This is a genomic window from Aliivibrio kagoshimensis, from assembly GCF_050337105.1.
Lineage (GTDB): Bacteria > Pseudomonadota > Gammaproteobacteria > Enterobacterales > Vibrionaceae > Aliivibrio_A > Aliivibrio_A kagoshimensis.
Window position 1 is genome coordinate 1 of the sequence record NZ_JAKJSQ010000020.1, and the last position, 57,671, is coordinate 57,671.

The 57,671-nt window shown below is 43.4% G+C and carries 52 protein-coding genes, 1 tRNA gene, 2 rRNA genes, 2 pseudogenes and 3 riboswitches (1 of these 60 running past the window's edge); of the genes and pseudogenes, 43 read left to right on the top strand and 14 right to left on the bottom strand.

The genetic code is table 11. The annotated features are described in order from the left end of the window. From L4C32_RS08750 to thiH, 10 genes are all read left to right on the top strand, one after another. Window positions 1-91: ribosomal RNA gene (locus L4C32_RS08750) — 23S ribosomal RNA — on the top strand; the annotation flags it as partial. Between the two features lie 113 nt (window positions 92-204). Beyond that, window positions 205-320 (top strand): 5S ribosomal RNA (rrf, locus tag L4C32_RS08755). A 284-nt stretch (window positions 321-604) separates the two neighbouring features. Next, window positions 605-681: transfer RNA gene (locus L4C32_RS08760), tRNA-Trp, on the top strand. A 202-nt stretch (window positions 682-883) separates the two neighbouring features. Beyond that, window positions 884-954: riboswitch (Fluoride riboswitch) on the top strand. 93 nt (window positions 955-1,047) lie between these two features. Next, entirely contained in the window at window positions 1,048-2,418 is a 1,371-nt protein-coding gene (locus L4C32_RS08765) for a voltage-gated chloride channel family protein (RefSeq protein ID WP_428196492.1), read from the top strand. Between the two features lie 88 nt (window positions 2,419-2,506). Further along, window positions 2,507-2,608: riboswitch (TPP riboswitch) on the top strand. Window positions 2,609-2,706: 98 nt separating this feature from the next. Next, on the top strand, window positions 2,707-4,650 hold the full coding sequence (gene thiC, locus L4C32_RS08770) for a phosphomethylpyrimidine synthase ThiC (RefSeq protein WP_428196493.1): 1,944 nt from the start codon (window positions 2,707-2,709) through the stop codon (window positions 4,648-4,650). Next, a complete protein-coding gene (gene thiE, locus L4C32_RS08775) occupies window positions 4,650-5,873 on the top strand; it encodes a thiamine phosphate synthase (protein WP_428196494.1) in 1,224 nt (407 codons plus the stop codon). The genes thiC and thiE overlap by 1 nt, the downstream gene beginning before the upstream one ends. After that, window positions 5,874-6,650: a HesA/MoeB/ThiF family protein gene (locus L4C32_RS08780; protein WP_428196495.1), complete on the top strand. Its 777-nt coding sequence runs from the start codon at window positions 5,874-5,876 to the stop codon at window positions 6,648-6,650. A 3-nt stretch (window positions 6,651-6,653) separates the two neighbouring features. Then, on the top strand, window positions 6,654-6,854 hold the full coding sequence (gene thiS / locus L4C32_RS08785) for a sulfur carrier protein ThiS (RefSeq protein ID WP_428196496.1): 201 nt from the start codon (window positions 6,654-6,656) through the stop codon (window positions 6,852-6,854). 2 nt (window positions 6,855-6,856) lie between these two features. Further along, a complete protein-coding gene (locus L4C32_RS08790) occupies window positions 6,857-7,618 on the top strand; it encodes a thiazole synthase (RefSeq protein ID WP_428196497.1) in 762 nt (253 codons plus the stop codon). Between the two features lie 11 nt (window positions 7,619-7,629). Beyond that, window positions 7,630-8,742, top strand: coding sequence for a 2-iminoacetate synthase ThiH (gene thiH / locus L4C32_RS08795; RefSeq protein WP_428196498.1), 1,113 nt, complete (start codon window positions 7,630-7,632; stop codon window positions 8,740-8,742). A 75-nt stretch (window positions 8,743-8,817) separates the two neighbouring features. Here the strand turns inward: thiH and L4C32_RS08800 are convergent, their stop codons facing one another. Together L4C32_RS08800 and L4C32_RS08805 are read right to left on the bottom strand one after the other, a co-directional pair. Continuing rightward, on the bottom strand, window positions 8,818-10,608 hold the full coding sequence (locus L4C32_RS08800) for an aminopeptidase P family protein (RefSeq protein WP_428196499.1): 1,791 nt from the start codon (window positions 10,606-10,608) through the stop codon (window positions 8,818-8,820). An 84-nt stretch (window positions 10,609-10,692) separates the two neighbouring features. Then, complete coding sequence (locus L4C32_RS08805; protein ID WP_428196500.1) at window positions 10,693-11,640, bottom strand: LysR family transcriptional regulator; 948 nt, start codon at window positions 11,638-11,640, stop codon at window positions 10,693-10,695. A 111-nt stretch (window positions 11,641-11,751) separates the two neighbouring features. Between L4C32_RS08805 and L4C32_RS08810 the strand changes: the two genes are divergently transcribed. Together L4C32_RS08810 and tsrA are read left to right on the top strand one after the other, a co-directional pair. Next, window positions 11,752-12,951 (top strand): multidrug effflux MFS transporter, encoded by a 1,200-nt coding sequence (locus L4C32_RS08810; protein ID WP_428196501.1) that lies wholly within the window; start codon window positions 11,752-11,754, stop codon window positions 12,949-12,951. 127 nt (window positions 12,952-13,078) lie between these two features. Further along, window positions 13,079-13,363, top strand: coding sequence for an H-NS-like global regulator TsrA (gene tsrA / locus L4C32_RS08815; RefSeq protein WP_428196502.1), 285 nt, complete (start codon window positions 13,079-13,081; stop codon window positions 13,361-13,363). A 21-nt stretch (window positions 13,364-13,384) separates the two neighbouring features. Here tsrA and L4C32_RS08820 read toward each other — a convergent pair whose 3' ends face one another. Continuing rightward, entirely contained in the window at window positions 13,385-14,287 is a 903-nt protein-coding gene (locus tag L4C32_RS08820; RefSeq protein ID WP_428196503.1) for a DMT family transporter, read from the bottom strand. 122 nt (window positions 14,288-14,409) lie between these two features. On the opposite strand from L4C32_RS08820, the gene rmuC reads away from it, so the two are divergent. The 7 genes from rmuC to tatC all read left to right on the top strand — a co-directional run bounded on the left by rmuC (window position 14,410) and on the right by tatC (window position 20,514). Then, window positions 14,410-15,933 carry a DNA recombination protein RmuC gene (gene rmuC, locus L4C32_RS08825; protein ID WP_428196504.1) on the top strand — a complete coding sequence of 508 codons (1,524 nt, stop codon included), beginning with the start codon at window positions 14,410-14,412 and terminating at the stop codon, window positions 15,931-15,933. 71 nt (window positions 15,934-16,004) lie between these two features. Further along, window positions 16,005-16,784, top strand: a complete 780-nt coding sequence (ubiE, locus tag L4C32_RS08830; protein WP_428196505.1) for a bifunctional demethylmenaquinone methyltransferase/2-methoxy-6-polyprenyl-1,4-benzoquinol methylase UbiE — start codon at window positions 16,005-16,007, stop codon at window positions 16,782-16,784. 6 nt (window positions 16,785-16,790) lie between these two features. Then, the gene (locus L4C32_RS08835) at window positions 16,791-17,423 is read left to right on the top strand and encodes a ubiquinone biosynthesis accessory factor UbiJ (RefSeq protein ID WP_428196506.1); all 633 of its coding nucleotides are present in this window, start codon (window positions 16,791-16,793) and stop codon (window positions 17,421-17,423) included. Then, window positions 17,423-19,060: a ubiquinone biosynthesis regulatory protein kinase UbiB gene (gene ubiB / locus L4C32_RS08840; RefSeq protein WP_428196540.1), complete on the top strand. Its 1,638-nt coding sequence runs from the start codon at window positions 17,423-17,425 to the stop codon at window positions 19,058-19,060. Before L4C32_RS08835 ends, ubiB begins: the two co-directional genes overlap by 1 nt. A 60-nt stretch (window positions 19,061-19,120) precedes the next feature. Then, window positions 19,121-19,372: a Sec-independent protein translocase subunit TatA gene (tatA, locus tag L4C32_RS08845; RefSeq protein ID WP_428196507.1), complete on the top strand. Its 252-nt coding sequence runs from the start codon at window positions 19,121-19,123 to the stop codon at window positions 19,370-19,372. 3 nt (window positions 19,373-19,375) lie between these two features. Then, window positions 19,376-19,765: a Sec-independent protein translocase protein TatB gene (gene tatB / locus L4C32_RS08850; RefSeq protein WP_428196508.1), complete on the top strand. Its 390-nt coding sequence runs from the start codon at window positions 19,376-19,378 to the stop codon at window positions 19,763-19,765. A 2-nt stretch (window positions 19,766-19,767) separates the two neighbouring features. Continuing rightward, window positions 19,768-20,514 (top strand): twin-arginine translocase subunit TatC, encoded by a 747-nt coding sequence (tatC, locus tag L4C32_RS08855; protein WP_428196509.1) that lies wholly within the window; start codon window positions 19,768-19,770, stop codon window positions 20,512-20,514. 60 nt (window positions 20,515-20,574) lie between these two features. Here tatC and L4C32_RS08860 read toward each other — a convergent pair whose 3' ends face one another. Next, window positions 20,575-21,336, bottom strand: a complete 762-nt coding sequence (locus L4C32_RS08860) for a TatD family hydrolase (protein WP_428196510.1) — start codon at window positions 21,334-21,336, stop codon at window positions 20,575-20,577. 153 nt (window positions 21,337-21,489) lie between these two features. On the opposite strand from L4C32_RS08860, the gene hemB reads away from it, so the two are divergent. After that, window positions 21,490-22,503, top strand: a complete 1,014-nt coding sequence (hemB, locus tag L4C32_RS08865) for a porphobilinogen synthase (RefSeq protein WP_428196511.1) — start codon at window positions 21,490-21,492, stop codon at window positions 22,501-22,503. A gap of 67 nt (window positions 22,504-22,570) precedes the next feature. Here hemB and gppA read toward each other — a convergent pair whose 3' ends face one another. Together gppA and rhlB are read right to left on the bottom strand one after the other, a co-directional pair. Then, entirely contained in the window at window positions 22,571-24,058 is a 1,488-nt protein-coding gene (gppA, locus tag L4C32_RS08870; protein WP_428196512.1) for a guanosine-5'-triphosphate,3'-diphosphate diphosphatase, read from the bottom strand. A 15-nt stretch (window positions 24,059-24,073) separates the two neighbouring features. Beyond that, window positions 24,074-25,369 (bottom strand): ATP-dependent RNA helicase RhlB, encoded by a 1,296-nt coding sequence (gene rhlB, locus L4C32_RS08875; protein WP_428196513.1) that lies wholly within the window; start codon window positions 25,367-25,369, stop codon window positions 24,074-24,076. A 132-nt stretch (window positions 25,370-25,501) separates the two neighbouring features. On the opposite strand from rhlB, the gene trxA reads away from it, so the two are divergent. From trxA to fre, 5 genes and pseudogenes are all read left to right on the top strand, one after another. After that, window positions 25,502-25,828 (top strand): thioredoxin TrxA, encoded by a 327-nt coding sequence (gene trxA, locus L4C32_RS08880; RefSeq protein WP_428196514.1) that lies wholly within the window; start codon window positions 25,502-25,504, stop codon window positions 25,826-25,828. 203 nt (window positions 25,829-26,031) lie between these two features. Then, the gene (gene rho / locus L4C32_RS08885) at window positions 26,032-27,291 is read left to right on the top strand and encodes a transcription termination factor Rho (protein WP_428196541.1); all 1,260 of its coding nucleotides are present in this window, start codon (window positions 26,032-26,034) and stop codon (window positions 27,289-27,291) included. Between the two features lie 147 nt (window positions 27,292-27,438). Then, window positions 27,439-28,899, top strand: a pseudogene (ubiD, locus tag L4C32_RS08890) (4-hydroxy-3-polyprenylbenzoate decarboxylase); the annotation flags it as partial. Between the two features lie 25 nt (window positions 28,900-28,924). After that, window positions 28,925-29,188, top strand: a complete 264-nt coding sequence (locus tag L4C32_RS08895; protein ID WP_428196515.1) for a 2Fe-2S iron-sulfur cluster-binding protein — start codon at window positions 28,925-28,927, stop codon at window positions 29,186-29,188. A gap of 48 nt (window positions 29,189-29,236) precedes the next feature. Then, a complete protein-coding gene (fre, locus tag L4C32_RS08900) occupies window positions 29,237-29,950 on the top strand; it encodes an NAD(P)H-flavin reductase (protein WP_428196516.1) in 714 nt (237 codons plus the stop codon). A gap of 70 nt (window positions 29,951-30,020) precedes the next feature. Here fre and L4C32_RS08905 read toward each other — a convergent pair whose 3' ends face one another. Genes L4C32_RS08905 through hemC form a run of 4 tightly spaced genes read right to left on the bottom strand, consistent with a single transcriptional unit; the run spans window position 30,021 to window position 34,075 of the window. Next, complete coding sequence (locus tag L4C32_RS08905) at window positions 30,021-31,202, bottom strand: heme biosynthesis HemY N-terminal domain-containing protein (RefSeq protein ID WP_428196517.1); 1,182 nt, start codon at window positions 31,200-31,202, stop codon at window positions 30,021-30,023. Next, entirely contained in the window at window positions 31,199-32,365 is a 1,167-nt protein-coding gene (locus L4C32_RS08910; protein ID WP_428196518.1) for a uroporphyrinogen-III C-methyltransferase, read from the bottom strand. Before L4C32_RS08910 ends, L4C32_RS08905 begins: the two co-directional genes overlap by 4 nt. 15 nt (window positions 32,366-32,380) lie before the next feature. After that, window positions 32,381-33,139 carry a uroporphyrinogen-III synthase gene (locus tag L4C32_RS08915; RefSeq protein ID WP_428196519.1) on the bottom strand — a complete coding sequence of 253 codons (759 nt, stop codon included), beginning with the start codon at window positions 33,137-33,139 and terminating at the stop codon, window positions 32,381-32,383. Window positions 33,140-33,142: 3 nt separating this feature from the next. Beyond that, on the bottom strand, window positions 33,143-34,075 hold the full coding sequence (hemC, locus tag L4C32_RS08920; protein ID WP_428196520.1) for a hydroxymethylbilane synthase: 933 nt from the start codon (window positions 34,073-34,075) through the stop codon (window positions 33,143-33,145). Window positions 34,076-34,463: 388 nt separating this feature from the next. On the opposite strand from hemC, the gene L4C32_RS08925 reads away from it, so the two are divergent. Next, a complete protein-coding gene (locus L4C32_RS08925; protein WP_428196521.1) occupies window positions 34,464-37,001 on the top strand; it encodes a class I adenylate cyclase in 2,538 nt (845 codons plus the stop codon). A gap of 8 nt (window positions 37,002-37,009) precedes the next feature. On the opposite strand, the gene cyaY is transcribed toward L4C32_RS08925, so the two are convergent. After that, window positions 37,010-37,327 (bottom strand): iron donor protein CyaY, encoded by a 318-nt coding sequence (cyaY, locus tag L4C32_RS08930; RefSeq protein ID WP_428196522.1) that lies wholly within the window; start codon window positions 37,325-37,327, stop codon window positions 37,010-37,012. A 77-nt stretch (window positions 37,328-37,404) separates the two neighbouring features. Here cyaY and lptM point away from each other — a divergent pair, with 77 nt between their 5' ends. The 7 genes from lptM to uvrD all read left to right on the top strand — a co-directional run bounded on the left by lptM (window position 37,405) and on the right by uvrD (window position 44,333). Beyond that, a complete protein-coding gene (lptM, locus tag L4C32_RS08935) occupies window positions 37,405-37,560 on the top strand; it encodes an LPS translocon maturation chaperone LptM (RefSeq protein WP_428196523.1) in 156 nt (51 codons plus the stop codon). 24 nt (window positions 37,561-37,584) lie between these two features. Continuing rightward, window positions 37,585-38,838 (top strand): diaminopimelate decarboxylase, encoded by a 1,254-nt coding sequence (gene lysA / locus L4C32_RS08940; protein ID WP_428196524.1) that lies wholly within the window; start codon window positions 37,585-37,587, stop codon window positions 38,836-38,838. Between the two features lie 41 nt (window positions 38,839-38,879). Next, window positions 38,880-39,710, top strand: coding sequence for a diaminopimelate epimerase (gene dapF / locus L4C32_RS08945; RefSeq protein ID WP_428196525.1), 831 nt, complete (start codon window positions 38,880-38,882; stop codon window positions 39,708-39,710). Then, window positions 39,707-40,447, top strand: coding sequence for a DUF484 family protein (locus L4C32_RS08950; protein ID WP_428196526.1), 741 nt, complete (start codon window positions 39,707-39,709; stop codon window positions 40,445-40,447). The genes dapF and L4C32_RS08950 overlap by 4 nt, the downstream gene beginning before the upstream one ends. Then, a complete protein-coding gene (gene xerC / locus L4C32_RS08955) occupies window positions 40,428-41,342 on the top strand; it encodes a tyrosine recombinase XerC (protein WP_428196542.1) in 915 nt (304 codons plus the stop codon). The genes L4C32_RS08950 and xerC overlap by 20 nt, the downstream gene beginning before the upstream one ends. A 5-nt stretch (window positions 41,343-41,347) precedes the next feature. Further along, window positions 41,348-42,073: a 5-amino-6-(5-phospho-D-ribitylamino)uracil phosphatase YigB gene (gene yigB, locus L4C32_RS08960; RefSeq protein ID WP_428196527.1), complete on the top strand. Its 726-nt coding sequence runs from the start codon at window positions 41,348-41,350 to the stop codon at window positions 42,071-42,073. 85 nt (window positions 42,074-42,158) lie between these two features. Then, window positions 42,159-44,333 (top strand): DNA helicase II, encoded by a 2,175-nt coding sequence (gene uvrD, locus L4C32_RS08965; protein ID WP_428196528.1) that lies wholly within the window; start codon window positions 42,159-42,161, stop codon window positions 44,331-44,333. Between the two features lie 72 nt (window positions 44,334-44,405). Here the strand turns inward: uvrD and rarD are convergent, their stop codons facing one another. Beyond that, window positions 44,406-45,308, bottom strand: a complete 903-nt coding sequence (gene rarD, locus L4C32_RS08970) for an EamA family transporter RarD (protein WP_428196543.1) — start codon at window positions 45,306-45,308, stop codon at window positions 44,406-44,408. A gap of 145 nt (window positions 45,309-45,453) precedes the next feature. On the opposite strand from rarD, the gene recQ reads away from it, so the two are divergent. From recQ to L4C32_RS08985, 3 genes are all read left to right on the top strand, one after another. Continuing rightward, on the top strand, window positions 45,454-47,289 hold the full coding sequence (gene recQ, locus L4C32_RS08975) for an ATP-dependent DNA helicase RecQ (RefSeq protein WP_428196529.1): 1,836 nt from the start codon (window positions 45,454-45,456) through the stop codon (window positions 47,287-47,289). 4 nt (window positions 47,290-47,293) lie between these two features. Then, entirely contained in the window at window positions 47,294-47,599 is a 306-nt protein-coding gene (locus L4C32_RS08980) for a DUF3630 family protein (RefSeq protein WP_428196530.1), read from the top strand. A gap of 155 nt (window positions 47,600-47,754) precedes the next feature. Continuing rightward, window positions 47,755-48,426, top strand: a complete 672-nt coding sequence (locus tag L4C32_RS08985; RefSeq protein WP_428196531.1) for a 7-cyano-7-deazaguanine/7-aminomethyl-7-deazaguanine transporter — start codon at window positions 47,755-47,757, stop codon at window positions 48,424-48,426. A 318-nt stretch (window positions 48,427-48,744) separates the two neighbouring features. On the opposite strand, the gene ribB is transcribed toward L4C32_RS08985, so the two are convergent. Next, a complete protein-coding gene (gene ribB, locus L4C32_RS08990) occupies window positions 48,745-49,383 on the bottom strand; it encodes a 3,4-dihydroxy-2-butanone-4-phosphate synthase (protein ID WP_428196532.1) in 639 nt (212 codons plus the stop codon). A 92-nt stretch (window positions 49,384-49,475) separates the two neighbouring features. Continuing rightward, a riboswitch (FMN riboswitch) is annotated at window positions 49,476-49,651 on the bottom strand. A gap of 343 nt (window positions 49,652-49,994) precedes the next feature. Between ribB and polA the strand changes: the two genes are divergently transcribed. Both polA and spfP read left to right on the top strand, forming a co-directional pair. Continuing rightward, window positions 49,995-52,769: a DNA polymerase I gene (polA, locus tag L4C32_RS08995; protein WP_428196533.1), complete on the top strand. Its 2,775-nt coding sequence runs from the start codon at window positions 49,995-49,997 to the stop codon at window positions 52,767-52,769. A gap of 189 nt (window positions 52,770-52,958) precedes the next feature. After that, a pseudogene (gene spfP, locus L4C32_RS20795) lies at window positions 52,959-53,003 on the top strand (small protein SpfP); the annotation flags it as partial. Between the two features lie 480 nt (window positions 53,004-53,483). On the opposite strand, the gene yihA reads toward spfP, so the two are convergent. Continuing rightward, window positions 53,484-54,125 (bottom strand): ribosome biogenesis GTP-binding protein YihA/YsxC, encoded by a 642-nt coding sequence (yihA, locus tag L4C32_RS09000; protein ID WP_428196534.1) that lies wholly within the window; start codon window positions 54,123-54,125, stop codon window positions 53,484-53,486. A 206-nt stretch (window positions 54,126-54,331) separates the two neighbouring features. Between yihA and L4C32_RS09005 the strand changes: the two genes are divergently transcribed. From L4C32_RS09005 to hemN, 5 genes are all read left to right on the top strand, one after another. After that, on the top strand, window positions 54,332-54,949 hold the full coding sequence (locus L4C32_RS09005) for a c-type cytochrome (RefSeq protein ID WP_428196535.1): 618 nt from the start codon (window positions 54,332-54,334) through the stop codon (window positions 54,947-54,949). 116 nt (window positions 54,950-55,065) lie between these two features. After that, window positions 55,066-55,707, top strand: a complete 642-nt coding sequence (locus L4C32_RS09010) for a class I SAM-dependent methyltransferase (RefSeq protein ID WP_428196536.1) — start codon at window positions 55,066-55,068, stop codon at window positions 55,705-55,707. After that, window positions 55,707-56,264 (top strand): Der GTPase-activating protein YihI, encoded by a 558-nt coding sequence (gene yihI, locus L4C32_RS09015; protein WP_428196537.1) that lies wholly within the window; start codon window positions 55,707-55,709, stop codon window positions 56,262-56,264. Before L4C32_RS09010 ends, yihI begins: the two co-directional genes overlap by 1 nt. A gap of 3 nt (window positions 56,265-56,267) precedes the next feature. Beyond that, the gene (locus L4C32_RS09020; RefSeq protein WP_428196538.1) at window positions 56,268-56,774 is read left to right on the top strand and encodes a DUF2489 domain-containing protein; all 507 of its coding nucleotides are present in this window, start codon (window positions 56,268-56,270) and stop codon (window positions 56,772-56,774) included. A gap of 103 nt (window positions 56,775-56,877) precedes the next feature. Next, window positions 56,878-57,671, top strand: the 5' portion of a protein-coding gene (gene hemN / locus L4C32_RS09025; protein ID WP_428196539.1) for an oxygen-independent coproporphyrinogen III oxidase. Its footprint extends 580 nt past the window's final position; the window shows 794 of its 1,374 coding nt (coding positions 1-794); it begins with the start codon at window positions 56,878-56,880; its stop codon lies off the right edge, out of view.

Here is a 57,671-nt window from a genome sequence, read left to right on the forward strand (position 1 = left end):
TTGTTGGAGACTACAACGTTGATAGGCCAGGTGTGTAAGTGCTGCGAGGCATTGAGCTAACTGGTACTAATTGCCCGTGAGGCTTAACCATACAACACCCAAGTGGTTTTGTTCGGATTCAAATAAGATGAGCGCTTAAGTGTGTTTTGAGAAACTTTAAGATTTAGTCGATTACTAAGAAACTTTCCGAATTGTAAGAATTTGCTTGGCGACCTTAGCGCTGTGGACCCACCTGATTCCTTGCCGAACTCAGAAGTGAAACGCAGTAGCGCCGATGGTAGTGTGGGGTTTCCCCATGTGAGAGTAGGACATCGCCAGGCTCTAAATTTGTAATAAAGCCCGAACTTAGGTTCGGGCTTTTTTATTGCCTAAATTCTATTAATAGTAAGTAATTACTAACCTATAGGCTGCTGAATAGGTTAATAAAGGGCGTGCAGATCCCATAATAGAGTCCTACACTAGATCTTTACCTGTATTTCTATAATATGATGAATATCTATAGGGTGTAGCTCCAATTGGCAGAGCAGCGGATTCTCTGGATATTTGCGAGATGGCGCGTGTTGGGAGTTCGAATTTCAATCCATCAAAAATATTACAAATCAGCAGGGGTGTAGCTCCAATTGGCAGAGCAGCGGATTCCAAATCCGCGTGTTGGGAGTTCGAATCTCTCCACCCCTGCCATCTTAAGCAGGCTTGTATCTTTCGATACAAGCCTTTTTGCCATCTTGAATTTGAAAGGCAGAGCAGCGGATTCCCCTAATACCAAAACCAGCGCGTGTCGGAGTTCGAATCTCTCTGCCCCCTCGACTCAGGTCTAGATGGTATTTGCAGTTGCTCAGCGTTTTGTTTAGGTATACGATTGGTCTGTTAATGAATCATCGTGTTCATTACGGGTGATGGAGTTCCACCTTTAACCGCTCGTTGTTCTAACGAGATAATGACCCCTATCGTTGTAGGATAGATCCATCTACGGTAGTGGGGATTTCAATAGATTTCCTTCCCATATTTGTCTATTCTTTTTGTAACCATTTAATATGATAGATAATTATGTCGCATCCTCTTAAGTACAACTTCAAAAATGTTCGTCAAATCCTACGTTGGATTGTGTTAGTCATTCCCGTTGCGTTGCTTGTTGGTTCTTTTAATGCCTTCTTTTTGTGGGCAATGAGCACAGCGTTTGAGACTAGAGTAAACCACCCTTGGCTGATCTATCTTCTTCCCGTTGCTGGTTTAGTCATTGTTTATTGCTATCAAAACCTCGGTAAAAATTCGGGAGGTGGTAATAATCTTATCATGGATGAAATTAACGAAGCGGGGCAGGGAATACCGGTTCGAATGGGGCCGCTTGTCATGGTTACCACGGTTATGACTCATCTGTTTGGCGGTTCTGCGGGACGTGAGGGGACGGCAGTACAGATTGGTGGTGCTACGACAGAATGGTTATCGACTCTATTTAAGTTATCGGACTCTGACAGAAAAATCATGCTCACTGCGGGTATTGCGTCTGGTTTTGGTGCAGTATTTGGTACTCCACTCACCGGAGCGATCTTTGCTTTAGAGGTTCTATTTATTGGTCGGATTAAATTTAATGCAGTACTCCCTGCCCTTTTTGCCGCTGTCCTTGCTGATGTCGTTTGTAGTGCCTGGGGTGCACACCATACGCATTATGGCATCAACTTTGCCCAATCCGTTGAGATGTTCGATTCCATGGTTAAAGTCGATTTGGTGCTGTTGGGGAAGATATTATTAGCATCCATTGCCTTTGGTTTAGCCGGTTATCTTTTTGGTGAACTCACCCATGGCTTCAAGGATATTTTTACTGCTACGCTTAAAAACCCCTACCTGATAGTGGTCGTTGGCGGTGTTATTATCATTGCGGCTGTACAGCTTATTGGCAACCAAGATTATATTGGCTTAGGGGTTTACGCAGGTCGAGAGGGTGGGGTCAGTATTCTTAGTGCTTTCAATGTTGGTGGTGCTGAATGGTACAGTTGGTTACTTAAGTTAGTACTTACTGCTATTACATTAGCTGCTGGCTATAAAGGTGGAGAAGTTACACCACTGTTTTTTGTCGGGGCTACATTAGGAAACTCATTAGCTTGGCTTCTAGGGGCTCCGGTTGATCTATTTGCCGCGTTGGGTTTCCTTGCTGTGTTCGCTGCAGCAACCAATACTCCTTTCGCTTGTACTATTATGGGTGTTGAGCTATTTGGTGCTGATCACATTCTCTACTTCGCAATCGCCTGCTTTACCGCTTACTATTTCAGTGGTCATACAGGGATTTACTCATCGCAACGTGTTTCTGTAGCAAAAACGTTTACTCCTAATGGGCCAGAATACGTTCCTGATAAGATAGGTTTACTGCGAGAAGTGGATTCCTCTTATTTAAAGCGGTGGGCCAAGAAGCTTAATAAGTAACTGAGCAATAAGGGAGGATGATCTCCCTTTTTACTTCCTGACTATTATTTAACCTTGCTGTTACATCTTCTGTTCTTTATACTGCTTTCGAAACTTGTCGGAGTGCCTTAAGGCTGAGACCGTATTTTTACGGGATCCGTTGAACCTGATTCAGGATAATACCTGCGAAGGAAACAAGAGAAAACCACAGAGTTATTCTAATATCTGTATGTAAATTAATCATTTACACCTCTTGTAGCATCTATCCGTCAAGCATTTTCCAACTATTCTTATTAAAGGAAAAATGCTATGTCGAATCGCAAACAAGCGAGACTGGAAGCTAAGCAATTTATAGATTCACTATCAGTACAACCTTACCCAAACTCAAATAAAGCGTATATCGAAGGCAGTCGTCCTGATATTCGTGTGCCTATGCGTGAAATTTCTTTGGCTGACAGCTTAATTGGCGGCAGCAAAGAAAATCCTATCATGCAGCCTAATGAACCCATTCAAGTCTATGATACTTCAGGTGTTTATACAGATCCTGAGCATACTGTTGATCTTCATATGGGCTTGCCTAAAATGCGTGCCAATTGGGTTGTAGAGCGCGGTGATACTGAGGTATTGGCCAATGTAAGCTCTGTCTATACCAAAGAACGTTTGGAAGATGAGACTCTTGACGATCTCCGTTATGGAAACCTTCCAGAAATTCGTCGTGCAAAAGAGGGCCAATGTGTTACCCAACTCCATTATGCAAGAAAGGGTATCGTTACTCCGGAGATGGAGTACATTGCTATTCGAGAAAATATGGGACGTCATCAATACGCCGATGAGCAGCTAAATTTCCAACATCCAGGTCATAATTTTGGGGCTAATTTACCCAAAGAGATCACCCCTGAATTTGTTCGCCGTGAAGTCGCCGAAGGCCGAGCAATTATCCCATCAAATATTAATCATCCAGAATCTGAACCAATGATTATTGGTCGTAATTTCTTGGTTAAAGTTAATTCCAACATTGGTAACTCATCAGTCAGCTCTTCTATTGAAGAAGAAGTTGAGAAGCTGGTCTGGTCTACTCGTTGGGGTGGCGATACCGTTATGGATCTCTCTACAGGCCGTAATATTCATGAAACCCGCGAGTGGATCATGCGTAACAGCCCGGTACCTATTGGAACGGTACCTATGTATCAAGCACTAGAAAAAGTGAATGGTATTGCTGAGAACCTTAATTGGGAAGTGATGCGCGATACGTTAATCGAGCAAGCTGAGCAGGGGGTGGACTATTTCACTATCCATGCTGGTTTGTTGCTTCGCTACGTACCTATGACTGCGAAACGTGTTACAGGCATTGTATCTCGTGGCGGTTCAATCATCGCAAAATGGTGTTTAGCGCACCATCAAGAGAGTTTCCTATATTCCAATTTCCGTGAAATCTGTGAGATTTGTGCTAAATACGATGTCGCTTTATCGCTTGGAGATGGTCTGCGTCCCGGTTCAATTGCTGATGCGAATGATGAAGCGCAGTTTGCCGAGTTGAGAACCTTAGGAGAGTTGACAAAAATTGCTTGGGAATATGATGTACAGGTGATCATCGAAGGTCCAGGTCACGTACCAATGCACATGATCAAAGAGAACATGGATGAGCAGTTAGAGCACTGTCATGAAGCACCTTTTTACACTCTTGGTCCATTAACTACCGATATCGCTCCAGGTTATGATCACATTACCTCTGGTATTGGTGCCGCCATGATTGGTTGGTACGGCTGTGCCATGCTCTGTTATGTAACGCCAAAAGAGCATCTGGGTTTACCAAATAAAGACGACGTTAAAACCGGTCTAATCACTTATAAATTGTGTGCTCATGCGGCAGATTTAGCCAAAGGACATCCCGGCGCGCAAATACGTGATAATGCACTCTCTAAAGCACGTTTTGAGTTCCGATGGGAAGATCAGTTTAACCTAGGTTTAGACCCGGAAACTGCTCGTGCTTTTCACGATGAAACCTTGCCTCAAGAGTCTGGTAAAGTGGCTCATTTCTGTTCTATGTGTGGTCCTAAGTTCTGCTCTATGAAAATATCGCAAGAGGTTAGGGAGTATGCCAAAGATACGGAACAAGTTGCCGCAGATGGTTTAATTGAAGTACGTCTTCTTGATGACCCGTTAGAAGGAATGCGCCAAAAGTCAGAAGAGTTTAAAGCTAAAGGCTCTGAACTATACAAACTGGCAACGGCAGCGGAAATCGAGGATCAGTGATGAACGCTCTCTACTTATCCAGTGAGAACCACTCACTGTTAAGTCAGATAGAGCGCTTTATTGAAGCAGCAAAACAGAAGCAGTTGGATCAAGCTGTAGAGTTAGTTATTGACTCTACAGGGCCAACTGGCCTGTTAGTGAATGGATGTAAAAGTGTGATAACTTTTACTCCATTTGCGCTTATTAGTGATGCGGACTTACTCTCATCTACAATTAAGATTGCTGAAGCACCTTCTGACATGACTGTCGCCGATGCACAACGTTTGGTCCTTCTATATCCAAACCTAGTACTTGTAAATGTCCAGATCCCCGACGGATTCTTAGATGTTTGGCAATTTGACCAATTTCATCGAGCGCTGTTTTATCCGGATAGTACAAACAGAGAGCGTCACCACTCTCTACTATTAACCGCCTTGGTTTTTGATTTCCCACTAGAGGATGCACTCACGCTAGCACGGGCTAATGTTTCACGTGAAACATGGCCAACCGAACGTCATATGTTTCCAACTCCGATATTACCTGGTACTGAACTTGCCAAAAAAATTGGATGGCACTCTGAAGTTATCTTCCCTGAACATTTCGTTGCTATTGATAGTGAAAAACTTGGACTCTATCCCGTTGTTGATTCTGTTGAATGGATTGAAAAGTTACTCTCATTAGGAGTAACAACGTTGCAACTGAGAATTAAAAACCCTAATGAGCCGACACTTGAAGATCAAATCAAACGTAGTATTGAATTTGGTCGTCAGTTTGGCGCCCAGGTATTCATTAATGACTATTGGCAACTTGCGATTAAACATGACGCCTATGGTGTTCATTTAGGGCAGGAAGATATAGAAGTGGCAGACATGGTTGCAATAGCTAATTCTGGATTAAGGATTGGCCTATCTACTCATGGTTATTATGAGATTCTACGTATTTCTCAACTTAATCCTAGTTACATTGCTTTAGGCCATATTTTCCCGACTACGACTAAACAGATGCCTTCAAAACCTCAAGGGCTCAGTCGTTTGGCACTTTATCGTCAGTTGATAAAACAAGTACCAACGGTGGCTATTGGTGGAATAGATCTCAATCGGGCACCAGCTGTGTGGCAAACTGGTGTTTCGAGTTTAGCCGTCGTTCGTGCTGTGACTGAAGCTAATGATCCGAAGAAGGTGATAGATCAGTTTTCTTCGATCATGCATAAAACAGAACACCACTCAATGAGTGAGGGGGCATAATTGGAGACATTAACAGATTGCGAATTTGTTCAATATAGCCGCCAAATTATGCTGCCAGAAGTTGAAGAGTGTGGCCAATTGAAATTGAAATCATCATCAGTTTTGATTATTGGGATGGGGGGGTTAGGCTCAGCAGCTTCTAGTTATTTGGCTGCATCTGGCGTCGGAACAATAGTGATTGCTGATCATGACGAAGTCGATGTCTCTAATCTTCAGCGACAAACGATTTATCGATATGGTGACGTGAATAGTGAAAAGGTACTTGCAGCGAAGAAACAGCTTGAACAGATAAATGGAAATATCCGCATTCGGACGGTGAATAAGCAACTCTCTGGTGACCAATTATCATTAGAAGTGTCGCTTGCAGATGTTGTTTTGGATTGCACAGACAACTTAAAGAGTCGTTATGCCATCAATGAAGCGTGCATTTCTAATAAAAAAGTCCTTATTTCGGGTGCCGCAATTGGGTGGAAAGGCCAGTTAATGACCTTTGATTTCACAAAACAGATGAAAGGGTGTTATGGCTGTTTGTTCCCGAAAAGCAGTGAAGCAAGTGAATCTATTAACTGCTCTACGTACGGGATAATTGGGCCTGTAGTTGGAATCATCGGAAATATGCAGGCACTAGAGGCCATCAAAGTCATCTCAAATATCACACCATTACATCTTGGCAATTTTTATCAATTTGATGGGATTAGCAACCAGTGGATTACATTACAAATACAGCAGGACAGTGAATGTCCTACTTGTACCGATGAACACTGTGATAAGGAGTAACCAATGGAAGTATTGTTGAATAGTAAACGTATCACAATCAGCGAGTCGAATAGTCTATTAGAGGTTCTGGAAACATTAGCAATTCCATTACAGACGACAGCCGTTGCCGTTAATGCTACCGTCATTCCGAAAAGTGATTGGCAAAAAACAGTATTAAATACGGGTGACAAGATCGATATGTTTCAAGCTATCGCAGGGGGTTAATCATGTTAACAATCGCAAATAAATCTTTCGGTTCTCGTCTTTTTACTGGCACTGGTAAATACGCGAACGGACAAATTATGTCTGACTCAATATTAGCAACAGAGTCAGAATTGGTGACCATGGCGCTTAAACGTATTGATATGGACAATAGTGACGATGACATTATGGCACCACTGATCCATTCCGGTGTTAATTTGCTACCCAACACTTCTGGAGCGTCATCCGCTAAAGAGGCCATTTTTGCCGCGCAATTAGCTCGAGAAGCTCTGGGCACCAACTGGTTAAAACTTGAGATTCACCCTGACCCTAAGTATTTAATGCCAGACCCTATTGAGACACTAATTGCTGCCGAAGCACTGGTTAAGAAAGGGTTTGTCGTGCTGCCATATTGTCATGCAGACCCAGTGTTATGTAAAAGACTTGAAGAGGTGGGTTGCGCTGCAGTCATGCCACTTGGTGCTCCTATTGGTTCTAATAAAGGAGTCGTTTCACATGATTTCTTGCAGATAATTATCGACCAAGCTCGTGTTCCGGTCGTTGTGGACGCCGGAATTGGCTCACCGTCGCATGCGGCGTATGCAATGGAGCTAGGTGCGGATGCTGTGTTAGTTAATACGGCAATAGCAACGGCAATCGACCCGATTGCTATGGGTAAAGCCTTTAAAATGGCCGTAGAATCTGGTCGAATTGCTTACGAATCCGGTTTAGCAACAGTCAGTACTCAAGCGGTGGCCTCAAGTCCATTAACCGCCTTTCTTGATTAGCGGAGCAATATATGAGCTTTACTGATGTCTGGCAGCAGATGAACTGGGATGATATCCGATTATCGATTTACAGCAAAACGGCAAAGGACGTTGAGAGTGCACTATCGAAACATAGGCTAAATCTTGAGGATTTTAAATCCCTTATATCTCCTGCAGCTGAACCCTATCTTGAGAAAATGGCACAACGATCAGTAGAACTAACTAGAAAGCGGTTTGGTAATACTATTGCTTTCTATGTGCCACTCTATCTCTCTAATCTCTGCGCTAATGCTTGCACGTATTGCGGTTTCTCTATGGAGAATCGAATTAAGCGTAAAACGCTCAATAGTGAAGAGATATCATTAGAGCTTCAAGCAATTAAAAAGATGAAGTTCGATAATCTGTTATTGGTAACTGGAGAACATGAAACAAAAGTGGGGATGAATTACTTTCGAAAAGTTCTGCCACAAATTAAATCTAAATTTAGTTACCTATCTATGGAAGTTCAACCTCTTGACCAAGATGAGTATGCGGAGTTAAAAGAGTTAGGATTAGATGCGGTGATGGTTTACCAAGAGACTTATCACCCATCCACATACTCTGAGCATCACCTACGTGGCAAAAAAACAGATTTTGAATATCGATTAGAGACACCCGATCGGTTGGCTAAAGCGGGAATCGACAAAATTGGCATAGGGGCGTTAATTGGGTTAGAAGAGTGGCGTACTGACTGCTTCTATGTGGCCAAACACCTACAATATTTAGAACAGAACTACTGGAAGACTCGTTACTCCATCTCTTTTCCACGCCTACGTCCATGCGAAGGGGAGTTACAACCTAAATCAATGATGAGTGACAAACAGTTGGTTCAACTGATATGTGCTTATCGACTGTTTAACCCAGAGGTTGAGCTCTCGCTATCAACTCGTGAATCGGCAATATTTAGAGACAATGTGTTACCCCTAGGTGTTACAAGTATGTCCGCAGCCTCAAAAACTCAACCGGGTGGTTATGCAAATAATGAAACGGAATTGGAGCAGTTCTCTATTAGTGATGAGCGCAGCGCCGAAGCGGTTGCGGATGCTGTAAGGAGTAGGGGCTTTGAAGTCGTTTGGAAGGATTGGCATCAAGCCTATTCTGGATAATGTTTCACGTGAAACACTGTGTACAAAATAAAAAAACACGGCAAATTGCCGTGTTTTTTATATCAAGGAATAAACCTAGTCATAGCTAAGTTCAGAGGTAGTACTGCGTAGCCACTCAAGCTCATCTCCAGAAACTAGAGGACTTATATCGTCCCATACTTTTTGGTGGTAGCTATTAAGCCAAGCCAGTTCAGGTCGAGTTAACATGTTGGTATTGACCAGACGCTTATCAATCGATGTACGAGTTAATGACTCAAACCCTAATACACTAAAATCACCACCAGTTTCTACTTCCACCACCAGTTCGAGGTTCTCAATTCGGATTCCAAAAGCATCAGCACGGTAGTAGCCAGGCTCATTAGACAGGACCATACCAGGAAGGAGTGCAACGGTATTAACCTTCTTGCCAATACTTTGCGGACCTTCATGAACATTTAGGAAGTGACCTACGCCATGGCCGGTACTATGGTCGAAGTCAAACCCTTTAGCCCATAGGAACTGTCGAGCCAGCATATCTAACTGATGACCACAGGTACCTTTCGGGAACCTAGCAAGGGCTAAAGCGATATGACCTTTTAGTACCAGTGTAAACTGCTCTTTTAGCTCATCCGTTGGAGTGCCTACGGCAATAGTACGAGTAATATCAGTTGTGCCGTCAGGGTATTGGCCTCCAGAATCAACCAAGTAAAGATTGTTCATTTCAAGCTTTCCAGGAACTTGCTGATTGATGTGATTATAGTGACACATTGCCGCATTGGCAGCAGCTGCAGAGATGGTGTCAAAGCTGAGATCAGCAAGGGTATCGTCAAGTTGACGGAAAGAGAGCAACTTATCAGATAAAACGGCTTCATCGTGTAGACGACCAGCAGCGATTTCAGCATCTAACCAAGATAAGAACTTGGTCATCGCTACGCCATCGCGAATATGACACGCCTTCATACCAGCAATCTCAGTATCATTCTTCTGAGCTTTTATGATGTCACAAGGGTCCGAAGCTTCAATAATATGCGCATTGGCAGCGGTCAATACTTGGCTAGCCCAAGCGTTGCTGGTTGATGAGTCAACCAAAACAGACTGACCATTGAGTGCTTGCAAACAACGTTCTAGCGCACTAGGAGATTGAATGCGAACGTTACTGCCTACATGACTTTCGAACTCTGCTGGAAGGCGATCTGCATCCACGAAGAAGTCAACACTTGCATCAGAGTAGATGATGGCATGAGAGAGCATGACAGGAAGTCGAGGAATATCACTTCCACGAACATTCAATAACCAGCATACAGAATCAAGTTGAGTGAGTAAGGCGGCTTTTGCTGATTGGTCAGTTAACTGCTTAGCGATAATGGTGCGTTTATCACTGCTTGATTGACCAACGAAATCAATCCCCATGAGGCGCGCTGCATTGAGCTTAGGCGCGGGACGATCAGACCATAAAGTATCAATAGGGTTCTCAGCAATTGAGACAAGCTCAAGAGAGCCAGAGACAGTTTCAGAGGCTGTATTGAACCAAGAGTTGCTATGGAGGCGTGGATCAATCGCTACTTTGCTACCAGGAGCCAACGACTCTAAAAGCCAATTAACCGCAGGTTCGTTATGTAAGTGGCGGTATTCAAACTGCTCCGCAGGAACTTGCTTGGTGACCTGAACGGTATAACGACCATCAACAAACATGGCGGCTTTGTCCGCTGTAATAACAGCAACCCCTGCAGAGCCTGTAAAGCCAGTTGCCCAATGGAGACGCTCGTTATGCTCAGGAAGGTACTCACCTAAATACTCATCTTCATGGGGAATAAGCAACGCATCTAATTGATTATTAGCAAGCCATTGACGCAACTGCTCTACACGTTGGGAGATAACTTTTGACATCGATATATATCCTTTTTATCTGGAGGAAGACATAAAATAGATCTATTTGACAGTAAACTAACGGGTCAAACTACGGGATCGAATTTAATTAAAAAACAATTTATTGCAACGGGTGATTATGATGTTTCTTAGCCATAAATTAGCAGGGTCCTCTTGATTGTGCTCGTGCCAAAAAAGAGTGTACGCCATAGATGGTAGATCCGTAGGTAATTCTAAAACAACCATGTCCAACTGTTTAGCCATAACTTTCATAAAGTGACTTGGCGCAGTAAATATTAGATCACTGTGATTGGCTAAACTTGCAGCACTATTAAAATCAGGAACAATCACCGCAATATCGCGCTCTAGGTTCATATCTGCAAGTTTATAATCAAGTAACCAACGATCATTGCCCACACAGCGGACCTGAATATGCCGAAGGGAAAGGTAGGCATTAAGGTTCCATGGTTGATTAAGTATAGGGTGGTCTTTACGCACCAAGCAGACTTGGTGGTCGCGGTAGATCTCTTGACTGAAAATGTCTTTAGGTTGTTGCATCGTCAACTGTGCGTCGTTGGGATGAATATCTTTACCTGTAATGCCCAAATCAAATTCACCTGATTGCAGCTTAGAGAAGGTACTGTTGTCCCAAGCGTGGGTATCGAGCATGGAGTGAGGAGATTGGGTTAGGATATCAGAAAGAAAGGCCGGTAAAATTAAGGTATAGGTACTCTCAACCAGTGACATTTTAAAACGCCGAGTACTCAGACTTGGATCAAAGGTCACTGGGCGTGTAAAAGATTCCAACTCATGAAGGAGAGGCTGCAAGCGTAATTGGAGCTCTTTGGCGCGAGCGGTTGGGTTGAGGCCATAAGCAGTACGAGTAAACAGTGGATCATTAAACTGTTGACGCAGTTTGGCCAAATTCTTACTGACTGATGATTGACTAAGGTTAAGTCGCTTGGCCGCATAAGTGACATTGCACTCTTCCAGAAGTACTTGTAAACAGACAAGAAGGTTGAGATCAACACGTGCCAGTTTCTCAAAAAACATAAGATATTCCCTCTACGAAATTCTACCCTGAATATAAACCATTTCAGTTAATATCACTAACTGAATACACTAGAGCCAATTCCAATACTAGCCTCAAGGTAGACAGCAAACGTGCAGCAAACTCAATCAGCCACCGATAAAAAACTTATCTCACTTATGGTACTTTTAGTGCTATTTAGCCCTCTGGCTATCGATATCTATTTACCTGCACTACCACTTATTGCGTCAGAATTCCAAGTGAGCTCGACATTAACACAAGATACGATTACTTGGTTCATGTTTAGCATGGGCTTGGGTCAGTTACTTGCCGGCCCATTAGCCGATCGATATGGACGCCGTGTTATCGCACTCGCAGGCATTGTGATATACGGAACCAGCTCTGCATTAGCGTGGCAAGCAATGAGCATTGATATGCTGTTGTTGGCACGCCTATTACAAGGTTTTGGCGCGTGTGCCACTGCAGTAGCAGCATTTTCAGCGGTTAGAGATAGCTATAGTGCTGAAAGAAGTGGGCAGATGATCAGCTACCTTAATGGGGCGATCTGTTTTATTCCGGCACTGGCACCAATATTAGGCAGTTGGTTGACACACCATATGGGATGGAGAGCAAACTTCAGCTTTATGGCTGCTTTTGCGTTGGTAGGCCTGGTGCTTATCTATTTAGGCTTTAAAGAGACCCGCCCAAGTAATACCGATACATCAGGTCACTTAATCAGTCCGAGTCGCTATTTTTCTATCATAAAGAATCCTCAATTTCTCTTTCATGCTTCTTTATGTATGTTAGCAATGTCGGTTATTTTAGCGTATGTCACTACAGCCCCTGTTTTATTAATGGGGAAGCTTGGACTTAGCATGGAGGCGTTTACCAGTTGGTTTAGTGTTAATGCTGTGTTCAATATTGCAGCCTGTATGCTCGCTCCGAAACTGATGGAAAAATATGGAAGCCGTAAAGCACTCTATTTGGGCTTATATGCGACGGTATTTGCTGGAGGATTGATGCTTGCCTTTAGTCACATTAATGAAGCTTGGGCATTTATGGTACCGATTTTTGTCTCTTCAATTGGGTTTGCTTGTGTGTTGGGCTCAGCAGCAGGTAAAGCGTTAGCACCATTTTCAGATCGAGCGGGCACAGCGGCTGCATTATTAGGTTTATTTCAAATGAGTGGAGCAGGTTTAGTGGTATCTACTATGCAGAGGATGCACCTAGAGCCAAGTCACTACTTAACGCTACAAATGTGGCTATTACTGCCGGCTATTCTATTGCTGGGTTCGCAAGCTGGTAAGCGTTGGCATTCAGTGGGTGAATGCTAGGAAATCGGATGGAGTAGACTCCTTGATTAATGACGAAAAAACCATCATTTAGGTATCTGTTTCGGAAGTTCAGTAGTATATTGTGAGCTCAACAAATCCCCTTTAAGTAATGTAGAGCGCAAAAACTATGTCGATGTCTGTTATAGAGATGGCTCGTGTTTTAGAGCAGCTGGAAGAGTCTCCAGAGAAAATGATGTTTGGTAAAGTTTTAACTGAATTAGGTAACCTTAGTGAAGAGCGTATTCGCAGCGCAGCAAGACAAGTACCGTTAAAAAACTTGAAAGACTTTGTGTTTCAATTTCAACAAGTGATTGAAGAAAGAAAAGATGAACGAGTCAATGAACTTGCTGCTGAGATTGCCAATGAAGGATTTACCGCTGAAGAGTTACGTGCATATTTAGCGAAAAAATAGGGACGTTATCGTCCCTTTTATTTATGCCTCTGGCTGTGCAACTGCCTTTTTAAATTTAACCTGTTGAATGATCAATCCGCACACAATCAATGCTAAACCCGTTAATGTTGAGGGATGAATCTCTTCGCCAATAATTTGTGAAAGCAGCATCAGTGATATAAATGGAGAGACAAAAATTAGGTTACTGATCCTTGCAGTATTACTGGTCAATTTTAGTGCCGATAGCCATAAGACAAACGTGACACCCATTTCAAAGAAGCCGACATAACTCACCGCTAACCACCCTTCCCATGTAATACCATCCCATGGTTGGCTCTCATAAATATTGAGCATCACCGTCAGTGGTAAAGCGACCAAAAAGCCAAGTAGAAGACCTAGGATTGGGTCCGATTTGTTTTTAGCATTTAAGATCCAGTATGACGCCCATAGAAGGGTTGAAAGTAATGCCAGGCCAACACCGAGTGGGCTTTCAAACTGCAGAGCTAACAGGTTTCCCTTTGTCGCAATTACAATGACTCCAAAATAGCCTAATGTACAAGCCACCCAATCTTGCTTTCTAATCTTGTGCCCTAAAAAAACGGCAGCCATCAATGTTAAGGTTATGGCCCAGCTGTAGTTGAGAGGTTGAGCTTGAGAGGCCGGAAGTAGATCATACGATTTAAACAGAATCAAATAATAACCAAGAGGATTGATCAGTCCTAATAGAAGGAAAAACTTGGGTTTCGCAAAAAAGGTAGATTTAAGATGCTTAAGTTTCTTTTGGTAGCCAGCAATTATGATTAATGTGATTGATGAGACCATACTGGCAACCAATAACATTTGAATAGGGGTAAAATACTGCAGAGTGATTTTAAAAGCAGTAGCGACAGTAGACCAAAGTAATACAGCGGATAACGCAAAACCGATGGCACGACGTTCGTTCATAAGTGGCTCAATCTTTAGGTGTTGTGGCGAAAAGTATCATAGATTTCACGTGTTACCATGTAGCGTTACTGGTTATCCAACCAGTAACGTAGTAAGCTAACAAGATAAAATCCGGAGGCAAAATGTTAGCATGGATAACTGAACTTAGTAGCGAAATATTTATCAGTATAGCGATTATGATCGTACTTTCTCTAGCACACTCATTTTGGCTGAAACGTCGATATGAACAGCGTGTAAATGAGATGTTGCAATGTGGTATTGAGGCGTCAGCAATACTCAAAACTCAACTTGAGCAGAGCAACCATTTATTGGATCAGCGTGACAGTGATGTTGAAGCACTAGAACAAGAGAGAGACCGAAGAACCGAAGAGCTACGACAAATTCACGGCCACTTAATGGCAGCACAAGAAAAAAACAGTCAATACCAACAATTGCTCAAAGAGCGAGATTATTTGACCGAACGAGTGGAAGAGTCTCAACGGGCGACCTCAGAGTTAGAAGCAGATCTTAGAGAGCAAGATGCACGTCATCAGGCAGAGCTAATTTCGTCAAAAGAAAAAATTCAGTTATTAGAAAATGCTGAGCAGCGATTAAAAGATCAGTTTGAGGTACTCGCCAATAAACTGTTTGAGCAGAAATCAAAAACAGTAGATGAGCAAAATCGAGTCAGTTTAGATGCGTTGCTGTCACCGCTTAAGCAGCAGTTAGATGGCTTTAAGAAACAGGTTACTGATAGTTTTGGTTTTGAAGCCAAAGAGCGCCATACGCTTGTTCATGAAATACGTTCATTACAACAGCTCAATATCCAAATGAATAAAGAGGCGGTGAACTTAACCAACGCCCTTAAAGGTGACAATAAACAGCAGGGGAATTGGGGAGAGGTTGTACTCGCAAGGGTGCTGAAAGAGTCAGGACTCAGAGAGGGCCATGAGTATCAAACACAAGTCAGCTTAGAGAGTGAAAATGGCAAACGCTATCAGCCCGATGTGATTGTTCACTTACCTCAAGAGCAAGATGTTGTGGTCGATTCTAAAATGACACTGATCGCTTATGAGCGATATTTCCATGCAGAAACCAGTGAAGATAAAAGGCAAGCACTGCACGATCACCTCGCAGCAATGAGAGGGCATTTAAGGGGGTTAGGGCAAAAGGACTACCATAAGCTAAATGGCCTACGAAGCCTTGATTATGTGTTGATGTTTATTCCGATTGAGTCCGCTTTTCAGCTTGCGATAGAGTCAGACCCAAGCCTGGTGAATGATGCGATGGAACAAAATATTATTATCGTCAGCCCAACCACACTACTGGTAGCACTTCGTACGATCAATAATTTATGGCGTAATGATAGACAGAACAAAAACGCACAAGTCATCGCTGAACGAGCAAGTAAGCTGTACGACAAAATCCGTCTGTTTGTTGATGACATGGAAGCAATGGGTGGTGCTTTGGACAAAGCCACCAACAGTTATCAAGGGGCAATGAATAAGTTAGTGACAGGGCGAGGGAATATCATTCGTCAAACGGAAGGGTTTAAAGCTCTTGGTGTGGAAGTAAAGCGAGATATTGACCGTAAGGTGGTAGAGCGCGCTTTTGAACATGATAAGTTGCAAAACTTTGGTACAAACGAAGCTGATAAAGTAAACTAGCACATCTTCATATTAAGATAGCGTCATTTATCTCGACGGCCATTTTAATGAAAGCTTTTTGAGGAAAGAAAATGACGGACGCAATACAAAAAAAGACCCCAGACACAGATCAAGAGACGACTCACTTCGGTTTTACTACCGTAGCTAAAGAGGAAAAAGTGGCTAAAGTGGCTGAGGTATTCCATTCAGTTGCAGCAAAATACGACATCATGAACGATCTTATGTCAGGTGGTATTCACCGTGTTTGGAAGCGCTTTACTATTGATTGCAGTGGCGTTCGTCCGGGTCAACGTATACTGGATCTCGCTGGTGGCACGGGAGATTTAACCGCAAAGTTTTCAAGAATCGTCGGGGATAGCGGTCAGGTTATTTTAGCTGATATCAACAACTCCATGTTGAATGTGGGTCGTGATAAATTACGTGATATGGGTATTGTGGGCAACGTAAACTATGTCCAAGCCAATGCCGAGGCCCTGCCATTTCCCGATGACCATTTCGACTGCATTACTATCGCTTTTGGTTTACGTAATGTGACCGACAAAGATAAAGCACTACGCTCCATGTTTCGAGTATTGAAACCAGGTGGACGTCTGTTGGTTTTAGAGTTCTCAAAACCAATCCTAGAGCCACTCTCTAAAATTTACGATACCTACTCGTTCCATTTACTGCCGAAAATGGGGCAGATCATCGCTAATGATGCTGAAAGTTACCGTTACTTAGCTGAATCTATTCGAATGCACCCCGATCAAGAGACGTTGAAAGGGATGATGAATGATGCTGGTTTTGAACAGACAAATTACTACAATTTAACTGGCGGTATCGTTGCATTACACCGTGGTTATAAGTTCTGAGGATATATGCCTTTAGACCCTTTTGTTACAGGTATCGTTGAAACAGCGATCAATAAGCTCATTAAAGATGAACCTCAAGTTCAGCCGCTAATCGCGCGCTTGAAAGGTCAGGTGATTCATATTCATTTGAATGAGCTAAACAAAGACCTGATCTTTATATTCAGTCACCGGATTGATGTATTAGCTCACTATGAAGGAGAGCCTGACTGCTATTTAGGCTTAGATATTACGGCACTGCCAGAGCTTAGGGATCAAAATAACATCACTCGCTTAATCAAAGAGGATAAAATTGTCCTCGAAGGTGAGTTGAAATTAGCACAACAATTCTCAATGCTATTGGCGGAGCTGAAGCCTGATATTGCTGAGCAGCTATCAAGATATACGGGTGATATTGTGGCTCATACTGTGGTCCGAGAGGCGAAAAGAGGTACGACATGGCTGAAAAATGCAACTCAACGTAGTAGCAATCAGCTTGCAGAAGCATTGACGGAAGAGTGGAGAGTCGCACCGCCAGCATTAGAGATTGCTCATTTTTGTGATCAAGTGAGTGAGCTTGAACAGCAGTTTTCTCAATTAGAAAAGCGTTTACACCAACTGAGCAAGCAGGATGCAACAAAAACCAAAGGATCAAATCATTGATGACCCCTTCTGAGTTAAGACGCCTATACCAAATAACAAAAATTCAGCTGGAGTATGGCTTGGATGAGATGTTGCCAGAGCATCATGTGCTATCCAAGTTACCGAAAAGATTACGTAAAACGCTGTTTTGGATTAAAAATCGCCACCCTGACAAACCATTAGGGGAGCGATTAAGGTTGGCGCTGCAAACGTTAGGTCCGGTATGGATTAAGTTTGGTCAGATGATGTCAACTCGACGTGACCTCTTTCCACAACACCTTGCTGATCAATTGGCTCTGCTACAAGACCAAGTTGAAGCGTTTGATGGTCAATTAGCCAAAGATCAGATAGAGCAAGCATTAGGTGGACCTCTTGAAAACTGGTTTACTGATTTTGATATTGAGCCACTCGCTTCTGCATCTATTGCACAGGTTCATACCGCAAAATTAAAAGAGAACGGTCGTGAAATTGTTCTTAAGGTCATTCGTCCTGATATTGTTCCAGTGATTGAAGCAGATATTCGCCTAATGTATCGAATGGCCAATTTGGTGCAAAAATGGATACCAGAATCAAAGCGTCTAAAGCCCGTTGAGGTGGTTCGTGAATATGAGAAAACCCTCATCGATGAGCTCAATTTACAGCGTGAAGCTGCGAATGCCATTAAGTTAAGACGAAATTTTGAAGGCAGCGAAGAGCTCTATATCCCAGAAGTGATTACTGACTTATCCAGTGAGTCATTAATGGTCTCTGAACGTATCTACGGTACACAGGTTTCAGATATTGAGACGTTAGAGGCAAATGGTACCAATATGAAGCTGCTGGCTGAACGCGGCGTGTCGGTCTTTTTTACCCAAGTGTTCAGAGACAGCTTCTTCCACGCTGATATGCACCCAGGGAATGTATTCGTTTGCCCGAAAAACCCTGAAAATCCACAGTGGATAGGCCTAGATTGCGGCATTGTTGGCACATTAAATAAAGAAGATAAACGTTACTTAGCTGGGAATTTTTTAGCTTTCTTTAAGCGAGATTATCGAAAAGTGGCTGAATTACATATTGATTCTGGCTGGGTTCCACACGATACCAATGTGGAAGAGTTTGAGTTTGCGATTCGTTTAGTGTGTGAGCCCATCTTTGCCAAACCTCTGTGCGAAATTTCATTTGGACATGTTTTGATGAACCTGTTCAATACCGCGCGTCGATTCAATATGGAAGTGCAGCCGCAGTTGGTTTTATTACAAAAAACTCTGCTGTATGTAGAAGGGTTAGGGCGTCAACTCTATCCGCAGCTTGATCTGTGGGAAACGGCGATGCCCTTCTTAGAAGATTGGATGGCTAAACAGATTGGTCCTCAAGCGCTTTTTGATGAGATGAAACACAGAGCGCCAATTTGGGCTGAAAAATTGCCTGAAATACCTGAATTAATTTACGACAGTTTGCGCCAAGGCAAGGTCTTGAACCAAAGAATGGATAAACTGTACTTAGGTTACAGAGAGAGTAAGCGTCAACAATCAACAGGACAGCTGCTATTTGGCATAGGAGCGACCTTAATTGTTAGCTCCGCAGTACTCCTTAATGGTTATTATGAGGTGCTGTCAGCGACTTGTGCTGCAACTGGAACCTTGTTTTGGTTATTTAGCTGGCGAGCTTACCGCAATTAAGCGATAGTATGCGCAGTGAAGACACATTTATTTATTAGATAATATTGAGGTAAATCGAACATGGGTGGTATTAGTATTTGGCAGCTTCTGATCATTGCTGTAATTGTTGTATTGCTTTTTGGCACAAAAAAATTACGTGGAATTGGCGGCGATTTAGGTTCGGCTGTGAAAGGATTTAAAAAAGCCATCAACGATGATGAAGTAAAGCCTAAGAAAGAAGAGGCCGATGCTGATTTTGAAGCTAAGAACCTAGAGCAAACAGAGAGCACTGACTCGGTTCAGAAGTCTCAAAAAGACAAAGAGCAGGCATAATTCGTGTTTGATATCGGTTTTTGGGAACTGGTACTGATCTCTGTCGTTGGTTTAGTTGTATTGGGACCAGAGCGTCTTCCTGTGGCTATTCGTTCTGTGATGCGCTTTGTTAATAGCGCTAAAAGCATGGCGAACAGTGTGAAAGATGAGCTGTCTCAAGAGCTGAAGATTCAAGAGCTGCAAGAGAACTTGAAAAAAGCGGAACAGATGAACATGCAAGACCTTGCCCCAGACTTGCAAAAATCGGTAGAGGAGCTAAAACAAGCTGCTCTAGACGTACATCGTCCTTATGCCGTTAGTGAGCCAGAGCAACCTTCAACGTCATCTGAGGCGCCGGTTACCGACAGTGATAGCAGTAAACCAGGCAGTGCCCAATCAAATAAAGCAGAGTAACTATGTCAACCGTTGAACAAACTCAACCACTGTTTAGTCACCTAATTGAACTTCGAAATCGGCTGTTAAGAGCGATTATTGCGGTGATTGTTATCTTTTTGGGGCTGGTGTGGTTTGCTAATGATATCTATGAGTTTCTTTCCGCCCCTTTAATTCAAAGGTTACCGGAAGGTGCCTCAATGATAGCCACCGATGTGGCATCTCCGTTTTTTACCCCTATTAAGCTGACATTAGTCGCTTCGGTCTTTGTGGCCGTGCCTTTCATCTTATATCAAGTGTGGGGCTTTATTGCGCCTGGTCTATATAAGCACGAAAGAAAATTGATCATGCCGCTGTTATTCTCCAGCTCATTGCTGTTTTATGCTGGTGTGTCATTTGCGTATTTTGTTGTTTTTCCTCTGGTATTCGGCTTCTTTACGGGTATTGCGCCGCAAGGGGTTGAGGTTGCTACCGATATTGCTAGCTATCTGGATTTTGTGCTGTCATTGTTTATGGCATTTGGCATTGCGTTTGAGATCCCAGTGGCGATCATTCTACTCTGTTGGACTGGAGCCACGGATGTACAGACACTGAAAACTAAGCGCCCCTATATTGTTGTTGCTGCCTTTGTCGTGGGAATGATGTTGACACCACCAGACATTATTTCGCAAACACTGTTGGCGATACCTATGTGTTTGTTATTTGAAGTCGGTCTGTTCTTTGCGCGTTTTTACGTAAGAGAATCGCCGCCGGAAAATGAAGCGGAGTAACGATAAAAAAAAGAGCTGATTCAGCTCTTTTTTTATGGTCTGCCTCGTCCTAAAACGAGATTATAACTTGAATAGTTTCTCGGCGTTTCGAGTGGTAATTGTATCGATCTCTTTGATGCTGGTACCCATTAATCCGGCAATACGTTGCGCGACTAACTGTGTGTAAGCGGGTTCATTGCGCTTTCCTCGATGAGGGACTGGGGCAAGATAGGGACAATCTGTCTCCAGCACCAGCATATCAATATCCAGATGGGGAATGACTTTATCCATGCCCGCATTTTTGAAGGTGGATACTCCGCCAATACCGAGGTGGAAACCTAAATCATTGATCGCTTTTGCCTCTTCAACACTGCCACCAAAGCAATGAAATAGCCCGGTGAGGTTACCATCTTGCTCTTGTTGCAGAATGGTCATCACCTCTTCAATGGAGTCACGAGTGTGGATCACTATCGGCAGTTTGAACTCTTTGGCCCAGTTAAGTTGAGTGATTAATGCTCTCTCTTGTTCCGCCTTAAAGGTCTTATCCCAATAGAGGTCGATACCAATCTCTCCAACCGCAATGAAGTCATGTTTCTCAAATTGGCTATGTATCACGCTCAGTACATGTTCAACATCCTCTTTGACGTAACAAGGATGTAACCCCATCATGGATCGACATACGTTCGGGTAGGCAGCTTCTGTTGCCAGCATAGGCGCGATGGAATCGAGATCGATATTAGGCAGTAGAATGCGATCAATCCCTTGTGCAAGGGCTCGGTTAATAACATCATCTCTATCTTGGTCAAATTCGGAGGTGTAAATATGGGCGTGGGTATCAATCATTATTCAATCTTATTGGCTTAGTTTACCTCGATTATAACACCACATAGTTAACACAAATTACTCATTTTTTTTCGAATCAGACATGCGGAATTATTATTGAGTGTTATGATTTGGTTCGAGAACGCATTTATCATATCAAGACAAGGAGATATCGTGTCAGTATCTATTCAAGGGGCCTTTCCAAATCGCCGTATGCGCCGTATGCGTAAACATGATTTTAGCCGTCGATTAATGGCTGAAAACAGAGTGACTGTTGACGACCTGATCTACCCTATGTTCATTCTAATGGGGAAAAACCGTAGAGAAGCGGTGGAATCTATGCCGGGTGTGGAGCGACTATCCATAGATCTGATGTTAGAAGAGGCTGAGTACCTAGCTAAATTAGGTATTCCCGCTATCGCTCTGTTTCCTGTTGTCTCCCAAGACGTAAAAAGTCTTTGTGCTGGTGAAGCGCACAATCCTGAAGGGTTAGTGCAGCGTGCAGTGCGTCTGCTTAAAGAGCATGTACCACAAATAGGTGTGATCACTGATGTGGCGTTAGATCCGTTCACGACTCATGGACAAGATGGCATCATTGATGATACGGGTTATGTCATGAATGAAGAGACCACTGAAGCGTTGATTCAGCAAGCACTCTCTCATGCAGAGGCTGGAACCGATGTAGTCGCGCCTTCTGACATGATGGATGGCCGTATTGGTCGTATTCGTGAAGCATTAGAAGAAGCGGGTTATATTCATACACAAATAATGGCATATTCGGCGAAATACGCATCAAGCTACTATGGCCCATTTAGAGATGCGGTCGGTTCAGCAGCGAACTTGAAAGGTGGTGATAAGAAAAACTACCAGATGGACCCTGCTAACAGCGACGAAGCACTGCATGAAGTGGCAATGGACATAAACGAAGGTGCTGACATGGTAATGGTTAAGCCAGGCATGCCTTACCTTGATATCGTTCGTCGTGTGAAGAGTGAGTTGAAAGTTCCGACTTTTGCTTATCAAGTCTCAGGAGAGTACGCGATGCATAAAGCGGCGATTCAAAATGGCTGGTTAAAAGAGCGTGAGACGGTATTAGAGTCATTGATCTGCTTTAAGCGAGCTGGAGCGGATGGCATTTTAACCTATTTTGCGAAAGATGTTGCTGAGTGGTTAGCTGAAGAGCAGTAATTGATTTCATGACCTAATCAAAAAAAGAGCTCATCATATTGATGGGCTCTTTTCATTTTTAATCATGTTAACTGCTTAATATTAGCGGCCAGCCGATATCGGTTTGGCGAGTCGACTCTAATTTTAATTCGGCATGAGTTAACGGGTTTTGAGTTAACCATTGTGCAGACATGTTGAGTGTTAACTGATCGTTATTCGCCACGAGAGAAACCATCGGGAGCACAGATGGGTCTCTGCGATGACATAAAATAACAGCAAGGCGCAGAATACGCAGTAAGCGTGAAGCTGAGGTTGCCGATATCGCGTGTTGCTCAGGCAGAGTCGTAATCTGCTCTCGATAACGACGCAGTAGTTCAGCAATCAGGTGCTTTTGCGCTTGAGTAAAACCAGGAAGATCTAAATTTTTAATTAGATACGCACTGTGTTGACCATCTTTTTTAAACCCAATACTCATACCAACTTCATGAAGTTCTGTCGCGGTGGTTAATAACATTTTTGCTTGTGGTTCAATTAACCACTGTTGATCACCACACTGCAATAGCAAATTAAGTGCGCACTGAGTCACTTGATGTGCATAGGTTTGATCAATTTGACAGCGCGCTTGCACACTTTTAATAGTGCGCAATCGAATGTCACTCTCTTTCATCTCCGCAATCATGCCATACACTAAACCTTCTCTTAATGCCCCACCTGCGAGAGTCATTGATTCAATGTTAAGCTGCTCGAAAATGGCGATTAAGATCGATAAACCACTTGGGAAGACTAACGCACGTTCTAGGGTTAACCCTTTAATGTCGAGTTCTTCCAAGTGACTATATTGCGTGGCTTGATGTTGCAGCCGTTTTAGTTTGGCATGAGTAATGACTTCATCCATGCCTTGTTCAACCATGATCTCTTGCAGTGCCTGTACGGTACCACTGGCACCGACACATACCTCCCACCCTAAATCTACATAGCGCTTTAGGATAGGCTTGAGTGTCTGTTTTGCACCTTCGATTGCACGGTTGAAGTTGGCTTCGGATAACTCTCGGTCTTTAAAATACTGCTCTAACCAAGTCACACACCCCATGGGTAGGCTAACAAGGGCTTCAGATTTAAAGCCTTCGCCAATGATGAGCTCAGTACTTGCCCCACCAATGTCAACGACCAAACGTTGCCCTTTGCCACCCGAAGTATGAGCGACACCTTGATAGATGGTGCACGCCTCCTCTTCGCCGGGGATGATCTCTATATCATGGCCTAAAATCTGTTTTGCTCGTTCAAGAAAAACGGAAACATTAACCGCAGAACGTAGCGCTGCAGTGCCGACAATACGGATATTCTCTGTCGGAATGTCTTGCAACCGTTCAGCAAACAGACTTAAACAATCCCACCCACGCAGCATTGCTTCTCTGCTCAGATTACCTTCATTATCTAAACCGGCCGCCAATCGCACTTTGCGTTTAATCTTAGCCATGGTCTGAACACTGCCATCGGTGTGGCGAACTATCAGCATATGGAAGCTGTTAGATCCTAAATCGATGGCGGCATACATAGGTGAGGTTGCTCTTTTCATGGTCTTGTACTTCTACTACTGTGCTGGTCTAGATTGGCGAGGGCGAGAAAACTTTCGGTTTCCTTGTCGCTGGCCTTGTCCTGTATTGCGACGATTGTTTTGTGGTCTACGCTGCAAACGAATCGGTGCTGGTAGATCTTCAAGAATCGCTGAAGCGTCATAATCAGAAACCGGGATAGAGTGTTCAATGTACTCTTCGATCGGTGGCAGATTGATGGCGTAATCTTCACAGGCAAAACTGATAGAGTTACCACTTGCGCCTGCACGACCTGTACGACCAATACGGTGAACATAATCAGCAGCTTCGTCTGGAAGATCGAAGTTAAACACATGTGTTACTTGTGGAATATGTAAACCACGCGCAGCGACATCAGTTGCAACCAAAAGATCCAATTCACCTTGAGTGAATTGCTCAAGAATGCGCACGCGTTTTTTCTGAGGGACATCACCGGTTAAGAGACCTACACGATGTTCATCAGCAGCAAGGTGACCCCATACTTGCTCACACTTATATTTGGTGTTGGCAAAAATGATGGCGCGCTCAGGCCACTCTTCTTCGATCAGTGTCTGCAGTAGACCCATTTTATCGGTATTAGAAGGGTAGAAAAGCTCCTCTTTGATGCGATGACCTGTTTTCTGTTCTGCTTCAATCACAACATGTTCAGGATTATGCATATGTTCGAATGCTAACTCTTGAACGCGGTATGAAAGGGTCGCTGAAAACAGCATATTCAAACGCTCTTGTGGTGCAGGCATACGTCGGAATATAAAACGGATATCTTTAATGAAACCAAGATCGAACATGCGATCAGCTTCATCAAGGACGACCACTTGAATCGAACGGAAATCAATCAGCTTCTGTTTGTAGAAGTCGATGATACGTCCGGTGGTCCCGATCAGAATGTCGATGCCATCTTCAAGCACTTTTTTCTGCTTGTCGTAAGCTTCGCCACCATAAGCCAAACCGGCTTTTAGTCCTGTACTGGCTAAAAGGTCTTCTGAATCGTTAAAAATCTGAATCGCGAGTTCGCGTGTTGGAGCCATAATAATGGCGCGCGGCTGATTCTGAAGACGATTCGATGGAGCCTCTGTCGTTAGAAGGTGATTAAAAGTAGCAGCAAGGAACGCTAGCGTCTTACCTGTACCCGTTTGGGCTTGGCCTGCAATGTCTTGGCCGGTGAGCAGTACCGGCAATGCTTGAGCTTGGATAGGGGTACAAAATTCGAACCCTTTTACATCTAAACCCTGTACAACCTGAGGCAGTAAACCTAGGTCGGCAAATTTTTGCTCTGTGATATGTGTTTTTGTCATTGCTATAGAATATCAGCTTATAGCTTGCAATACGAAACTGAATCAATTCAAATAGAGGGAGTTTTGCTGGTTAACTTCAAATCAGAGACGAAAAAGATAAATTCAGAAACGAAATCTACGCTGGAGTGGAAGATGAATGACAAGATTGTACAGTTAACGGACGATAGTTTTGAAAGCGATGTAATCAACGCTTCTGGTCCTGTATTGGTAGATTTTTGGGCGGAATGGTGTGGCCCTTGTAAAATGATAGCACCAATACTCTCTGAAATTTCAGAAGAGTATGAAGGGAAACTCACAGTAGGAAAGCTGAACATCGACCAAAACGCTGGCACTCCACCAAGCTTCGGTATCCGTGGTATTCCTACACTGCTTCTTTTTAAAAATGGCAGCGTGGCAGCAACCAAAGTTGGCGCACTTTCTAAAACTCAACTTAAAGAGTTTTTAGACGCGAATCTTTAAATGTAACCAAAAATAAAAAAACCGTGTACTATGTGATTTCTGCACGGTTTAATTTTWCTCTAAACTAGACTCGATAAATATTTAATGATAAATTGTCGAGCGTAAAATAACCGATTGTTCATTTCTTGGCCGCATCCAAATGGCCGCTTACTCTCAATTAACCAAAACAGACCCCTATTTTGACTAATAAACTATCCACCACAATGAATCTTACTGAATTAAAGAACAGACCTGTGTCTGAGCTTGTTGCTCTTGGTGAAAGTTTGGGTTTAGAAAACCTAGCTCGACTAAGAAAACAAGACATCATCTTTGCCACTCTTAAGCAACACGCTAAAGGTGGAGAAGACATTTTCGGTGACGGTGTTCTAGAAATTCTTCAAGATGGTTTTGGCTTCCTTCGTTCAGCAGATTGCTCCTACCTTGCTGGCCCTGATGATATCTACGTATCACCAAGCCAAATCCGTCGTTTTAACTTGCGTACCGGTGACACGATTTCCGGTAAAATCCGTCCACCTAAAGATGGTGAGCGTTATTTCGCACTGTTAAAAGTGAATGGCGTCAACTATGACAAGCCTGACAACGCACGTAATAAAATTCTGTTTGAAAACTTAACCCCTCTGCATGCAAATGACCGTTTGCGTATGGAGCGTGGTAATGGTTCAACAGAAGACATTACCGCTCGTATCCTTGATTTGGCTTCTCCGATTGGCCGTGGCCAACGTGGTTTGATTGTTGCTCCGCCAAAAGCGGGTAAAACAATGTTGCTGCAGAATATTGCACAAAGCATTGCCTACAATCACCCTGACTGTGAGTTGATGGTTCTACTTATCGATGAACGTCCGGAAGAAGTAACAGAGATGCAACGTCTGGTTAAAGGGGAAGTGATTGCTTCTACTTTTGATGAGCCAGCGTCTCGTCATGTTCAGGTTGCTGAAATGGTGATTGAGAAAGCGAAACGTCTTGTTGAGCATAAAAAAGACGTGGTTATTTTACTCGATTCTATTACTCGTTTAGCTCGTGCTTACAACACCGTCGTACCTTCATCAGGTAAAGTACTGACCGGTGGTGTCGATGCCAATGCACTTCACCGTCCGAAGCGATTTTTTGGTGCAGCTCGTAACGTTGAAGAGGGTGGCAGTTTGACCATCATCGCAACGGCACTGGTTGATACTGGCTCTAAGATGGATGAAGTTATCTACGAAGAGTTTAAAGGCACTGGTAACTTAGAACTGCATCTAAACCGTAAGATTGCTGAACGTCGAGTATTCCCAGCGATTGACTTTAATCGTTCTGGTACTCGCCGTGAAGAGTTGCTGACGAATGCAGCAGAACTTCAGAAAATGTGGATCTTACGTAAGATTGTTCATCCAATGGGTGAAATTGATGCGATGGAGTTCCTCATTGATAAACTTTCAATGACGAAAACTAACGATGAGTTCTTTGACGCAATGCGCCGTCAGTAATCGTTGGATTCATGCTTTTCAAAACGCCGCTCACATGAGCGGCGTTTTTATATCTGATAACTGTCATCGAGTCAGTAACCAGTTATAATCGAAGAATATTGAATGAGATGCTGTACCACTAATAGGTACACGAATGGACGAAGAGAGATGAAATTTAACGACTTAAGAGATTTTATTGACCATTTAGAGTCCATCGGTCAATTGAAGCGTATTACACACCCGATTGATCCGCATTATGAAATGACGGAAATTAGCGACCGCACACTTCGTGCTGCAGGCCCGGCGCTACTATTTGAAAACCCAATTGGTTACGAAATGCCAGTATTGACCAATTTGTTTGGTACTGCTGAGCGTGTGGCGATCGGTATGGGACGTAAAGAGGTGTTGGAGCTTAGAGAGGTCGGTAAGCTACTGGCCTACTTGAAAGAGCCTGAGCCACCAAAAGGCTTTAAAGATGCGATGGATAAGTTGCCTGTTTTTAAGCAAGTGTTAAATATGCCGACCAAAAAGCTTCGTAAAGCCCCATGCCAAGAGATTATCTGGCAGGGGGATGATGTCGATCTTGATAAAATTCCGGTGATGAGCTGTTGGGCTGAAGATGTGGCACCACTGCTTACTTGGGGGCTGACCGTCACCCGCGGCCCTAATAAAAATCGACAGAATCTCGGTATCTATCGTCAGCAAAAAATAAGTAAAAATAAAATTATTATGCGCTGGCTGGCACATCGAGGTGGGGCACTTGATCTGCGTGAGTGGATGGAGACCAATCCAGGTGAACCTTTCCCTGTATCAGTCGCTTTTGGTGCGGATCCCGCAACCATTTTGGGGGCCGTTACGCCGGTACCTGATACGCTCTCTGAATATGCCTTCGCGGGTCTACTCCGTGGTAGTAAAACCGAAGTGGTACAATCCATCAGTAACGATCTTGAGGTGCCTGCCAGTGCTGAAATCGTCCTAGAAGGTTATATCGACCCGCAGGAGTTTGCTGATGAAGGGCCTTATGGCGATCATACTGGCTATTACAATGAAGCTGAGAAGCATCATGTATTCACCATTACTCACATTACCATGCGTAAGGACCCGATCTACCACAGCACTTATACCGGTAGGCCACCGGATGAACCTGCAGTCTTAGGCGTAGCACTGAACGAAGTTTTTGTGCCTATATTGCAAAAGCAGTTCCCTGAAATTGTCGACTTTTATCTGCCACCTGAAGGCTGCTCTTATCGAATGGCTATTGTAACGATGAAAAAGCAGTATCCAGGGCATGCTAAACGAGTAATGATGGGGGTATGGTCTTTCCTACGTCAGTTTATGTATACTAAGTTTGTGATCGTTTGTGATGATGATGTTAACGCTCGAGATTGGAATGATGTGATTTGGGCCATAACCACTCGCATGGATCCTGCACGCGATACCGTGATGATTGAAAACACACCGATTGACTCCTTAGATTTTGCTTCTCCCGTTGTCGGTCTTGGCTCGAAAATGGGTTTAGATGCGACTAATAAATGGGAAGGGGAAACACAACGTGAATGGGGCAAGCCTATTGCCAAAGACCCTAACGTTGTGGCCAAAATTGATGAAATTTGGGATGAACTCGGGATCTTTGAATAAGTCGGGAGCCCGTTCAATGTATCAAGTACGTTTGCTGCCTGAAGATGTTGTGTTTACTGTTCCACGTGAAACGAGCATCCTTCAAGCGGCACTAGAACAGAATATTGCTTTCCCCAATCGCTGCCAAGTTGGAGCGTGTGGAATGTGTTTATGTAAAAAATTAGAAGGTGAGGTGACTTACCAACTGGAACCCATGCTCACAGAGAAAGAGCAACGAGAAGGTTGGATATTTACTTGCCAAGCATACGCAATCAGCGACATCGTCCTATTATTAGATTAGCTAACAGAAAATGTATGCAGTAACAGGGACCGTTGTACAGAGGATAACATGATAATTACAAGTAAAGTGACATCTATAGAGCCGTTAGCGAGTAATACGTTCCGCATACTGTTACACCCAGAAACCAGTGTGAATTTTTGTGCGGGTCAGTACTTAATGGTCGTGATGGGAGAAGATGATAAACGTCCATTCTCGATTGCTAGCAGCCCATGTCGTCATAATGGAGAGCTGGAGTTGCATATCGGTGCCGCCGAGCATAACCCTTATGCGCAACAAGTGGTTGATACCATGAGGTCGGCACTCACGTCAGGTGAATCGATTACCATTGATGCACCACACGGTGATGCTTGGATTCGTGAAGAGAGCAGCAATGAGTTGTTACTGATTGCCGGCGGCACTGGCTTTAGCTATGTGCGTTCTATTCTTGATCACTGTATCAGTCAAAAAGTGACTCGCCCTATTACCCTTTATTGGGGCGGTCGTGATGAGAGTCAGCTCTATGCGAAAGCTGAACTTGAGAGGATTGCAGAACAAAATGATAACGTACGTTTTGTTCCCGTGATTGAAGAGAGCAAAGCAGGCTGGACGGGTGCCATTGGTAATGTATTGCAAGCCGTTAACAGTGACTTCGACACATTAGCGAATCAAGATATCTACATAGCAGGGCGTTTTGAAATGGCGGGCGCGGCACGAGACCAGTTTATTGCTGACAAACAGGCGAAAAGAGAAAATATCTACGCAGACGCTTATGCGTTTATGTAGTATTAACTAGCCGTCAAAAAAAGAGCCGTTAAGGCTCTTTTTTATTGGCTGTAATTTATGCATTTAACACTTAATCACTGCTCACTAATGTTAATGCTTTACGTGACACGTCGGCGGCGGCTTGTTTACGGTTCTGTTTATCTAATACCTTTGCAAGGTAGGAGTAATCAGAGATATTTGGTTTGATAGCAACGGCTTGCTCGAAATGTTCTCGTGCTTCTTGCCAGTTTTTATCTCGCATATGGAGCTGAGCTAAGGCACTTTGAGCAACGGCATTACTCTCATCGCGCTTTAACTGCTCTTTGAGCAGGAGTATCGCAGGGTAATAATCGGGCAGGTTTAAGCTTGGCAACAGTTCAATTAGGCGATTATCAGGCTGATTTTTAATTGCTTCCCGTAACACAATGTACGCTTCTGAGTCGGCTTTTCGCCCAACCAGTTCGGTGATTAGACAATGAATTAGCTCAATTTGTTTGCGACTCTTACGAGGTAAAGTATTCCAGTACTCAAGCAGTCCTGTACTTCCTTTGCTCGCGGCGATCTCAGCCATCAGTCCGCACTCACACTGTTCTTGCAGTGAGTTGGCTTCACTCTCATCAATCAAGCCAGCCTTTGTTAGGCGATGAATAATATTTTTGAGTGACAACCAATCCCCGAGAGCCAAATAGGTGGTTTTAAGCAGGCCCATTAAGACTGGGTTTCTTGGGTGTTCCTGTTTGATCGTTGTTAAGCTCTCAAGTGCTTGTTTGAAGTCTCCTTGATTGATCTGCAATTTAGCCTTGGTCAGTGTTACAGCAAGCTCACTGTGCTCTTGCTCTGAAGCTAATTGTAGGTAGGTATCACGCTTATTAATGTCTTTACGGCCTTGGGCTGCTTCTGCAGCCGCTAAGTAGTTCAACAGAGGGAAGTCATTAAATTTGGCACCTTTGAGAACCAGTTTCTCAGATTTCTTCCAATCGCCTTCAAGTAGAGTGACCAAACCTTGAAAGGTATTAAAGCGTGCTTTGCGTAAGTTTCGACCTACAAACCAGCCCCGAGTATAACGGCTTACCGAGAGTATGCGTTTGAGTAGGTATTCCAATAAGAAAAAAATCGCAATAATAGCGACCACACAGAGAACCAAAGTGGTTAAGCTCATTTCAACGGTTTTGTTGGCCACAGAGATCAGCACATAACCCTGCTGATCGGCGAACTGAGTACCAAAAATTAGCCCTGCAATCAGTACTGACACTAAGAGAAGAAGTCGAATCATTGTGAGGCTCCTTCTTGGATTGATTCCGTTCCTAACGTGGCGATATTTCGGCGAAGACGTTCAGAGATGTAATCAGACAGTAAGGATTGGGTCGTCAAACTGACGGGGTAGTTAATTTGGATATTCTGAGTGGAGAGTTTATCCAACGTGGCAATAAAGGATTTTACTTTGTCGTCATCTTGTTTATAGAACTGGTTAGCCCATTGTTTCGCCGACAACAGAGACGTTTTGTAAACATCACCTTGCTCTCGATATACCGAGCGAATCGCCGACTCTAATTTGCCTCTAATGTTCTCTTCCAGATAGAAGTGTTGTTGAGGGCTTAATAGTGGGATCACATTACCATCACGCACTCGGTAAGTAATAAAGTGGCCCGCAAAATCTTGCAGCGATGTTTTTAGGTTATCTTGCCATTGATTGATGTCTTCAGACACGACTGCTTTTGTCTCTTGAGTCGCTTCCGGCAAGATAGCATTAGCCAAAGGAAGCTCATCCACCATCCGTTGTAAGCTGGTTAGCTGTAAGACTAAGCCGTCACGATCAATTAAAGGCAGGGTTTTCAGTGCGGTGATGTCATTGGTCATGGCCTGACGAAGTGGTACTAAGCTGGCGTCATTCAGCGCGGCAATGCGTTGATCGGCAGACTCCATTAAGAGGGTCGCACTGACCACATCATGCTCTAACCACAATTTTCTACCGGCAAGTTTAACTAAGTAATCTGCTTCCGCAAGCAACCAATCGTTAGGGCGTCTGCCTTTTATGTCTGACAGCGCGAGTTGTAAACTGGCGATACTCTTGTCTTGTTGTTCAAGCAGTACCAGCGCTTTTTGATTGATGGTATTGGTTTGCGCTAAAGTTTGCTGTTGAGCACTGTCAATTTGAGACTGAACATCACTTTTATATGCAGTGAGTTGTTGCTTGAGATCGTTCAATTCGCTCTGTTGTTGTTCAGATTTTTGCTGGCCAGTATAAAATAGCCCTCCACTGAATAACACAGCAATGATTATCGCCACAGTTGATAGCTTTCTACTGCGTTTATCAATGGACTCAACACGCTTTGTTGCTTTTGGATCTGTTTCTGGCTCTGAAGGCGTATCCGTTACAGGCGCTGCTGCTACTTCTTGATCTTCTTCAGTCTGGTTAGTCTTTTTTTCGTCTGTCATAAGAGAGCCCCGTCATTACTGTATCTGTTGTTGGTTGCTCAATAGAGTGAGCATTGCACTGTTGGTAGCGCTTCCGACATTAATTATGTTGTTATAACCCAGTTGTTGAGCATGTAGAACAATACGATGACTGGGTACCAATAACTTGCAGCGAAGTAACCACTGCTGCTGGTGTTGAGAAAATAGATTCGTCATAAAGCTTAACTGTTCAGCACTGGTTACTACAATGCAATTTACTTGCTGATTAGTCCAGTGTTGATGTAACTCTTTAGCATTAAGTTTCAACCACTTTCGGCGATAGACTTCGGCATATCTTACTTGAGCCTGTCTCTCACTCAGAGTGTGGTAAATGAGCTCTCGTCCGCCATTTCCACGAAGGATAAGCACGCGCTTACCTGATACGTGAGGCTGTTGGAGATTCGGTAGTGCCAAAAGGTGCTCGCTATCAGAAGTCTTTGGGTAGTGTACCGATTGCTGGGTAACTTGTTCGAGATGTTGAGCACTTTTTTGACCGACGGCGAAGTAGTTAATCGTCGTTGGCCAAGTAAGATTCTGGCTCTTGAGTTGCTGATCGGTATAACTGACAGCATGCTGACTGACAGCAAGCACGATGTCATTGTCGGTCAGAGTAAGCAGTTGCTTGACGCTTTGCTTGAGGTCTTCACCGGCCTCTCTGGTTAGCAGAGGCTGGTGAATTGCTGAAATGCCTTGATAAGTCAGAGCACGACACAGCTCACTGCCTTCTGGGTCTGGGCGAGTGATTAATACGGTCATTGATTATTGGCTATTATAAAGAGTATCTAGAATCTCTTTAGCGCCATCAGCAAGCAGTTGATCGGCGAGTGCGGTACCTAATGTTTCTGCATCGCTGACTGCACCTTTGATTTCGCCACGAATGATTTTGCTGCCGTCAGGTTCGCCAACCAATGCTCTGAGCCAAATTTGATCGCCATCGATGAGTGAGTAGCTCCCGATAGGAACTTGGCAGCCACCTTCTAAACGGTTGTTCATGGCGCGCTCACACAAGACTCGCTGTGCAGTTTCAGGATGATTAAGGGTATCAAGTAGAGCGCGTGTTTTTTCGTCATCAAGTCGACACTCAATACCCACAGCGCCTTGTCCAACGGCAGGCAGCGAGATTTCAGGTTCAATCGAACTGCGTATACGATCTTGTAAACCGAGGCGAATTAAACCGGCACAGGCAAGAATAATCGCATCATAATCACCGTTGTCCAGCTTACCCAATCGAGTGCCCACATTGCCACGTAACTCTTTAATGATCAGATCAGGGCGGCGCTCTTTGATTTGGCACTGGCGACGTAGGCTACAGGTACCGACGGTGGCACCTTGAGGCAGTTCATCAATGTGGTTGTAGTGGTTTGATACAAAAGCATCACGAGGATCTTCACGCTCACAAATCGTAACTAGACCTAACCCTTCTGGAAACTCAACCGGTACATCTTTCATAGAGTGCACCGCTAAATCTGCTCTTCCTTCAAGCATTGCCACTTCAAGCTCTTTAACGAAAAGGCCTTTACCGCCTACTTTAGCTAATGGTGTATCAAGAATGATGTCGCCTTTGGTAACCATAGTGACTAACTCAACATGCAAACCTGGGTTTGCAGCGATAAGTGCATCTTTAACAAAGTGTGCTTGCCAAAGCGCAAGAGGGCTTTTACGAGTCGCAATTCTGAGTGGTTGCTGCTGCATCTGTGGTTCGTTCCATAGGCAATGATTATTAAAAATATTCTACCATCTGTTATCGCTGACACGGAATAGTTCATTTCTGTTTACAGCGGCAATCACTGTTTATTATGTTGATATGTTGAATTATCAATGAAAATTAGTAACTATCACTGTGAAATAGCTGGGACAGGCTATAATTGAGTAGATTGTCTATTTTATACAATCTATTCTGGTTATATCTTATTTGAATTTGTTATATTGGTGCTTGGCATATAAGCTGAATCTAATCGTGCTCTTTACGACACCCTGTTAAAGTGATACATTGATCACGTTTTATCGTGTTATTGGATGATTTTCATTCAGTGGATTCATTAACTGCCTTGTGCCTGGGCTGTATTCTTGGATAAGCAATTTGCAAAACTATATCAAGAAGCTAATTACTCGACTTGACCTTCTGAACCAACAGCGTATTGAACGTTCGTTGGCAGTGATGGACAGTCAAGCTCAGCACATATTTTCAGTGTTACCACTGCTGTTACACTACAATCATTCATCACTTCCTGGTTATCTAGACGAACAGACACCATACGGCGTTTTTGATTTCTCTCCCTCGACTACCCAACATCATGCTCTACACTCTTTCTCTCAACATACGTTTAGCGAACCATCTGAGCCGGCTATCCTCGGCCTCTATTCGATGGGTAGCACTTCATCTATTGGCCAGACTGCCAACAGCGATGTTGATATTTGGGTATGTGTTCCTGCAAAAATGGAAAAAGAGTCACGTGAACAGTTAGAGAAAAAATGTGCTCAAGTCACCGAGTGGGCAATGCAACACGGCGTCGAAGCCAATTTCTTTTTGATTGATGAAAACCGTTTCCGCAATAATCACTCTGAAGAGATGACAGGGGACAACTGCGGTTCTACACAGCATCTGTTGTTGTTGGATGAGTTTTACCGTTCAGCGGTGCGTTTGGCGGGTCGTCGTCTGTTGTGGTCTATCGTCCCACCAGAGATGGAAGAGTGTTACGACAAATATGTACATCAACTCTGCCAAGATGGTCAAATTTGCTGCACGCACTGGATTGATTTTGGTAAGTTAAACAGCATTCCAGCCGAAGAGTACTTTGGCTCAAGTTTATGGCAACTCTATAAAAGTATCGACTCCCCGTATAAATCGGTTCTGAAAGCGATCCTTCTGGAAGCGTACTCATGGGAGTATCCGAATACTCAGCTATTAAGTCTTGATAGTAAGCGTCGGTTCTTTGCTGAAGAGCCGAATCTTTATAGCATGGATTCCTACTATCTAATGCTGGAAAAAGTGACCCGTTATTTGGAACGCATTAATGATTACCCTCGTTTAGAGTTGGTGCGTAAGAGTTTTTATTTAAAGACTCATGAGAAGCTTTCTTGTGATGAACCAAGTGCGGGCTCGGTTGAGTGGCGCAGAGTGGCACTTACTGAGTTGACTGAACAGTGGGGATGGTCAGCGGAGACGATTGAAGAGTTAGATAATCGCCGTAATTGGAAAGTTGAGCAGGTTAAACGTGCGCATAATGAACTGTTAAGTGCTTTGATGCAGAGTTACCGTAATCTCATCGGCTTTGCTCGTAAAAATAACATCACGTCTGCCATTAGCCCCGAAGATATCAGCATATTAGCAAGAAAGTTATACGCTTCATTTGAAGAGCTACCTGGTAAGGTAACCCTGCTGAATCCGCAAATTTCTCCTGATTTGCATGAGCCTGATCTGTCGTTTATCGAAGTGCCCGAGAATAGAACCAATGCAGCAGGTTGGTACCTATATAATACCTCTCTGGAAGCAAAACAGATCATTGGTCAGCCAGTGCTTGAACATAATAAATATTTAAGTAAGTTAGTGGCTTGGGCATTTTTTAATGGCTTACTGACTGAATCGACTCGTTTAAATGCAGTGGTAAAAACCGCCGATTTGAACCTTGATAAGTTTTATCAGATGGTGAGTGATCTGCGTAACACCTTTTCACTGCGAAAACCTCACCCTACACTGAAAGAGCTCTCAAACCCTTGTGAAATCAGACAGTTGTCGATGTTTATTAATGTTGAGAGCGATCCAACCACTGAACTTAATGAGAAACGAGCGAAAGCTGGAAAATCAAACTTCACCGATACTGATGCTTTGAGCTTTGGGCGTGATAATAAGTGTCTGGTCGGTAGTGTTGATCTGGTTTACAAGAATTCATGGCACGAAGTCAGAACCATGCATTTTAGTGGTGAAAATGCCACGCTTGAAGCATTAAAAGCGGTATTAGGAAAGATGCATCAAGATGCACTTGCTCCTGAGTCGGTGGATGTCTTTTGTTACAGCGAGAACAAACGTGGCTTGATCCGTAACTCTATTTATCAGCTGCTTGCCGAGTGTATTGAGTATCGATTAAAACCGGTTGATGAAGAGACCCAACGTCGATTTAAGACCATTAAAATTGGCAATCAGATGTTTGGATTGTTTTTTGAACGACGTGGTGTGTCAGTGCAGAAGTTGGAAGACTCCGTCGATTTTTATCGCTCAATTTCAGCGCATAAACGTAATGGTTCACCTGTATTGATGCTAGATCAAGATCCTGATGTGCACCCACCTCAAATTGTGGATGCTAATGCCAGTGAAGGCATTATCCAGTTCTTCTTCGAAGAGTGTGGTAATGGGGTTAATATTTACGTATTGGATGAACATAACGAAGTTGAAGTATACCGCCAATTTAATGGTGATAAAGATGAGATGGTTAATGGTGTTAACCGTTACTACACCTCAACACAAGATGAGATAAATTGTGGGGACATGGTTAATTTTAACCTCCCTCAATTTTATGACATCGTTACCCCTGCATCCGGTGAAAGTTATGTGGTTTCCTATCGAAGTGGCCAGCAGGTCAATCGAGTCACGGAAACGCCCGCCGAGAATTTAGCGAGCTAAAACGTTAATCACTCAGCCCAAGTGATCGTTTCATCGTCATGCTTTTCGCACTCGCCTTTGAGCAACGCAATAAACTCTACACCTGTTTTTGAGCATACCCACTGGTTATCATTGTACTTGAAGTGGTACCCACCTGATTTTGAGGCTAACCATATCTCATGCATCGGTTCTTGACGGTTTATGATGATCTGACTGCGGTTCTCAAATTCCAAGGTCATGACGTTACCACTGGTCTCGTAGTCAATATCGGCACCAGAATCATCAATCAACGCTTCAATTTTCGATAGCTCTATTTCGACCAGTTGATGGAATTCAGTATCATTCATCCTTTTATCCTATTGCTTTTCCTGAGTGTGGTGCGATTATAGAGGGTATTAAGCAGATAATCACGAGTAGTTGAATCATGCCAAACAAATTAATTGCCATTTTTGTCCTTGCATCCGCCTTAGTGGGTTGTGGTCAAAAAGGGCCACTTTTCATGCCGGAAGAGACAGTACAGAACGAACCTGCCGCTCAAGCAGATCAACAACCTGTCGCGACAACAGAACAGAATCAATAAGTTTATAACAAGGAAGCGTTAACATTGGATTATTTTAATTATCAGGCTGATGGTCAGCTGTGGGCGGAAGAGCTGCCTTTATCGGATTTGGCACAGCAATATGGTACGCCTTTATTTGTCTATTCAAGGGCGACGTTAGAGCGTCATTGGAGTGCATTTGATGACGCAGTGAGTGAACACCCTCATTTAGTCTGTTATGCCGTGAAAGCGAACTCTAACTTAGGCGTACTTAATGTCTTAGCGAGATTAGGTTCTGGTTTTGATATCGTTTCGGTGGGTGAGCTTGAACGTGTTATTACCGCTGGTGGTGATGCGAAAAAAATCGTCTTTTCTGGTGTTGGAAAAACGGCGTCAGAAATGCGCCGTGCCCTAGAGTTAGGCATTAAATGTTTTAACGTAGAGTCTGAACCAGAGTTGATGTTGCTGAATGACGTTGCTGGTGAGATGAAAGTACGCGCACCGATTTCCCTGCGAATTAATCCTGATGTTGATGCAAAAACACACCCATATATCTCCACAGGGTTACTTGATAATAAGTTTGGCATCGCTTTTGATCGTGCTCCAGAGGTGTATCGATTGGCTAAGAAGCTACCGAACTTAGACGTTCAAGGGATTGATTGCCATATCGGTTCTCAACTGACTGAGATTGAGCCTTTCCTGGATGCGATAGACCGCTTGTTGGCACTGATTGATCAGCTAAAAGCGGATGGTGTGGATATTCGCCACCTCGATGTAGGTGGTGGTCTTGGGGTGGTTTATCGTGATGAGTTACCCCCTCAACCTTCTGAGTATGCAAAAGCACTGCTGTCACGCTTGGATGATCGTATTGACCTCGAGCTGATTTTTGAGCCGGGTCGCGCTATTGCTGCTAATGCCGGTATTTTGCTGACCAAAGTCGAATTTTTAAAACATACGGATCATAAAAACTTCGCGATTATCGATGCGGCGATGAATGATTTGATTCGCCCTGTACTGTATCAAGCTTGGCAAGATATTGTGCCGGTCAAACCACGTACTGGTGACGCACTATGCTATGACTTGGTTGGACCAATTTGTGAGACGGGTGACTTTTTAGGCAAAGATCGCTCGTTAGTGTTAGAGCAAAATGATCTGCTGGCGGTGCGTTCATCTGGAGCGTACGGGTTTGTGATGTCTTCCAACTATAATACTCGCTGCCGAGCTGCAGAGGTGATGGTTGATGGAGAATCGTCTCACCTAGTCAGAGAGCGTGAAATATTACAAGATCTTTGGAAACATGAACATATATTGCCAGAATAAGGTAAAATTTGGCCGCACTTTGCGGCCAACAATGAGGAATTATGCACTTTCACTTTTCTAAAATGCACGGGTTAGGCAATGACTTTATGGTCGTTGATTGTATTACTCAGCATATTTTCTTTTCACCAGAGTTGATTCGTCGTTTGGCGGATCGCCATACTGGTATTGGTTTTGATCAGCTATTGGTGGTTGAAGCCCCCTATGATCCTGAAACTGACTTTCATTACCGCATTTTTAATTCAGATGGCAGTGAAGTTGAGCAGTGTGGTAATGGTGCTCGTTGTTTCGCCCGCTTTGTACGAGCAAAAGGGTTGACCAATAAGTATCAGGTCTCCGTGAGTACTAAAAAAGGAAAAATGATCCTCGATATTGAGGAAGATGGCCAAATTAAAGCCAATATGGGAGAGCCCATCTTTGAACCTAATAAAATTCCTTTCAAAGCCAAGCAGAGTGAAAAGACCTACATATTAAGAGTGAATGAGCAGACTCTATTTTGTGGTGCGGTGAGCATGGGTAATCCTCATGTGGTTACCATTGTAGATGACATTGATAAAACTGATGTGGAAACGCTTGGGCCTCTGTTGGAGTCCCATGAGCGTTTCCCTGAGAAGGTGAATGCAGGTTTCATGCAGATTATCTCGCGTAATGAAGTCAAACTTCGTGTGTTTGAACGTGGTGTCGGTGAGACGCAAGCTTGTGGCAGCGGTGCCTGTGCAGCCGTTGCTGTCGGGATTACACAAGGCGTGTTAGACAGCGATGTTACGGTTCACCTGCAAAGAGGTGACCTTTTTATTCGTTGGCAAGGAGAAGGGAAACCACTCTATATGACTGGCCCAGCATCGCATGTATTTGATGGACAGATGACCCTATGAGCAGTGTAACAACCATTAATGATTTCAGAGACGCTGAGCCAACTGAATTGACCGATGCGGTCGTGGCGGACTATTTAGCTCAACACCCGGATTTTTTTAAAAAGCATCCAGAGCTTCTTTCGGGATTGAAAGTGGATCACCAAGAGAAAGGGACGGTCTCTTTGGTTGAAATTCAAGTTGAACGTTTACGACATCGTATTGTAGAACTTGAGGAAGAGATCACCGCTTTGATGTCTCTTGCTGCGAGAAACGATCAAATCTTCCACGCCTTCTCTGACATTCAAAACCAACTGCTACGCAGTGAGAATTTTGAAGATGTCTGCTTAGTTATGGAAAGAAAAGCCAAAGATCTCAACTTAATCGCGTCTATTCGTTTGATTGACCATCCAGCCTTACATCGTAGTGTCAGTGCGATGAGTTATCAGCGCTTTGCCAAAAGTCACTTAAATGGAAAAGACGTCTATTTAGGCCGTTTACGCCAAGTTGAACGTGAAGGGTTATTTGGTGAAGTGAATAATGAAGCCCTCTCTCCAGAACTTGGTTCCTACGCGATTCTTCCTTTAGGGAAAAACAGTACGATTGGTTTTATCTCATTCGCCAGTCGTGATGGTGGACACTTTCAGCCTAACATGGACACACTCTTTCTTAAGCAGTTAGTGAGTGTGCTAAATCATCTGCTTAACAGTTGGAAGCAGAGTGAACAACCAAGTTATGTCGATGAGCTTACAACAGTCTAGTCTCAATCCCGCCTTAGAGCAGTTCTACGAGTTTCTGCGCAGTGAGCGAGGCCTAAGTGCCACGACTGAACAGAACTATCGTCATCAACTGTCTATTATCGCAGAGCAGCTCCTTGAACTTGGCTTAACGGAGTGGCAACACGTTGATGGCGGCTGGGTTCGTCAAATTGCCAGTCGAGGGATGCGAGAGGGTTTAAAAGCCAGCAGCATCTCAACGCGCCTCTCATCCTTACGCAGCTTCTTTGACTTTATGGTCCTTAGAGGGGCGTTAAGTGCTAATCCAGCCAAAGGTATTTCAGCCCCAAAAAGAGCGCGTCCGCTACCCAAAAACATTGATGTAGACGAAGTGGCTCAGCTGCTTGAGGTTGTTGATGATAACCCACTCTCCATTCGGGACCGCGCCATGATGGAGCTGATGTATGGTGCCGGACTTCGTTTAGCTGAACTGGTGTCTATTGATATAAAAGACCTTGATTTGTCTCGCGGGGAAGTGCGAGTGATCGGCAAGGGGAACAAAGAGCGCAAAGCCCCGATTTCAGGATTAGCAAAAACCTGGATAGAGCACTGGCTTGCAGTGCGTGATCAGTTAATTAAACAGCCGGAGTCTGCGTTGTTCCTATCCAATTTAGGTCGTAGAATATCGCATCGAAATGTACAAAAAAGAATGAAAGAGTGGGGCATTAAACAAGGTATCGCGAGTCATGTCAGCCCACATAAATTGCGCCACTCCTTTGCCACTCATATACTAGAGTCGAGTGGCAATTTACGAGCGGTACAAGAGCTCCTGGGGCATGAGAATATCTCTACCACCCAAATTTATACCCATCTGGATTTTCAACATTTAGCTCAAGCTTATGATCAAGCACATCCTAAAGCCAAGCGGAAAAAGGAGTAACTACTATGCACTGTTACCGCTCGCTCTCAGTGATTCATGCCATGACGTTCGATCTTGATGATACGCTTTATGATAACTGGCCAGTCATTCGCTCTCTGGAAGAAAAAGTGCATCAATGGTTACAACAGGAACACCCTGTAAGCCGATTAATGACCATGCAAGATTGGTTAGAGCTGAAACTAAAGCTCGCTCGGCAAGAGCCTAGCTTAAAAGGGGATGTCTCTTTGTGGCGAGAGGTTCAACTGACGACCGGTTTTAAGCAGTTAGGTTACAGCGAGAAAAAAGCGAAACAGGTGACCGAAGAGGCGATGTCTCTGGTCTCTATCTATCGAAATCAAATTGATATTCCTACAATCACTCATAGTGTGATGCAACAGTTAAGTGAGAAGATTCCACTAGTCGCTATCACCAACGGCAATGTGGACGCGGAGAAAATCGGTTTGTCAGGTTACTTTGAACAGGTTTACCGAGCAGGCCCGGATGGTCGAGCGAAACCTGATGCTGATCTATTCCAACGAGCACAACAGCACCTCTCTGTGCCAGCTCACCACATTCTTCATGTTGGTGACCATCTGAACACCGATGTCTTTGGCGCCAGAGCCAATGGATTTCAAGCGTGTTGGTTTAATGATAAGCAGCGCCAAATCAGTGATGAAAGAGTAAAAGTGCTGCCCGATATAGAGATTAACTGCCTCAGCGAGCTGCTCCCTTTGGTCTCGATTGAGTGTTAATTACTTCGTTTTTCTAATCTCACAGGCTCGTTTCGTATAGAGGGAGCTGTTATACTCGTTCTCATGTATATATAACCAGTGTGATGTGATGGACGTTTCTTTACTACTTGATGGCCTTAATGATAAACAGCGAGAAGCCGTTGCTGCTCCTTTAGAAAATGTACTGGTATTGGCTGGTGCGGGGAGTGGTAAAACTCGCGTATTGGTTCATCGAATTGCTTGGTTAATGAAAGTGGTGGAGTCTTCACCGTTTTCCATCATGTCGGTGACCTTCACCAATAAAGCGGCTGCAGAGATGAGAGGCCGTATTGAAGAGTTAATGCACGGCACTGCTGGTGGTATGTGGAACGGTACTTTTCACGGTATCTGCCATCGCATTCTTCGCGCCCATTATCTGGATGCAAAGCTACCTGAAGGGTTTCAGATTATCGACTCCGATGATCAGCAGCGCCTGTTAAAACGTCTCATTAAAGCACAAAATTTGGATGATAAGCATTGGCCTGCGAAGCAAGCGTGCTGGTTTATCAATGGTAAAAAAGATGAGGGTCTACGTCCGGCTAGCATCGAACATTTCAATGATCCCGTCACCAAAACCTGGCTAAAAATATACAGCGCTTACCAAGAGGCATGCGATCGTGCTGGTCTTGTCGATTTTGCCGAAATCTTGCTAAGAGCACATGAGCTACTGCGTGATAAAAAACATATCAGAGAGCACTATCAAGCTCGTTTTAAACATATCCTAGTCGATGAATTTCAAGACACCAACAATATCCAGTACGCGTGGTTACGCATGATGGCAGGACCTGATTGCCGAGTGATGATTGTTGGTGATGATGATCAGTCAATCTACGGATGGCGTGGCGCTCAGATTGAGAATATACAACGCTTTCTAACCGAATTTGATGATACAAAAACCATCCGATTGGAGCAAAATTATCGCTCTACAGGCAACATACTGAATGCTGCTAACGAGCTGATCACCAATAACTCTGAGCGTATGGGGAAAGAGCTGTGGACTGAAGGTGAAGAGGGGGAGAAGATCTCCATCTATTCAGCGTTCAATGATCTGGATGAAGCCCGTTTTGCCGTTACAAAGATAAAAGATTGGCATGAAAATGGTGGAAGACTGGATGAGAGTGCCATGCTCTATCGTAATAATGCACAATCTCGTGTGCTGGAAGAGGCACTGATTCAAGTGGGTCTGCCTTATCGAATTTATGGTGGCATGCGCTTTTTCGAACGCCAAGAGATTAGGGATGCCTTAAGTTATCTGCGATTAATGGATAACCGAGATAATGACGCCGCTTTTGAGCGTGTGGTGAATACCCCTGCACGTGGGTTAGGAAACAAAACATTGGACACCATCCGATTTGCTGCACGTGATCGTGGTGAGACCTTATGGAAAACCAGTATTGCGCTAATTGAAGAGAAAGTGTTGGCTGCACGCGCTAGTACGGCATTAGGACGCTTTATCGAGTTGGTTAATGCTTTAGAAGATGAAACCGCTGAGTTGCCACTGCATGAACAAGCAGATCAAGTCATCAAGAGCTCAGGGCTGTTTGAAATGTATCAGCAGGAGAAAGGGGAAAAGTCTAAAGCGCGAATAGAGAACTTGGAAGAGTTGGTAACAGCGGCTCGACAGTTTGAAAAACCGGAAGAAGCGGATGAGATGACCATGCTGACGGCCTTTTTATCCCATGCTGCTTTGGAAGCAGGAGAGGGCCAGGCGGATGAGTTTGAAGATGCCGTACAATTGATGACACTGCACAGTGCCAAAGGTTTAGAGTTTCCTTTAGTCTTTATGGTCGGTGTTGAAGAGGGCATGTTCCCAAGTCAAATGTCGGCGGAAGAGGCTGGGCGTTTGGAAGAAGAGCGTCGTCTCTGTTATGTCGGCATTACTAGAGCAATGAAGAAGCTCTATATTACCTATGCAGAAATGCGCCGTTTATATGGCCAAGAGAAGTTTCATAAACCTTCCCGTTTTTTACGAGAGCTGCCTGAAACATGCACCGAAGAGGTGAGAATGAAGGCACAGGTAAGTCGTCCGGCAACCGCTGGACGTTTTAGTAACGAAACGGTGAAAAATAACTTTAACGAAACTGGTTACAATCTTGGTCAACGTGTAAAACATGCCAAATTTGGTGAAGGAACCATCATTAATTTTGAAGGCGCTGGTCCACAAGGGCGTGTACAGGTAGCCTTTAATGGTGAAGGAATTAAGTGGTTAGTGACGCAGTACGCCAAATTAGAACCGATGTAGTCGCGATAACAGGTTAAAAGGAGATGGGCTCAATACGGTATATAACGTGTTGAGCCCATTTTTTATGCGTTGTTACTGTTTACGACGACGAGCGCGATGTTGAATAGCATCAAAAATGAAGATAGCCAAAGCCCCCCAAATGAAACTAAAGGTGGTCATTTTATCGCTGGTAAACGCTTCGTTATAGATGGTAACTGCAAAGATGAACATGATACTAGGCCCAAGGTATTGGAAAAATCCTAGGGTCGAGAGCTTGAGTCGTGTTGCTGCACCAGTAAAGCAGAGTAGTGGAAGCGTGGTGACAATACCTGCCGAGACCAATAGAAGATTGAGAGAGGTACTATTGAGCGCTAGATTACTGGATGGAGAATTGGCAATAATCAGCAGATAGATCAATGCGAATGGTAACATCATTAGTGTTTCAATAAACAGACCCGCTTGGGCTGACAAATTGACTTTTTTTCGCAGCAGTCCATATAGACCAAAGCTGATGGCAAGCGCAAGAGCAATGGTGGGAACAGAGCCAAAAGTGACCACTTGAATGATCACACCAATGGTTGCAAAACTGACCGCAAGCCACTGTAATTTCGTGAGCCTCTCACCAAGAAATAACATTCCCAGCACTACATTTAATAGTGGATTAATGTAATAACCTAAGCTGGCATCAAGCAGGTGATTGCTGGTTGCAGCCCAGATAAAAATGAGCCAGTTAATACCAACGAGGGAGGAGGTGGCCGCAAGATAGAGCAACTTCTGCTTTGATTTAATGGTCGTCGCAACGGCACGCCACCCTTTACTTAAAAAAAGTAGTCCAGCTAAAAAGAAAAATGACCAAATGACACGATGGCTTAGGATCTCTAAAGGAGAGACTTGGTCAATGGCTTTAAAGTAGATAGGGGCGATTCCCCACATCGTGTAGGCGCCAAGAGCAAGGAAGACCCCCTGTTTTGTCCGTTGCTGTTCATCATTCATTATTGTGGACACTTCTTAAATTATAAAATTGAAAGTTGCATGCAGTATAGAGATAGTTTCGAGGCACTCAAAGTTATTTAAAGCATTAACTTGGCGGTGGGGCATAAGGCAGTTAAAATAGCTGCCCTTTGAAAAATTGAGCTAATCCATGTCATTGAGCAGTGCTGAAGAGTCCGTAATTTCACCATCTAGTAGTCAACAAATACTGCAAGATGTGTTTGGCTATCAGCAGTTTAGAACTGGTCAAGAGGAGGTGGTTACTGCTGCGATTGAAGGTCATGATAGCCTAGTTATTATGCCGACTGGAGGAGGGAAGTCACTCTGTTATCAGATACCCGCCTTAGTATTAGAGGGGGTAACCTTAGTCATTTCTCCATTGATCTCGTTAATGAAGGATCAAGTTGACCAATTAAAAGCCGATGGCGTCGCTGCAGAGTGTTTGAATTCGACTCAAAGTCGCGAGCAGCAAATCACCATTCTAAATCGTATGCATGCTGGTGGTTTAAAGCTGATTTACGTCTCTCCAGAAAGGGTGATGATGGGGGACTTTAGCGAGCGTTTACATGGTGTCAATCTCAGTATGATAGCGGTCGATGAAGCACATTGTATCTCTCAATGGGGTCATGACTTTAGACCCGAATATGCCTCGTTAGGTCAGTTAAAACAGCGCTTCCCTCATGTCCCTGTGATGGCGCTAACCGCCACGGCAGACGATGCGACTCAAAAAGACATCTTATCAAGATTGTCTCTCAATGCGCCCCACATCTATTTAGGCAGTTTCGATCGCCCCAATATTCGTTACACGTTGATTGAAAAACATAAACCGGTGACGCAAGTGGTCAAGTTTCTAGAAGGTCAGCGAGGGCAGTGCGGAATCATCTATTGTGGCAGTCGCAAGAAAGTCGAGATGGTGACCGAAAAGCTGTGTAACAATCACATTAAAGCGGCTTCATATCATGCCGGGTTAGATCATGATGAACGTGCGTATGTACAAGAAGCCTTTCAGCGCGATGATATTCAGATTGTGGTTGCCACTGTTGCTTTTGGTATGGGTATTAATAAACCTAACGTTCGTTTTGTCATGCATTTTGATATACCAAGAAATATTGAGTCTTACTATCAAGAGACAGGTCGCGCAGGTCGAGATGGATTGCCTGCTGAAGCAGTAATGCTATATGACCCTGCTGATATTGCCTGGTTACGACGTATGGTCGACGAGAAGAGTGAAGGGCCGCAAAAGAAAGTCGAGGAGCACAAATTAAGTGCGATGAGTGCGTTTGCAGAAGCGCAAACTTGCCGTAGACAAGTGTTACTTAACTATTTTGGAGAGTACCGTAAAGAGCCTTGTGGTAACTGTGATATCTGTTTAGACCCACCTAAGCGATTCGATGGTACTCAAGCAGCGCAAAAGGCGCTGTCGTGTGTCTATCGTGTAAAGCAGAGCTTTGGTATTGGCTATGTGGTGGAAGTATTACGCGGAATGAAAAATATCCGAGTACGAGAAAATGGTCACGATAAGCTCTCCACCTATGGCATTGGTAAAGATCAGAGCCATGAGTATTGGGTCAGCATTATTCGACAGCTGATCCACAGTGGTTTTCTTAACCAAAACATCGTCCGTAGTTCAACGTTGCAGTTAACTGAAGAAGCTAGGCCAGTATTGCGTGGTGAAGTGCCATTGGAGTTGGCTGTACCGCGACTAGGTATTACTGCGAGAGAGTCAAAATCTGATCGCTTGTCGAATCGTAACTATGATAAAAAGTTGTTTGCTAAGTTAAGAAAACTCAGAAAATCGATCGCTGATGAGAGTGACATTCCGCCTTATGTGGTTTTCAATGACGCGACATTAATCGATATGGCCGATATTTTACCCACATCATACGGTGAGATGTTAGCCGTAAGCGGAGTTGGTCAAGTGAAACTCGAAAAATACGCCGATCCTTTTTTGGATCTGATTCAAGAACACCTAACAGGGACGCAATAGGGTAGTGATGAGTAAATTTGGTTTACATGAGTACATTGTTGAGACGAACCGCATTATTTTAGTGGCACCAGATTTTGATTTTGATTCATTTCCTGATGTTGGTGAGCAGTTACTTACTCTGTTGAGTGCGACTGTGATAGAGAAGCAGGTGGATGCTGATCTGCATAGTTGGATTATCGATTTTGAAGGATGCCAGTTAATCGTAAAAGCGGAGCACTACTCAGGAACGGTCTGGATTGAAAGCTTAGGAAAAAATGAGAGCCGAGAAGAGATGGAGTTCATCGCCACACTATTGAGAAATCAGTCGTAAACTAGCCAATCGATTGCGTGAAATTTAATCGAATAGTCAGTTGCGCAACAACAAGGTTTCTGTATAATCGCCAACCTCATGTAGCTGGTGCATAAAAAATCGGCTATGACTAATTATTTGGGTTCCCTCGCCCCCAATGACAAAAAGGTACTGTTATGAGTACGTTTACGCCTGAACAAAAGCAAAAAGCACTTCTTCTGTTAGTGTCATTTCACCTGATCATCATTGCATCGAGTAACTATTTAGTTCAAATTCCCTTTACTGTGTTTGGTTTTCATACCACATGGGGCGCCTTTACCTTTCCATTTATCTTTTTAGCGACGGATTTAACGGTAAGAATTTATGGTGCTGCAATGGCTAGAAAGATCATCTTCTTTGTTATGCTGCCTGCATTGGTAGTCTCTTATTTACTCTCAGTGATCTTCTTTGAAGGCCAGTATCAAGGGTTATCTCACCTTACTGAATTCAACATGTTTGTCGCCAGAATTGCGATTGCGAGCTTTATGGCTTACTTACTTGGACAGATATTAGATGTGCATGTTTTTAATCGCTTACGTCAAACTAAAAAGTGGTGGGTGGCACCAACATGTTCAACACTGATTGGTAATGCTTTGGATACATTAGCCTTTTTTGCCATTGCTTTCTATCAGAGCTCCGATCCGTTTATGGCAGCTAACTGGACTGAAATTGCATTGGTTGATTACAGCTTTAAGTTAATCATCAGTCTAGGGTTGTTTGTACCAATCTACGGTGTGTTGCTTAACTATTTAGTTAATAAGTTAACGGTCGTTAATGGCAGTGGCTTTGCGAAAGAGTTGAAGATTTAGCCGTAATAAACCGCAATAAAAAAAAGAGTTAAGCTTATCGCTTAACTCTTTTTTTTCTTTTCGAATAGATTGTTGAGAATATTTATCATTTAGATGTTGCAATTTAAATGAGAATGGTTATTATTAACTCGTCTTAGGGAAACAGAGCAGTAATCTGATTACTGGTGATTGTTTGTTTTAGACACGACATTGCTCACATTGCTTCCAGTGTAATCAGCTATTCACAAAGTGATTATTATGACAAATCACTTCGTAACATTTTGCTGGGCGACATCTTATTAAGATGTCGCTTTTTTTTATCTGAATATTGGGGTGATATTAACGGCTTTTAATATAAGCAATCATATCTTCAATCGTTAACACTGGCATGTCATGTTTTTGGCCAAACGTAACAACTTCAGGTAGGCGAGCCATGCTGCCATCTGGGTTAGACAACTCACAAAGTACACCGTAAGGTTTCAAACCAGCTAGCTTCATCAGATCAATGGTTGCTTCAGTGTGGCCTTGACGACCAAGAACGCCATCTTTATGTGCTTTTAATGGAAATACATGGCCTGGGCGTGATAGATCACTGGGTTTTGCATTATCAGCAGTTGCAGCTTTCACCGTAGTGACTCGGTCTGCCGCAGAAACGCCAGTAGTTACCCCTTTAGCGGCTTCAATTGTGACCGTAAAGCCCGTTTGATTCGCACTGGTGTTATTATCTACCATCATTGGTAGTTCAAGTTGATTAACACGCTCTTCAGGTAAACAAACACAAACAATGCCAGAACATTCTCTGATCATAAGTGCCATCTGTTCAGTTGTAAGATGTTCCGCTGAATAGATAATATCGCCTTCATTCTCACGATTTTCATCATCAAGAACGAGAACGCCATTGCCTTTTTTAAGCGCAGTAAGTGCCGCTTCAACGCGTTGGATTGGTGTGCCAAAAGAGGCTAATAAAGACTGATTCATGGTATAACTCCAAAATTAAATTTCGACCAGAATCAGGGCTTTTTTTAGATAAGGGAAACCCACAAAGACCATCCAATGATGGCTTGCGCTAAATTTATCCTCTTCCATCCGGACTGTAACCGTCGGCTCTGGAATTTAACCAGATCTGCTGACCTTTATTTAATCTCTAAGGAGAGTTTGAACAAAGCGCTCGCGGGCTCTCTACTACTGTAAGTACAGTTAATAAATTACCGCCGGTGGGGAGTTTCGCCCCGCCCTGAGAATTCGTAGTAAGAATAAAGAAATACGATTATGAATTCAATATCAAACGCGAAAATTGTCGAAGTGGATATTTCTGACATGAAATTGTTTTCCACAGAGATCGATCATATTAGGATCTTGTGATGATCATTGGTGGTGCATTTAAGTTCATGATAAATATGACTTATACTTATTAGTAATGAAGGGTGGTCTACATGAAAAAAATAGAATGAAATAATTACAAACAGAGTTATCCACAATTTAAGGCTCGCAAAAACGGAATTGATTGATGAAGATTGTGAATATCAGTTAACAGGAGCCGTTTGGCATGGCATCCTTACTCATCGCTTTTTACTGGATACAAAAAGACAATGGCAAGCATACCTGAAAAACCACTTATTTTAATCGATGGCTCATCTTATCTATTTCGCGCCTTTCATGCGGCACCTAACTTCAGTAATGGTGACGGAGAACCAACCGGTGCAATTTTTGGTGTTATCAATATGCTCAGGAGCCTGCTAAAACAGGTATCTACTGAGCGAATTGCTGTGATATTCGATGCCAAAGGAAAAACGTTTCGAAATGATATGTATCCAGAATATAAAGCCAATAGGCCACCAATGCCAGACGAGCTGCGATCTCAAATTGCACCGTTGCATGACATTATCAGAGCAATGGGCTTACCATTAATCTCTATTTCGGGTGTAGAGGCTGATGATGTCATTGGAACGTTAGCCACTCAAGCCTCAAAGCTTGGTATGCCAGTACTCATCAGTACGGGTGATAAAGATATGGCGCAGCTGGTTGACGAAAATGTCACTTTAATTAACACCATGACAAACTTGGTTATGGATCCTGAGGGCGTGGTTGAAAAATTTGGTATCCCACCTGAGCTAATTATCGATTATCTTGCGTTGATGGGGGATAAATCTGACAACATTCCAGGGGTGCCTGGAGTGGGGGATAAAACAGCTAAAGCATTGCTACAAGGTATTGGTTCTATTCAGTCCTTGTATGACAATTTGGACGACATCGCTCCATTAGGTTTCCGCGGCTCAAAAACCATGGCGACAAAATTGGTCGATAATAAAGAGAGTGCGTTGCTCTCTTATGAGTTAGCTACCATTAAGCTGGATGTTGATTTAGAAGTTGGTCCTGAAGCGTTAGTGAAATCTGATCCGAATACTGATGAGCTGATCCAGTGGTTTGGTAAGTTGAACTTCAAACGTTGGTTATCTGAACTGCTTGACGGTGGTGATGGAAAAATCATTTCTGATGAAGAAAGTGCGCAGCCAAGAAACGTTGAAGAGCCAACCGTTGCTGCTGTCATTGACCGTACCGGTTATGAAACCGTATTGGATCAAGCGAGCTTTATCGCATGGTTAGATAAATTAAACAGTGCCGAGGTGGCGGCGTTTGATACTGAAACTGATGGTTTGGATTACATGACCGCCAATCTTGTTGGGTTATCTTTCTCTGTAGAAGAGGGTAAGGCTGCTTACGTTCCAGTTGCACATGACTACCTTGATGCTCCTGAGCAGCTCAGTCGAGAGTGGGTGCTTGAGCAAATGACGCCTTATCTTGAAGATTCAACTAAAGTTAAGGTTGGACAGAATTTAAAGTTTGATGCCAGCATATTGGCCCGTTATGGCATTGAGATGAAAGGCATTAAATTTGATACCATGCTTGAGTCTTATGTTTATAACAGTGTGGCAGGTCGCCATGATATGGACAGTCTTGCCCTTCGATATCTGAAACACTCGACGATTACCTTTGAAGAGATAGCAGGCAAGGGTAAGAAGCAGCTTACTTTTAATCAAATTGATTTAGAGCAAGCTGGACCATATGCTGCTGAAGATGCCGATGTGACATTGCGCTTACACCATACTCTGAATAAAAAGATCATCGCAGATGAAAAGCTGAAATCGGTTTATGAAGAGATTGAGATGCCTTTAGTGCCTGTTCTGTCTCGAATTGAACGAACTGGTGTATTTATTGATGACATGATGTTATCTGCACAATCTGTTGAAATCTCACAACGTTTAGATGAGTTACAAAAACAGGCGTTTGAGGTGGCAGAGCAAGAATTTAACTTAAGCTCACCAAAACAGCTGCAAGCGATCTTATTTGAAAAAATGGGATTACCTGTTATTAAGAAAACGCCTTCAGGTGCTCCTTCAACCAATGAAGAGGTGTTGCAAGAGCTAGCGTTAGATTATCCACTGCCTAAATTGATTCTGGAACATCGTGGTCTTGCTAAATTAAAGTCAACTTATACCGATAAGTTGCCAAAAATGATCAATGCGGCCACTGGCAGAGTACATACCTCTTATCATCAAGCGGTAACCGCAACCGGACGACTGTCCTCAACCGATCCAAACCTGCAAAATATTCCGGTTAGAAACGAACAAGGGCGTCGAATTCGTCAAGCATTCGTTGCGCCACACGGTTGGAAAATATTGGCGGTTGATTACTCTCAAATTGAATTGCGAATTATGGCGCACCTCTCTGGAGATAAAGCGTTACTCGATGCGTTTGCACAGGGGAAAGATATTCACTCAGCGACAGCCGCTGAGGTGATGGGAGTCGATATCTCTGAAGTAACCACAGAGCAAAGACGTCGTGCGAAAGCGATTAACTTCGGTTTGATCTATGGCATGAGTGCGTTTGGGTTAGCCAAACAGATAGGTATCGGTCGTAATGAGGCGCAGGAATATATGGATCTCTATTTTGAGCGTTATCCTGGTGTACTGCAGTATATGGAGGAAACTCGTTTAAAAGCTTCAGAGCAAGGCTATGTTGAAACTCTGTTTGGTCGACGTTTACACCTTCCTGATATCAAAGCCAGTAATGGAATGCGTCGTAAAGCGGCAGAGCGAGCGGCCATAAATGCTCCAATGCAAGGTACGGCGGCTGACATCATTAAAAAAGCGATGTTGGTTGTTGACCAGTGGATTGAAGCCGAAGGTAAGGGACGAGTGAGACTATTAATGCAAGTTCACGATGAATTGGTATTGGAAGTTGAAGCATCTGAACTTGCTGAAATTGAAGTTAAAATTCAGCAGTTAATGGAGGGTGCTGCTTCCATCGATGTGCCACTTATTGCTGAGGCAGGAAGTGGAGACAACTGGGACCAAGCCCACTAAGTTGGAGCAATAGGCCAAGATGAAAAGTAGAGCCAGCGCACGCGCTGGCTTTTTTTTGTCAAAAATAAAGTCATGATAAGTACGGGACTTGTGTATTTTACTTTCATATTACGTAAATTAATTACATATATTGCTTTGGTTTTAGCATGGATTAGGGTATATTTGTCGCTGTAGGGTACAAGTGTAAAGATGTTCTATCTTTCAGACTTTTTGCTTCACGTTATTGGATTTGGCTATTATTGCCGCCCTGATCAGTTTTCTGGTCGGGGCATTTTTTATACCAGTAATAAAATAAATAATTGAAAATAATCACTATTATCGCGATCTTTCGTGCTGGTTGTTGAGGTTTTTAAATCAGTTATTGATGAAGAACCAACAATAATCATAAAGATCTAATAACGTTTTTGTCGCTTATTTTAGTTGAAACTGAAGTGGTGATGAAATAAGTCAAAATGTAACTTTTGTTACATTTCAATTTCAAGTTAATTAAATATTTAAAAAAAGATAAGGCTTGTTATCACTGGGCTTCAGCATGATATTGCGGATATTGATTCAATGATAAACAGAGAGTTGGGCTGAGTTATTAGAATATTTGACTGGATAATTCTGGATTGTTGCACAATAAGTGCAAATAGAGGAGTATTTTCAGACTATAAGAATAAGTTACTATTTCTCTCCCGTTGCCCCACCCATTAGGTGGGGATATTTTACTCTCTACTCTTCTTCTGCTTCCAGTTCATCGTTGTTTAATAGAGCCGGAGCAAACCAAGAATCCAGTTTTGCCCTTAGCTGATCAACACCAATCCCTTTGAGTGAAGAGAACAGGTCGACACTGACATCTCCCGGGTACTCTAATGCTTTATCACGAATACTGAGTAGTTGTGCTTTTCTAGCTCCACTTTTTAATTTATCCGCTTTAGTTAAGAGTACTTGCACAGGAAGGTTTGATTCAATCGCCCAGTAGATAAGCTGTTGGTCAAGATCTTTCATCGGATGACGAATGTCCATCAATACGACTAGCCCTTTCAGTGACTCACGCTTTTGTAGGTATTCACCTAATGATTTCTGCCACTTTTTCTTCATTTCAAGTGGGACTTGAGCAAAACCATAACCAGGTAGGTCGACAATATGGCAATTGTCTTCAACTTTAAATAAGTTAATAAGTTGCGTACGACCAGGGGTTTTACTGGTTTTAGCCAAACTCTTTTGATTAGTCAGGCGGTTTAATGCACTCGACTTACCAGCATTGGAGCGACCAGCAAAGGCGACTTCGATACCTTCGTCTTCTGGAAGGTGGCGAATATCCGGGGCACTTGTGATGAAATGCGTCTTTTGGTAGTGAATTGTTTTGGTCACTGTTAACTCCGTCTCGACTTCTTGTAGTCAAGTGATTACTTTTTTGTGAATTTGTGTAAAATAACCGTGTTCGGCTAAAGGTCGTTTATTGTACCATGTCATTACAAAATATAAGTGGTACTGGAAGCTTAATATCTATTACATAATTTCGAGACTATGTTTTGCTCTCTGTTATGTCATAGAGACAATAATTATAATGGAATGTCATGAAAAAATTAGCGTTGATATTAACACTCCTTGCGAGTTGCTCTGCTTTTGCTCAAGGAGATATAGAAGCTGGTAAAACGAAATCTGCTATGTGTGCTGCATGTCATGGAGCAGATGGAAATAGCCTAATTGTTCAAAACCCTAAATTAGCAGGTCAGCATGCTACTTATCTTGAGAAACAAATCAAGGAATTTAAGCTTGGTATGACTAGCGGTGGTAAGCAAGGTCGTGTTGATGCAGTGATGGGCGGCATGGTGATGGCACTAACAGAGCAAGATACTGCAGATATTGCTGCCTATTTTGCTTCTAATGTCATTTCTGACAATTCAACACCTGAAGCGTCAATGAGCGTTGGTGAAACACTCTACCGTGCAGGTAATGTTGAGCGTGGCATTCCAGCTTGTTCTGCTTGTCATGGTGCAAGAGGAAACGGAACTGAATTATCGGGTTTCCCAAAAATTTCAGGACAGCATGCTGAGTACGTAAAAATACAGCTTGAAAAATTCCGCAGTGGTACTCGAGCTAACGACATGAATATGATGATGCAAGATGTGGCGGCAAAACTAACAGACAGTGAAATAAGTGCACTATCAGATTATGTTGGTGGCTTACACTAAGTTGCCATAAGCTTAGAATAGATAGACCTTGTAGAGAGCAGCCTAACTAGGCTGCTTTTTCTTTAGCTTTACTTTCTGCTATATTGCGCCCCTGCTTTTTTGAACTGGTTAATAATATGCACTCATGCCCTTTATGTCTCCATCAGGAAACGACTGATTTCTTTAAAGATAAACGTCGAAAGTATCTGCAGTGCGAAAAATGTTCACTGATATTTGTCGATCCAGCGTGCAGATTGGATGCAGTTGCTGAGAAAGCCATGTATGATCTGCATGAAAATGACCCAGAAGATCAGAGATATCGAACTTTTCTATCTCGATTCTCTAATCCATTGTTGGACCGCCTTGGTGGAAAACAACAGCAAGGGCTTGATTTTGGTTGTGGACCAGGCCCTACGCTCTCTTTGATGATGGCAGAGCGAGGTCATGAGGTTGAACTTTATGATCTCTACTTTTATCCAGATAAACGAGTATTAGAAAAGCAGTATGATTTTGTCACTTGTACTGAAGTCATTGAGCACTTTTATCACCCACAAAAAGAGTGGGCGTTATTGCTAAGTTTAGTCAAACCGGGTGGTTGGCTAGGCATCATGACGAAATTGGCCAGGGATGTTGATGCGTTTGCAACGTGGCACTATAAAAATGACGTAACTCATGTGAGTTTCTTTAGTAAGGAGACGTTTATGTTCCTTGCTCATCGAGATCAACTCACGATCGAATTTGTTTGTAATGATGTAATTTTACTGAGGAAACCCCAGTAATGAGCCGTAATAAAAAAAGCCGTAAAGTCGGCACTGAAGCCGCAGCTGTCTATTCAGAGCGAAATGTTTCGCAATCTGAACTTGATGCACGTTCACGTAAAAAAACGAAAAAGCGTAAAGGGCTAAAAGCAGGTAACCGTCACTCTGATGCAGAAGTGACAGGCCACTCAAAGTCTAAGCAGCAGAAAGATCCTCGTTTGGGCAGTAAGAAACTGATCCCACTGGTTGTTGCTCCAAAAGCCAAACCTGGTACCGCCGCTGCGAAAAAAGAGCGTCGTTTGTCTGCTGAGCAAGAACTTGACATGCTAGAGAATGATGCACAATTAACCACACTACTTGATCGCCTTGATGAAGGAGAGAAGCTGGGTGCTGGTCTACAGAAGTACGTTGATGAAAAGCTTGATCGTATTGAAAGGTTGATGGGGCAACTTGGCCTGCTTGATGAGGAAGAAGAAACCGAGGTGATTGAAGCGCCAGTTAAGCACAGCAAGGCCAAAACGGATGATGATTTGTTAGAGCAGTTTAGCAACTTAGATATGGATAATTTTAAGGAGTAAGGGATGTCTGCAACTGTATTGCTAGTGATCATTGGTAGCCTTATTATTGCAGCCCTTGCTGTGTATGCGGTCTCTCTGTTGCTTAAATTAAAAAGACAAGAGGCGATACAACAACGAAATAAAGATATTGCGATTGCAAAGCGTAATGGCAATATTTTCGAGAATGTGAATGCCCTCTGTCAAGCGGGCATTCAAGAGCAGTGTGATTTCTCAGAAATAACCATACGTGTTTACTGTATCTTGGATTATGTTCAAGGGGATGATCGAGTCGACTTCGCCACGGCATATCCAGCGATGCAAGAGTTATACGATGTGGTTAAAGATATGCCTCGTGGTGACGCTCGAAAAGAGATAGCCAAGAAGCAGAGAATGAGCATGGATCTGGCTCGAGTGAAAGCCGAATCTCGATTGCAAGAGGCGATTAAGTTGGAGCTGCATCAGTTGAAACATTGGGTTGTTGGTTTGAATGCGGACAATAAAAATACCTCCATTGATGTAAAAATGATCTAATCGACACTTCTTGTTCATTTTTGTTAGATAAATGCTACCGCGATAATCTTCTTATGGCAGAATACCCCCCTATCAATGCCTAAAATAGAAAGTGGAAGTTGTCATGTCAAATAAACAAATCGTATGGGATCAGGCCATCATCGAGAAATACAATTACTCGGGCCCAAGGTACACCTCATACCCTACAGCGTTAGAGTTCCATGAAGCTTATACGTCTGCTGAATTTGACATGGCGTGCACAGAGTACCCTGAGCGTCCACTCTCTCTCTACATACATATTCCTTTTTGCCACAAGCTTTGTTACTTCTGTGGATGTAATAAAGTTGTTACGCGTCATCACCATAAAGCCGATCAATATTTAGATGTGTTAGAACATGAAATTCGTCATCGTGCACATCTATTAAGAGAGCGAAAAGTGACTCAGTTGCATTTTGGTGGCGGTACTCCGACCTTCTTAACAGAGCAGCAGATGAGCCGTGTGATGAACGTATTACGCAGTGAGTTCACCTTTACTGATGATGCGGAGATCAGTATAGAAGTCGATCCGCGCGAACTTGAATTGAATATGTTGGATCACCTTCGCAGTGAAGGATTTAATCGTCTAAGCATCGGTGTGCAGGATTTCAATAAAGAAGTACAAAAATTGGTGAATCGTGAGCAAGATGAAGACTTCATTGTTGCTTTAGTGCAAAGAGCCAAAGACCTAGGTTATCGCTCAACCAACTTAGATTTGATTTATGGTTTACCTAAGCAGACGGCCGAATCTCTGGCTGTCACTTTAAAGCGCGTGTTAGAGATGAAACCGGGTCGCTTGTCTGTCTTTAACTATGCTCATATGCCAAACATCTTTGCTGCTCAGCGCAAAATTAAAGATGAGGATCTTCCGGCGGCAAAAGA

What these genes read in the sequence shown, in the direction of transcription:
- L4C32_RS09005 (WP_428196535.1), top strand. Translation starts at nt 54,332, where the DNA reads ATGAAAAAATTAGCGTTGATATTAACACTCCTTGCGAGTTGCTCTGCT.
- thiE (WP_428196494.1), top strand. Translation starts at nt 4,650, where the DNA reads ATGAACGCTCTCTACTTATCCAGTGAGAACCACTCACTGTTAAGTCAG.
- L4C32_RS08835 (WP_428196506.1), top strand. Translation starts at nt 16,791, where the DNA reads ATGCCTTTAGACCCTTTTGTTACAGGTATCGTTGAAACAGCGATCAAT.
- L4C32_RS08790 (WP_428196497.1), top strand. Translation starts at nt 6,857, where the DNA reads ATGTTAACAATCGCAAATAAATCTTTCGGTTCTCGTCTTTTTACTGGC.
- hemC (WP_428196520.1), bottom strand. Translation starts at nt 34,075, where the DNA reads ATGCAGCAGCAACCACTCAGAATTGCGACTCGTAAAAGCCCTCTTGCG.
- rhlB (WP_428196513.1), bottom strand. Translation starts at nt 25,369, where the DNA reads ATGACAAAAACACATATCACAGAGCAAAAATTTGCCGACCTAGGTTTA.
- xerC (WP_428196542.1), top strand. Translation starts at nt 40,428, where the DNA reads ATGAGCTTACAACAGTCTAGTCTCAATCCCGCCTTAGAGCAGTTCTAC.
- tatA (WP_428196507.1), top strand. Translation starts at nt 19,121, where the DNA reads ATGGGTGGTATTAGTATTTGGCAGCTTCTGATCATTGCTGTAATTGTT.
- yigB (WP_428196527.1), top strand. Translation starts at nt 41,348, where the DNA reads ATGCACTGTTACCGCTCGCTCTCAGTGATTCATGCCATGACGTTCGAT.
- thiS (WP_428196496.1), top strand. Translation starts at nt 6,654, where the DNA reads ATGGAAGTATTGTTGAATAGTAAACGTATCACAATCAGCGAGTCGAAT.
- lptM (WP_428196523.1), top strand. Translation starts at nt 37,405, where the DNA reads ATGCCAAACAAATTAATTGCCATTTTTGTCCTTGCATCCGCCTTAGTG.
- ubiE (WP_428196505.1), top strand. Translation starts at nt 16,005, where the DNA reads ATGACGGACGCAATACAAAAAAAGACCCCAGACACAGATCAAGAGACG.
- thiH (WP_428196498.1), top strand. Translation starts at nt 7,630, where the DNA reads ATGAGCTTTACTGATGTCTGGCAGCAGATGAACTGGGATGATATCCGA.
- gppA (WP_428196512.1), bottom strand. Translation starts at nt 24,058, where the DNA reads ATGAAAAGAGCAACCTCACCTATGTATGCCGCCATCGATTTAGGATCT.
- fre (WP_428196516.1), top strand. Translation starts at nt 29,237, where the DNA reads ATGATAATTACAAGTAAAGTGACATCTATAGAGCCGTTAGCGAGTAAT.
- L4C32_RS08905 (WP_428196517.1), bottom strand. Translation starts at nt 31,202, where the DNA reads ATGATTCGACTTCTTCTCTTAGTGTCAGTACTGATTGCAGGGCTAATT.
- L4C32_RS08950 (WP_428196526.1), top strand. Translation starts at nt 39,707, where the DNA reads ATGAGCAGTGTAACAACCATTAATGATTTCAGAGACGCTGAGCCAACT.
- cyaY (WP_428196522.1), bottom strand. Translation starts at nt 37,327, where the DNA reads ATGAATGATACTGAATTCCATCAACTGGTCGAAATAGAGCTATCGAAA.
- rmuC (WP_428196504.1), top strand. Translation starts at nt 14,410, where the DNA reads ATGTTAGCATGGATAACTGAACTTAGTAGCGAAATATTTATCAGTATA.
- L4C32_RS08915 (WP_428196519.1), bottom strand. Translation starts at nt 33,139, where the DNA reads ATGACCGTATTAATCACTCGCCCAGACCCAGAAGGCAGTGAGCTGTGT.
- polA (WP_428196533.1), top strand. Translation starts at nt 49,995, where the DNA reads ATGGCAAGCATACCTGAAAAACCACTTATTTTAATCGATGGCTCATCT.
- dapF (WP_428196525.1), top strand. Translation starts at nt 38,880, where the DNA reads ATGCACTTTCACTTTTCTAAAATGCACGGGTTAGGCAATGACTTTATG.
- L4C32_RS08805 (WP_428196500.1), bottom strand. Translation starts at nt 11,640, where the DNA reads ATGTTTTTTGAGAAACTGGCACGTGTTGATCTCAACCTTCTTGTCTGT.
- L4C32_RS08860 (WP_428196510.1), bottom strand. Translation starts at nt 21,336, where the DNA reads ATGATTGATACCCACGCCCATATTTACACCTCCGAATTTGACCAAGAT.
- L4C32_RS09010 (WP_428196536.1), top strand. Translation starts at nt 55,066, where the DNA reads ATGCACTCATGCCCTTTATGTCTCCATCAGGAAACGACTGATTTCTTT.
- ubiB (WP_428196540.1), top strand. Translation starts at nt 17,423, where the DNA reads ATGACCCCTTCTGAGTTAAGACGCCTATACCAAATAACAAAAATTCAG.
- L4C32_RS08910 (WP_428196518.1), bottom strand. Translation starts at nt 32,365, where the DNA reads ATGACAGACGAAAAAAAGACTAACCAGACTGAAGAAGATCAAGAAGTA.
- L4C32_RS08820 (WP_428196503.1), bottom strand. Translation starts at nt 14,287, where the DNA reads ATGAACGAACGTCGTGCCATCGGTTTTGCGTTATCCGCTGTATTACTT.
- recQ (WP_428196529.1), top strand. Translation starts at nt 45,454, where the DNA reads ATGTCATTGAGCAGTGCTGAAGAGTCCGTAATTTCACCATCTAGTAGT.
- L4C32_RS08765 (WP_428196492.1), top strand. Translation starts at nt 1,048, where the DNA reads ATGTCGCATCCTCTTAAGTACAACTTCAAAAATGTTCGTCAAATCCTA.
- L4C32_RS08800 (WP_428196499.1), bottom strand. Translation starts at nt 10,608, where the DNA reads ATGTCAAAAGTTATCTCCCAACGTGTAGAGCAGTTGCGTCAATGGCTT.
- L4C32_RS08895 (WP_428196515.1), top strand. Translation starts at nt 28,925, where the DNA reads ATGTATCAAGTACGTTTGCTGCCTGAAGATGTTGTGTTTACTGTTCCA.
- ribB (WP_428196532.1), bottom strand. Translation starts at nt 49,383, where the DNA reads ATGAATCAGTCTTTATTAGCCTCTTTTGGCACACCAATCCAACGCGTT.
- rho (WP_428196541.1), top strand. Translation starts at nt 26,032, where the DNA reads ATGAATCTTACTGAATTAAAGAACAGACCTGTGTCTGAGCTTGTTGCT.
- thiC (WP_428196493.1), top strand. Translation starts at nt 2,707, where the DNA reads ATGTCGAATCGCAAACAAGCGAGACTGGAAGCTAAGCAATTTATAGAT.
- L4C32_RS08985 (WP_428196531.1), top strand. Translation starts at nt 47,755, where the DNA reads ATGAGTACGTTTACGCCTGAACAAAAGCAAAAAGCACTTCTTCTGTTA.
- yihI (WP_428196537.1), top strand. Translation starts at nt 55,707, where the DNA reads ATGAGCCGTAATAAAAAAAGCCGTAAAGTCGGCACTGAAGCCGCAGCT.
- L4C32_RS09020 (WP_428196538.1), top strand. Translation starts at nt 56,268, where the DNA reads ATGTCTGCAACTGTATTGCTAGTGATCATTGGTAGCCTTATTATTGCA.
- trxA (WP_428196514.1), top strand. Translation starts at nt 25,502, where the DNA reads ATGAATGACAAGATTGTACAGTTAACGGACGATAGTTTTGAAAGCGAT.
- tsrA (WP_428196502.1), top strand. Translation starts at nt 13,079, where the DNA reads ATGTCGATGTCTGTTATAGAGATGGCTCGTGTTTTAGAGCAGCTGGAA.
- tatC (WP_428196509.1), top strand. Translation starts at nt 19,768, where the DNA reads ATGTCAACCGTTGAACAAACTCAACCACTGTTTAGTCACCTAATTGAA.